Source organism: Sphingomonas sp., from assembly GCF_025353885.1.
Taxonomy (GTDB): Bacteria; Pseudomonadota; Alphaproteobacteria; order Sphingomonadales; family Sphingomonadaceae; genus Sphingomonas_O.
This window is the reverse complement of the sequence record NZ_JANXNX010000070.1, coordinates 1-57,671: the sequence shown is the minus strand read 5'-3', so window position 1 is coordinate 57,671 and position 57,671 is coordinate 1. Positions and strand designations below refer to the sequence as shown.

Below are 57,671 nucleotides of genomic sequence, written 5' to 3'. Positions count from 1 at the left end.
CCCGACTTTGCGGAAGGGGTCCGCGCGGTCATCGTCGACAAGGACAATGCACCCGTCTGGAATCCATCGACACCCGAAGGGGTGACGCCCGCAATGCTCGACGCGATCTTTGCACCGTTGCCCGACAATCAGGAGTGGACGCCGTCATGACAAGCACGACCATCGGTTTCATCGGGCTGGGTAATATGGGCGGCGGGATGGCTGCCAACCTCGTCAAGGCGGGCCATGACGTCCGTGCGTTCGACCTGGCGACAGCGGCGCTGGACGCCGCCGTTGCCGCCGGATGCCGTGCGGTGGCGAGCGCGACCGAGGCGGCGGATGCCGACGTGGTCGTAACCATGCTGCCCGCCGGTAAACACGTGAGGCAGGTCTATACCGATGCGCTGGTCGCCAATGCGCGGCCCGGCACGCTGTTGATCGATTGTTCGACCATCGACGTGGCCAGTGCACGCGCGGTCGCCGTGCTGGCGCAAACAGCTGGGCTGGTGGCTGTCGACGCCCCGGTGTCGGGGGGCATTGCCGCAGCCAATGGCGGCACGCTGACCTTCATGGTCGGGGGACCGGCAGACGGGTTCGCGCGCGCCGAACCGTTCCTGTCGGCAATGGGCAAGACGGTGATCCACGCGGGCGCAGCGGGCGCAGGGCAGGCGGCAAAAATCTGCAATAACATGCTGTTGGGGGCGACGATGATCGCCACTTGCGAAGCGTTCGCGCTGGCGGAAAAGCTTGGGCTGGACCTTCAGACATTCTACGACATCAGTTCAAAGGCTTCGGGGCAGAACTGGTCGATGACGAGCTATTGCCCGGTGCCGGGACCTGTCCCGACATCACCGGCAAACCGCGATTTCGAAGGGGGGTTTCAGGCAGCGCTGATGCTGAAGGACCTGAAACTGGCGGTCGAGGCGGCGCAAGGGGTGGATGCGGCGGTGCCGATGGGGGCCAATGCCGCGGCACTGTATCAGGCGTTTGTTGGCCTTGGATCCGGAGCCAAGGATTTTTCGGCGATCATCAAGCTGCTTGACGGGCGGCTGGCAAACTAGGGCTGGCAGCGGCGAACCGGTCAATCGCGTCGCCCAGCGTGGGCATTCGCACGCCGAGCGACGTGCCCAGCCCCGCATTTCGCGGACGCAGCGCTGTCCAGCCGAGCGTGTCACCGGGAACGGCGGATAGCAAATCGACCGGAAGCGCACAGGCTTTGGCGATGCGACCCGCGAATTCGGCCCAGGACACCGCTTCTCCGTTCGACAAATGCCAAATTCCGACTTCCCGATCGATGACGAGGTCCAGCAGGTTCGCGACCAGATCGGGCACATAGGTCGGCGTGATGAAATAGTCTGCAGCAGCCTCGAAAACCTGCCCGGCCCGAAGCGTATCGCGCACCGCGACCGCGAAATTATGCGCGTCATTGGGGGAAAAGAAGGCGGCAGTGCGGATCGTTAGGCCATGCGGTGCCCCGGCTTCGGCTTCGGCCTTGGTTTGGCCGTAGATGCCGAGGGGGGCAGGGGCATCGTCTTCGACATACAGGTCCTGCTTGGTGCCATCGAATACCAAATCACTCGATAGGGCGGTATAGTGGATCGCGGCCTTTTCACAGGCGCGCGCCAGCAAAGCGGCTCCCGTCACGTTGATGTCCCGGCAATTCTCCACCTGGGTCTCGGCATCATCGACCCGAACCCAGCCGGTCGCGTTGATGACGGCCCACGGACGAAACCGGGCCAGCGCGTCATCGATCGACGCGGCGTCCGTCACGTCCAGATCCGCGCGTGTGGTAAGGACGAACCTCAGGCCGCGGTGATGGCACGCCTGCGCAATAGCCTGGCCAAGGGTGCCGGTGCCGCCTGCAATCAGGATTGGCGGCCCGCCCCCTGCGCTGTCTCGATCGAGTGAAGCAAGGGCGACGGGCGTGGCCATGCCAAGGGCAGGATAGGCAAAGCGGATCGTGCGCCGCCACCATCCGGGGGCTGCCACGACCGGATGGTTCGCTGTTGAATCGCTGGCCAGCTCGCGGAGCAGCGGGACCATCGCGGTCGACCGAAGAGCGCCGCTGCGGCTGTCGAACGCGCCGCATTCGTACAGGCCATCGTCGCGGGTCAGCAGGCTCGACCAGTTCCGGCTCCCCGCTGCGGCCCACGCCGTGACCGCGACAATGTCGACGCCGCGCGCGCGCAATGATCGGGCAATTGCCCACGCCTCTGCCGTCCAGCGCATCTGCTCCTCGCGCGTGCAGGCGTTGTGGCATTCGGTGACGGCGATCGGTTTCCCATAGCGTGTCCATGCCTCGTCAAGCGCACCGCGCAACCCGGCGGGCGTGGCCCCCAATACCCTGATCGCCTCGACATCGGCATAGCGCCTACTGGCATTGCTGCCGCATCGCTCTGCGGGATAGAGATGTGTGCGGTGATCCAGGAATCGATCGCTCGTCAGATAATGATTGACCCCGATGATGTCGGCCGGACAGGGATCGTCGGCAATCACGCGCAGCCGGTCACCCAGCCCCATGGCCACCAGCCGATCCCAGAATGGGTGCGCGGGGTTCACCCGGCCAGCGAGCAAATCCCACGTCATCCACCGGCGGGTGTTGTCAAAGCCGCTCTGGTCGCCGAGCGCCGCTGTCGCATAGGTCCGCCCCAGATCCTCGGTCTGGACAAGCAATGCCTGGGGATTCACCGCCCTGATTTCCCGCATGGCGAGGCGCGTGGCATCGACCTGGTTCAACAGCGCAATCCAGAACGACCGCTCGTCGCGGTGGTGGGGAAACCAGAGCCCATAGAGCGCTGCGAACCGCGCCGTGGTCAGCGGCTCGTTGACCGGCGTCCATTCCATTACCCAGGGAAACCGTTCGACGGTCGTGCGCGCGTGTGCCGCCAGGCCCGTGGCAAAGCAGTGCGACAGCAGATCGGTGGTCGGGGGACCGCTGCCATGATGGACAAGACCGATGATCGGGCGCACGCCCTTTTGACGTAACCCGTTTAGATCAGACGAAACATTGTCCCAAGTCTCTGGTGTTTCGGTGAGGCGTTCCCACGACACGAGATAGCGCAACGCCTTGACGCCGAGGTCGGCGCAGTAATCGGAGAATTTCGCATAACAAGGTGTACCCGGATGGGCGAACTGATCATGATATGCATGGCCAACACGGTTAACAGTACACTCGAGCCCGGCCCAGAATTCCAACAAGCTATTTGAGTTACTGGCGATGATCTGGTTCCGATACAATCAGATAGTTGAGATTTGACTGAAACAACTGTACCATTACTGACAAACAACGAAAATTAACATTTGTTAATTGATTGGTTATTCGTTTATTCTCGTGCCGTTGGAACACTCTCAATGCAAAAAGGTTCAAGCGGCTTGTGATTTAATTCAGGAGAAGTTCATGACCACGGCGCGCGCTTCGCTCAATTTTCGGTCCGATGCTGCCAAGACCGTGCGACAAACGCTGATCTGTTTCAGCCATTTGCGCTGGAATTTCGTCCATCAGCGTCCCCAGCACCTCATGTCGTTGTTCGCGCAGGATCGGCGCGTCGTATTCTGGGAGGAGACGGTGCGCGCTACCGAGGGTAATGCGCCACTGCTGGACGTTTCAACCTGCCCGAAATCGGGTGTCATGGTGGTCACACCGCACTTGCCCGATGGCCTTAGCGATGCGCAGCAACTGGTCGCGCTTGGTGCCTTGCTCGATACTTTACTTGCGAGCGAGGAGAAACCGCCGGTCGCCTGGTATTATACGCCGATGATGTTGCCGTTTTCGCGGCATATCGACGCGGATGTGGTCGTCTATGACTGTATGGACGAATTGTCCGCCTTCCGGTTCGCGCCTGCCAATCTGCTCGCGCTGGAAAATGAGTTGCTGGATCTTGCCGACCTGGTTTTTACCGGCGGGCAAAGCCTGTACGAGGCCAAGCGCGACCGTCATGCGGCGGTGCATTGTTTTCCGTCGAGTGTCGACCAGCCGCATTTCGCGGCGGCGCGCGGACCTTTGCCGGTCCCTGCCGATCAAGTCGTGTCCGACGGGCCGGTGCTGGGTTATTACGGCGTCATCGACGAACGCATCGACCTTGACCTGATTGCCGGAGTGGCGCGCCTGCGGCCCGATTGGCAGGTCGTGATGGTTGGCCCGGTCGTAAAGATCGACGTTGCCGACCTGCCGCGTGCACCGAACATCCATTATCCCGGTGGCAAGTCCTATGACGCATTGCCCGGCTATCTGAGGGGCTGGAACGTTGCCTTGATGCCGTTTGCCATCAACGCGGCGACTCGGTTCATCAGTCCGACAAAGACGCCCGAATATCTTGCTGGCGGGCTGCCGGTCGTTTCTACCCCCGTGCGCGACGTCGTGGCCGGATACGGCGATCTGGCCCGCGTCCATATCGCCGACAGCGCAGAGGCTTTTGTTGCCGCCTGCGACGCCGCCATCGCACAGGCGGCCACAGGGGCCGGGCGTGATGAGGCCGATGCCGCCATTTCCGACCTCAGCTGGACCGTCACCTATGCCGGGATGAACGCGCTGATTGTCGATGTCGCGGCCACGTCCAAGGCCATTCATCCTATCTCGTCGGCGTCGGTATGGGGTGAAAACAAGCGCGAACGATATGACTATCTGGTCGTCGGCGCGGGCTTTGCCGGGGCTGTCATGGCCGAACGGCTGGCCGCGGACGGCGGCAAGCGGGTGCTGGTGGTCGATCGCCGCCCGCATATTGGCGGCAACGCCTATGACCGGCGCGACGATGCCGGGTTGCTGATGCACCAGTACGGGCCGCACATCTTTCACACGAACTCGGCCGAAGTTAAAAACTATCTGTCGCAGTTTACCTCTTGGCGCCCCTATGAACACCGCGTGCTGGGTGCGGTTGATGGGCATCTGGTGCCGATCCCGATCAACCGCACGACGATCAACACGCTCTATGGGCTGGACCTGGCGACCGACGACGAGGCGGCGGCATGGCTGACGTCGCGGGCCGAACCGGTCGATGTGGTCGAGACTTCGGAAGACGTTGTCGTTTCGGCGGTTGGTCGTGAACTCTACCAGAAGTTCTTCCAGGGCTATACGCGAAAGCAATGGGGCCTCGATCCCGCAGAGCTGGACAAATCAGTGACCGCGCGGGTGCCGACGCGGGCCAGTGTCGATGACCGGTATTTCACCGACACGTTCCAGGCGATGCCCGCAAAGGGCTACACCGCGATGTTCGCGCAGATGCTCGACCATCCCAATATCGACGTTCTGCTGGGCACCGATTATCGCGAGATCCGTAATGCTTACGACTATGGATCGCTGGTCTTTACCGGGCCGATCGATGAGTATTTCGGCTTTTGTTATGGCGCATTGCCGTATCGTTCGCTGGTTTTCGTCCATGAAACGATCAACCGCGAAGTGTTCCAGCCGGTCGCCACGGTCAACTATCCCTCTGAAGACGTGCCCTATACGCGGATTACCGAATACAAATATCTGACGGGCGAGACGGGTGCGCAAACCAGCATCACCTATGAATATCCCAGCGCGACAGGCGACCCCTATTATCCGATTCCGCGTCCCGAAAACCAGCGCCTGTTCAAGCGTTATCAGGCATTGGCCGATGCCGAGCCGAATGTCGTGTTCGTCGGGCGGCTGGCGACCTATCGCTACTATAACATGGACCAGGTTGTGGCCCAGGCGCTGGCGACGTATCGTAAGCTGGACGCCGCCGTGCGCGTTGAGGAATGGGGAGCAGCACCGGCCAGTGGCGCGGCCTGACCTCTCAGAATCGGTCGAGCACCCGGGGCAACAGCCGCTCGAAGGCTGTGCGATAGTCGGGCCATAGCCGGAGCCGCGCGCCAATCGCGATGGTTGCGATATAGGCGGCGGCCCCGACCAGCGACAGGATGGCGAGCATTGCCGCGTGCCCCGGCGCGTTGCTCAGGCCCATGCGCGTCAGAAGGACGGCGACGGTCATCACCACGCTCGCCAGATAAGGCGGCGCGAGCGTCCGGGCGATGTCGCGCAAGGGCAGGTCGAGGTGAATGCGCAGGTCCACGGTATTGCAAACGCCCGTAATAGCGCTGCGTACGACGCTGGCGATGGCGACCGCGACCAGCGAGATGTTGGCCCCGATGGTGGCCAGCACCACCCCGACGACGACATCGACCAGCCCCTGCCGGATCACGACCCGCCGCTTTCCGCGCGCGATCATTGCCTGTGCAAAATAGAAGTTGATCGGCATGACAAAGCCGAGCAGCGCCGAAACCTGGACGATGGGGATGCTGGGGCTCCAGGTGTCGCCGAACAGGATGGGCACGGCTTCGGGTGCAACCAGACCGATCCCGACGATGACCGGGCAGGTCAGGCCCGCGCTGACCTGCGTCAACTGGAGATAGGACCAGCGCATTGCGGGGGGATCGTCAGCGACCTCGCCAAGCTGGGCACTGGCAACCCCGTTCAAGGGAACCCAAACCATCTGGCCGATAAAATCATTGAAGCGATAGGCGACGCGCAGGATGCCAAGCTGGATCGGCCCCATCAACAGCCCGACGAGCAGGTCGAACGACCGCGGGACAAGTTGGGGCAGCATGGACCCGACCATGATGCTGGCACCCTGACTGGCCAGCTCGTCCGAGCGTTTCGAGGTGCGGGCAAGGCTTGGCCGCCAAGAAACCGCCGACCACACCCAGAGGCTGGCGATAATCGCCTGCACCAGTTGCTGGGCGGCAAGGGCGATTGCACCATAGCCGTGCCTCGCTAGGAAAACGGCAACACCGCCGCCGATCAGCGTGCTGGCCATGTTGCGATAGGCGAGCTGGTGAAACCGGTATTCGTTGCGCAGGATCGCCTCGGGCGTGGCATTGGCAGCGGACAGCAGGACGACGGGTGCGCACAGCAATGACATCGTCACGAGCTGGGGCGACTGGAACAACTGGCTGACCGGCCAGGCCGCGACCACGAACAGGGCGGCCACCCCGACTGCATTCATCATCGACAGGCGAAACGCGTGGTTACGGGCGGCATCGTTGCGATTTCCCGGCTGTTGCAACAATTCGATCTGTCCCCAGCGCGCCAGCCGGATGCCGAGGTCGAGGCCGATGGCAATCGTCGCCATCAATCCGAAATCACGCGGGCTGAGGATACGCGTCAGATAGGCCAGCAGCCCGAACAGCGTGATATATTGCAGGCCACTGCCGACCATTGCCCAAAGCGACGCGTGGATGACGTGCGGTTTCACCAACCAGCCCGGGCGGCGGGACAAGTTGCCGGTCGCCAGCGGGCCATCGCGCCGGTTGGTTCCAATAACGTCATGCCATGACTCGCAATTGTTCGTCCTGGCTTGAGTTCAAAGACGATGTGACGGCTATCCGACAAGAACTCTAACACATTGCTGTGTAGAAAAGCCAAGGATACCGCATGAATCACGATGACTATTCGGGGTATCGATAGCCGAGCGCTGCAATATCAGGACCATAGAGTTTGGTGACCACGTCAATCATCGGCCCGTTATAAAGACGACGGAAGTCCGCCTTGGCTCCCTGTCGCAAATGCGGCGTGGTGGCGGGCGTCGGCAATGCGAAACGCGCGCACAGGGCGCTGGTGGCGGCGTCGATTTCTTCGAAACGAAAAATCTGATCGACGCCGCCCGCGTTGCCCAGACCACCAAGCCAGATCGTCTGCGCCCAGAAAAAGCGTTCGGACAGAACGGTGGCGCGAAAAAGCGGGTTGCGCAGGCGCAGCGTGAATTCGGCGAAGTCCATAGTGCCGATATGGCGGCGCGCCCATTCCTGCTGCATCGGCCACTCTGTGCCATGTTTCATGAAGTGGAACGACGAGGCAAATCGATCCCAGGGGTTGCGGACAAACGCGAATTTATAGGCGCGCCGGTAAAACTCAGGGTAAGCGCGGGCATAGGCGCGGGCGGGGGCGTGGGTGTCGAAGACGGGCTCCGCCCCCAGTGCCGCCAGGATCGACGTTCCGGCAGTCTTTGGAATGTGGACAAAGATTGCGACGTGCTTTTCATTCCAGTCTGTCAGCACCGATCGCCGCGCAATCGTCCGCTGCCACCACCAACGATGGTAGACATCGCTGAGGCCCAGCAGGCGCAAAGGAAGTTTCGGTATGGGCACGGCGCGCCAGTGCCGCATAGCAGTCCCCTCCGCAACGATTCGTGAAAAATCCTCCAGGCAAGCCTGCGCCCATCGATCGTCACCCCGGCGAAGGCCGGGGTGACGGGTTTGAGGTGACGGGTCTTTGTCGGGTCGGCCACGAAAGCATTGGCGAGCGCGCGCGTTGTCCCCTATCGGCCCGGCCATGCCGAACCCGTCGAACCCGTATCTGCTGATAGCGCGCGTCGGGCGGAACAGCCTGCACTCCGAATGGCTGACGTCCGCGTCGGGGCGGCGGTTCGACGTGCTGCTGTCGGCCTATGATGCCCGGGTTGCCGACCCCGGCCTGGACAACATGTGGTTTGAACACCGTCCAGGCAGCAAGGTCGCAGGCTATGCGGCGCTGTTTGATGCTCATGCTGACCATATCAAACAATATGACCATGTTGCGGTGTTCGATGATGACCTGTCGATCGACGGTGATGCGCTTAACCGGCTATTTGCGATCATCCACGAGCACGACTTCAAGATCGCCCAGCCTGCGCTGACGACGGCGAGCCACTTTACCTATGCCTGCCTGTTGCGCGATCCGGCATTTCGCCTGCGCCATGTGAATTATGTCGAGATGATGTGCCCGGTATTCAGCCAGTCCACATTCCAGGCGATTCGCCCGCTGTACGCCATGGGCTATGAAAGCGGGATCGATCTGGTCTGGTGCAACCTTGTTGCGGCCGCGCCGACAGATTTCGCGGTGATCGACGATGTTCCAGTCTGGCACACCCGTCCGGTCGGCGCCGCCAAGGCTGCCAACGGGTTCACGGGCGGCAAATGCTATGAGGACGACATCTACGCCGTACTCGACCGGTTTCGCCTGCCCTGGCTAAGCTGCGTTCCCTATTCGGGCGTCCGCCGCGACGGTGTCCTTGAACAGCGACGCTGGAAATTTCTGCTGTCGGCGTTGCGGCTGGTGTTCGTAATCGGCAGTGGCGCGGGTCCACGCCAGCGCGCCCGCAGCGTCGCGGTTTACTGGAAACATCTTCTTCAGCGGCGCGCTCGTAACATTAACGTCATATTACAGGCCGAACGGGGGCTCGGAGACTAGCGCGTCTGGTCTGCGGGGTTCCGGGATCAGCCATCGATGCGAGCGTTTTCAAGGCCAGCACCCAAAGCATTGCTCATGCTTATTGGCTTTGCGACCGCTGGATCGGCGCGTGCTCAGATCATGTCGGGCGGTGACGGTATACTGTTCAGGAGCGACGTCGCCGGCGCTCGGCTCGAGCCCCAATATGAACCAAGGCCCGTCGTCCTGGGACCGTTGATCGCTGACCTGCGAGTCACCACGCAGGCCGGTTTCGAATCGAATGTTTTCAATACCGCGGACAAGAGGAAGAGTGATGCAGTCTTTGCCATCGCACCATCGTTCCGGATCCTGGGAAGTTTCGGGCCCCATAGCGCCACGTTTTCAGCGCGGGCCAACATCCGCCGCTTTACCAAGCTCATGTCCGAAAACAGCGAGACCATCGACCTTATTTATGGCGGGCGGCTGGAATTCGGTGACGGTGCCGAGGGAATCTGGGCAACACAATATGCGCGCGATATCGAGACACGCGGTTCGTCCGGGACCAATGTGATCGGGGCGGGTCCAGCCGAGCTGCGGCTGTTGCGCGCCTCGTGGACCGCACGCAGCGATTTCGGCCGGATCGGTGTGTCAACGACGGGAAGCGTTGTCCAGAGGACCTATCAGCCGCTAAAGCTGACACGGGGCGGGTTGCTGGACCAGTCGTTCCGCGACACCCGCGCAATTTCGATCGCGCCGCGCGCCAATCTGGCGATTGCTCCTACGCTTTCGGTATTCGTGGCGGGGTCGGCTACGAAAACCAACTCGCTCGGTTCAAATCCCGCGATCAGCCGCGACGCTAGCCGATATGCGTTGCTGGCCGGTGCGCGAGCAGAGATTAACGGGCTTATCATCGGTGAAATCGGGCTCGGATATCGCGGCCAGCGTTACGGCAATCCTCAGTTCAAGAACTTGAGCGGTTTCACCTATGACGCGACGGTCGACTGGTATCCGACGGCGCTGCTGAGCATCCGGGTTCAGGCAGGACGCGATATCGTCAATTCCGGGTTGACGACGGTCGCCGGCATCGATCGCCGAAATGCCGGTCTGAACATTTATTACGACCCGCTGCGCGCCTTGCGATTCAGCCTGGCGGTGGACCGTGAGCGGGACAATTTTCGCGAATTGAGCCTGCGGACGACGACCGACACGACAGTATTGACGGGTCGCTACAGCTTTGGCCCGCACCTCTCAGCCTCGGCCTATGGTCGGCTCCAGGGCAAAAGCAGTTCGGACAGCAAACGATTGAGTGGTTTTCACAGTGTTTCGCTCGGCGTGGCACTGACGGGCAATCTATGACGCGCCGCTTGGCCGATGCGTCGTGTAAAGACTGAAGGGTGAAGCAGTGAATCTTCCATCGAAATATCAGGGTAACGAACTGGCAGGGCGCCCGCCGACGCCGCTTGCCCTGCAGTTTGCGGCCGACGGAGACAGCGATCGCCTGAATCTGCGTGCCTTGCTTTCGCTGATTCGCCGCCAGATCTTGATGATTGCCACGATCATCGGCATCTGCCTCTTGCTGGCGGTGCTGATCACCCAGAACGCGCAGCGCCTTTACACCGCAAACGCCGACATCCTCCTGAAACCCACCGCGGAAACCATCACGCCCAGCACCGATCCTGCGGCCGACAACCGTCCACGCGGATCGGAGCAGGTCGAAACCGAAATCCAGTTCATCCAGTCACGCGATCTGACCGGCAAGGTCTTTGACCAGCTTGCGCTCGCCAGGGATCAGGACTTCGTTGCCCAGCTTACCGGGACCGGGCGGATCAACGGGCTCTTGCGATCGGTTGGGCTGGCGTCGGCGTCGTCGGGTTCGGCCGCGATGACGGCACCCAAATTGCGCGAGGCCGCGATCGACCAGCTTCAGGGCGGGCTTACTGTCAAGCGCGTGGGCAATTCGTTTGCGCTGCGGCTGAGCGCGACCAACGGCGACCCCGTGCTCGCGGCCCGAATCGCCAACGGCTATGCCCGGATTTACGCGAACGACCAGGTCGCGACAAAGGTCGCGGGCACGCAGAACGCCGTCGGCATCCTCCGCAATCGGATGGAAGCACTGCGGGTCACGGCGCAGAACGACTTCCGCGCGGTCCAGCAATATCGGATTTCGAACAGCCTGCAGAGCAAGTCGGGAACGTCGCTAACCGAGCAAGAGATTTCCGCCTATAATCAACAGGTTGCGATCGCCCGTGCAGAGGCGACGCAGGACGCGGCGCGCCTTGCGGCGGCGCGGAATGGCGGCGGGGCGGGTGATTCCGCGACGTCGGCGGTGGTCATCGCCCTGCGTGGCCAGCGCGCCGCGCTCAGCGTGCGCGTTGCCGAATTGTCCGAAAAATATTTGCCGTCGCATCCCGATCTCGTGTCGGCCAAGCAGCAGCTCGACGACATCGATGGGCAGATCAGAAATGAAGTCGGGCGCGCCATCCGTACTCTGCAAGCGCAGGCCCAGGCTTCTTCGGCACGGCTCGGTTCGCTGGCGGGGAGTCTTGGGGGTGCTTCCAGCAAACTGGATCGCAACAATCGCGCGCTCGTCGACCTTGACGATCTTGAGCGGCGGGCCACGGCTTCGCAGGCGCTCTACGACAGTTATCTGAACCGTTACAAAGAGTTCGTCGCGCGGTCGGGGGCAGAGCAGGCCAATTCGAGTTTGTTGTCGGGAGCCGCCGTTCCAGACAGCCCCAGCAGTCCAAACCTGGTGCTCAATCTACTTCTCGGATTCCTGATCGGCGCGCTCGTCGGTACCGCAACAGCAATCGCGGTCGAGGGTGCCTATGCGGGCTTCACGACGGCGGAGGAGGTGGAGCATCGCCTGCTCGTCCGCTGTCTCGGCTCCATCCCCTTGCTGCGATCGCTGCCGACCCATGGCGATTTGCCGCTGGCGGCGATCGAGGCGCATCCGGGCGGCGCATTCACCGAATCGATCCGCAGTATCCTTGCCGCCAGCCGTCAGTCGACCAACAGTCGCAACCAGGTGATCGCCGTCACCTCGGCGTCCCCGGACGAGGGCAAGACCACGATTGCCGCCTGCCTGGCGCGGGTCGCGGCCATGGCGCATGAAAAAGTGGCGATCATCGATTGCGACGTTATCCGGCGCAACCTCAGCATCACCTGTGGTGCCGAAGCTGGCCAGCCGGGCCTGCTCGAACTCTTTGCCGGGGTCGCACCGCTGGAACTGTTCCCGCCGTTGCCGCAACTCGGCGGGGCCACCCTGTTCGGCATCACGACGCCGTTCGAAGGGGGCACCCGGTTGCTGGAAAAAGGCAAGCTGCACCGCCTTGTCGCGCTGCTTCGTGAGCGGTTCGACGTGGTGATCCTCGATTGCGCGCCCATCCTGCCGATCGCCGAAACGCGGGAAATCGTGACTCTCGCCGACAATGTCATCGTCGTGACGCGGTGGCGGGCGACGAGCGACCGGATGGTCCGCGCCGCGCTGAAAATGTTGCCGCTTCAGGCGATCGGTGATCTTGGTATTGTGCTCAACGGTATCGACCTGCGCCAGCGGTTGCGCTTCGGCGACGGCGATCCGCAGATCTTCGCCAAGAGCAACAAGAATTATTACACCAGCAAGCCCGCATGACCGCGCGGACCGCGCCGTTCAAGCGCGTTGCCATTGTGCACTATTGGCTGGTCGGAATGCGCGGCGGCGAGCGTGTGCTCGAGCGCCTGCTCCACCTTTATCCGCAGGCGGACATCTTCACCCACGTCTATGATCCGGCGGCCGTGTCGCAAGTCATCCGCGAGCGCGTCGTCAAGACCAGTTTCATCGACCAGCTGCCCGGAGCACGGCGGCACTATCAAAAATACCTGCCGCTGATGCCGCTGGCGCTCGAACAGCTCGACCTGCGCGGTTATGACCTAGTCATCAGCAGTGAATCCGGACCCGCCAAGGGCGTCATCGCCGCGCCCGATGCTTTGCACCTCTGCTACTGTCATTCGCCGATGAGGTATTTGTGGGACCATTACCACGAATATCTTGAAACGGCGGGCTGGGCGTCCCGGACGGTGATGCCCGTTCTGTTCAGCCGGTTGCGACAATGGGACGTGACATCGGCGGCCCGTGTCGATGCCTTTGTCGCCAATTCATCCTTTATCCAGCAACGCATCCAGCGCGCGTGGCGACGCGATTCGACAGTTGTCCACCCGTCGGTCGCGGTCAGCGAGTTTTCGGTCTCCCGTGATGTCGGCCCCGGTTATCTGTGGGTCAGCCAATTGCGACCCTATAAACGCGCGGCGTTGGCAATCGAGGCTTTTAATCGGCTGGGTTTGCCGCTGACCGTCGTGGGGGACGGTCCGCAGGCGAGTGAACTGGCACGCCTGGCCAAGCCGAACATCACGTTCAGGGCACGGTTGAGCTACGCTGAACTTAAAAACGCTTATGCCAATTGCCGCGCGCTGGTGTTCACGCCCGAGGAGGATTTCGGGATTGTCCCGGTGGAGGCCAACGCCAGCGGGCGACCCGTCATCGCGTTCGGGCGAGGGGGCGTAACCGATTCCATCATCCCGCGCGAAACGGGCATTTTCTTCGACGAACAAACCCCCGATGCCTTGTGCGCGGCGGTCGAGGATTTCGAACGTTGGCTACCCGACTTTGACCCGCAACGCGCGGTTGCCAATGCAGCGCGGTTCGCTCCGGAACGCTTCGACGAGGGCTTTCGAGCCGCCGTCGCAAGCGCAGCCGGTTTCTGAGTCGATGAGCGCGCAGCAATGACAATCACGATCTTCGGCGTGCTGGTTGCGCTCATAGGTGGCATTCTGATGCTGCGCGCTTCGATGCTGACGATGCTGGTTTTTGTCATGATGACGACGTTACTCGGCGGATCGGCGGCATTCTATCTGTCAACCGGGTCATCGGTGCTGCCATCGATCGAAGCGGTGCTGTTGCTGACCATCCGTTGTATAATGCCGACCCATCGTCCGAATGGAGCATTGCGTACGGCGCTGGATGCCAATTTGCCGCTGCTGCTTTTCGTGATTTATGGGGTGGCTGGCGCGCTGGTGCTGCCGATCATCTTTGCAGGCGCAATGGACGTCGCGCCCTTGCGGCCGGTATTCACGCCTGACCCCTTTGCGACGATCCCACTGTCCTTCACACCGCAAAATCTGACGTCAGCAGGCTATCTGTTCACAACAATGCTGGGTGCCGTCTGCGCCTTCGTCGCGGTGCAGTCCCGTGGTGCCGAAGCCCGCGTTGCGCGGGCAGGGGCGGTTGTCGGGATCACGCATGCAACGCTCGGGTTTGTCGGCATTGCGGCGACGGGGACACCCTTGACGGCGGTTTTCGATTTCTTTCGCAACGCCCTGTATAACCAGGTCGATCAGGAGATCGGTGGCCTGGCCAGGATGAACGGCATTTTCGCCGAGGCATCGAATTTCGCGGCTTATGGGTTCGTCTACTTCGTCTTCGCCACCGAAATGTGGCTGCGGGGTATTGACCGGCGCTGGACGGGGAGTGCGTCGCTGGTGCTGGTGCTGGCGCTCGTCGTGTCGACGTCAACCACGGCCTATGTCGGCCTCGCCGGTTACGCTGCGATCCTGTTGCTTCGAAAAATATTGTTTCCCGGAACGATCCCGTTGACGAACCTGGTCGCAATTATGCTCGGCGTCCTTTGTGCGGCGGTTGCCATTCTGTCGCTGTTCGTTGTTCGCCCCGAGTCCCTCAAGATTGTCGACCTGGTTTACCGCATGATGGTGGTCAACAAATCGGAGTCCGAATCGGCGCTGGTCCGGATCATGTGGGCCAAACAAGGGATCGAGGCATTCTGGATCTCGGGCGGGCTTGGCGTCGGCGTCGGCAGCTTTCGATCATCCAGTCTCGGGACGGCGATCTTGGGTTCGATGGGCGTCATCGGCGTGGCAACATTTGCTGCTCAGACCTTGCGCGTGCTGAAGCCCCTGAAGCAGTCGACCTATCTGCGCACGGGCGACGCACGCATCGACGTCGGTGCCGCCGCGACCTGGACTGTGGTAGCGATGTCGATCCCGTCGTTCGTTTCGGCACCGTCGCCCGATCCCGGCCTGAACTGGGGCCTGATGGTCGGCATCGCACTAGGGTTGCGCCGGGTTTCAGGGACCCAGCATTTTTCGGGAAATTTTGAAAAAAAGGAACTGCTGGCGACTGGCTAAAACTATTCGGGCCCGCCACATAACAAGTATAGATTTTGAAGTGCGTGTTAGTCACTTCAACATTACTTTCTAAATGACATAACTGCGAACAATTCATTACATTATGATGACACAATCGCGAACATTCTGACTTGCTGCTGAGGGCAACTTGCCGTAGATACTATGGACGGGTTTGGTCTGATGATCTCCTGTTCTCGTTGGCAACACCAAGGGCTTTTCGTGAAACAATCTGTTCCGACAGTGCTGTTGGCAGCGATGCTGGCGCTCAGTGTTTATTCGCCACAGGCGAGCGCGGCTGTAAAAGGAGCCAGTGTCGCGGGTGCAATGCTGCCCGACCGGTACCTGACGTGCATTCTGGGGCGCTCGACCAACATCGACCCCGGCAAACCGCAAACGACCGCCGACATCATTTCGGAAGGTCGTCACAAGTTTGTGCTTCGCCTGCCGCCGATCCCGGTCCATCGGGGGGAATTGCCGGATCCGACCGATGCCCCGGATCCCGTGGATGCCCGCACAAGGGTTTTGTTGGACGCCGATGGCCTGACGACCGGGGTCGTTCTGACTTTCAACCGGGTCGTGGACCTTTGGCCCACGCGTGTCGAGATGCTGTCGGCTGTTGTCGGTTCGTCATGGTCGCGCATGATCATCATCGATCCGATCGACCCCGCTGCCGGGCGCGCCCACCTGTTCATGACGCGGGTAAGGGATGCCGCATCGATGGACCTGCAGCACATCTATCAGGGTGAATGCACCATCGCCGACCGCCTTTCCACTACTGCTGCGCGCTGACGATGCCACGGGTGTCCGAATAGTGCGACTTTTCGGAGTTTCCGTACCGCCGGCACTCGATGCGGCAGTTGCTTCGTGTCGCGACCATTTCCGGCTGGCCGCGGCGCTGAGCGCACTGGTGAACATCCTGTATCTCGCGCCGACGATTTACATGATGCAGGTCTATGACCGCGTCGTACCGACCCAGGGCACGACGACACTGATCTGGTTGACTGTCTTGATCGCGTTTGCGCTGGCAACGCTGGTGGCACTCGACGCTTTGCGAAGTCGCGTCATGCTGCGGGCGAGCGTGCGGCTGGACAATCAGCTGGCCCAGACCATCCTCGATCACACCATGAACCGCCGCGATGCGGGGTTGGCGGGTCGGGCACCGCGACAGGCAATGCGCGAATTCGACAATCTGCGCCAGGCCGTTGCCGGAACATCGGCGATTGCGCTGTTCGATATTCCGTGGACTCCGGTGTATATTCTCGTTGCTTTTCTGGTGCATCCAGCGATCGGCCTGCTGGCCGCGGTCGCCTCGTTCATCCTGCTCGGCATTACCCTTGCGAACGAGCGCGCCAATCGCGCGACGGGCCTGGTGGCATTGCAAGCCATGGGCAACGCCTACGCCGCGCAGGAGCGGATCGCCCAACGCGCCGAAGTGATCCGGGCGCTGGGGATGCGCAAAGCGACCGTCGGTCGCCTGCGGGCGGAACGCGAGCGGGGCCTGCATTTGACCATGTATCAGCAGGTCGAGAACGGTCGTTACGCCTCGGCAGTCAAGTTTTGTCGACTGTTGTTGCAATCGCTTGCTCTTGGCCTTGGCGCCTGGCTGGCGGTGCTGGACCAAATTTCCGCCGGTAGTATCATTGCTTCGTCGGTGCTGCTGGGACGCGCGTTGCAGCCGATCGAGGCGCTGGTCGGCAGCTGGGCAAGCATCACACAAGCCCGACAAGCGATCCAGTCGCTTGGCACGCTTTTGACCGATGCACCTGCAATCTGTCCTGCCGGGCAGCGGTTCGAACTTCCCGTCCCGAATGGTGCTTTGTCGGTGCGCGACATGGGTGTGGATGCTCCCGACCCTGGCGGCAGTCCGCTGCTCGCCGACATAAGTTTCGATGTCGAACCGGGCGAGTTGATCGGAATCATCGGCCCTTCGGGTGCGGGAAAATCCATGTTGGCGCGCGTGATCGCCGGTGCGTTGACGCCCGATCACGGAATGGTCCGCATCGACGGGGCCGACATGCTGGACTGGGAAGCCGAACGGCTGGCGCTCCATATCGGCTATTTGCCGCAGGACGCTGCTTTGCTGCCCGGAACTATTGCCGAAAATATCTCACGTTTCGCCTTGGCACGGGGCGATGCACCCGAAGCCGTGACGGCTGCGATATTGAAAGCCGCCGAAATTGCCGGTGTCCATCAGCTGATCGTGGCTCTGCCCGGTGGGTATGACCGACGGATTGGCTGGGGCGGGGAGGAATTATCGACCGGCCAGCGACAGCGCGTCGCGCTGGCGCGCGCGATCTATGGCGATCCGGTCTTGTTCGTTCTGGACGAGCCCAATTCGGCGCTCGATGCCGATGGCGAAAATGCTTTGACGCAGGCGATCGGTACGGTGCGGGCGCGCGGGGCAACCGTGCTCATGGTGACGCACCGCGCACAACTGCTTTCCAATGCGACGCGGTTGCTCCTGCTCGTGAACGGGACAATGAGTATGTTCGGCGAATATCAGCAAGTGCTTGCGGCGCTCCAACGACCGGCCTCGACGCGTGGAAAAAGTGCGACGCCGCGCGAGATTACCGGGACTCCAGAACTTGCCGGCCCGGGGGTTCACTGAAATGACCGTTTCGCTGGCCGTCGCTCAACCTACTGCGGTCGCGCCGCGGTTCGACGACGGCATCCGTCAGGAACTTCGCTGGACGATGATCCTGGGTGGCCTGTTTTTCGGGGGCTTTTTGGCCTGGGCCGGGCTCACGCCGCTTGATGCCGGGGCGTTCGCGCGAGGCATCGTCGAAGTCGCGGGCAATCGCCAGGCGGTGCAACACCGTGAGGGCGGCACCGTGGCTGCGCTATTCGTCGGCGACAATCAGCTGGTCAAAAAGGGGCAGCCGCTGCTCCGAATTGCCAGCGGCGACATCGCCGCCGAGGAGCGCGGGCTGGCGAGCGAATATTATATGCTCGCCGCACAGAATGCGCGCCTGATCGCCGAACAGCGCGGGGCTCCTGAAATATCGAGGCCGTCGGAGTTTACCTTGTTGGCACCCGCCGACGCGACGCTGGCCAAAGAAGCGATGGCGACACAGGCCGCCGTGCTGCGCGTCAAACGCAACGCCCTTTCGGCTCAGAAAGCGGTGTTGAGCCAGCGTGCCGCCCAGTCGCGCGCGCAGATCGGTGGCATCGCCGATCAGCGCACCGCCAACCGTGAACAGCGCAAGACGATCGTGGACGAACTCGACGGACTGCGTTCTCTGGCGGAACGGGGGTATGTCACCAAGACGAGGCTGCGCGCACTCGAGCGTGCGGCAGCAGGGCTCGACGGCGATTTCGGTGCGCAGGCCGCCGATATTGCAAAGTCGCGGGAGGCCATCGGCGAGCAGGCCATGCAGAGCACCCTGCTCGATCGCGACTCGCTGAAAGACGTCAACAACGAGATCCGCGATGTCGCGTTGAGGCTGAATGAGCTGCGCCCGCGCCTTGGTGCCGCACGCGAACGACTGGCGCGCAGCATACTGCGTGCTCCTGCCTCGGGGCGAGTGGTTGGGCTGACTGCGTTCACGGTGGGTGGCGTGGTCGCGCCCGGCCAGACCATCATGCAGATCGTCCCACAGGATCGTGAGCTCATCATCAAGGCCAAGATTGCGCCCGACGATGCCGATGACGTGCGGGCCGGGATGCCGACCAAAATCCGCTTTCCCTCCATCCACGGTCGCACCACGGCACCGATCAGCGGAACCCTGGTCGCAATATCTGCCGATCACCTGATCGACGACCGGTCGGGTACCAGCTTTTTCGAGGGCGAGGTGCGCGTTCCCGTCAGCGAACTGCGGAAGTTGACCCACGCCACCGATGGCGTGTCGCCGATCCGTCCCGGCTTGCCTGCCGAGGTGCTGATCCCGCTGGCCAAGCGGACAGTGCTCCAATATCTTTTGGAACCGGTGACCCAGTCATTCTGGCGGTCGGGACTCGAGCATTGATCTGCGGATCGTCCCGACTCTGTAACACGCGGCCCATAAGGCGCTAATCAGCCGGACCGGGGGGTAATTGTGTCGCTGTATCCAAAATTGCGGATCGTCCGATGATCATCTCGGACCAACACCGCTTTGCCTTCGTGCATATCCCCAAATGCGCTGGCACTTCGGTGCGCAAGGCGTTGCGCCCGATCGACGAAACCATCGGCACGTTCGACCATATTGCCGAGCATCCACAAATGGGGTTGATCCACTACAGTCACATCACGCTGCCCGACCTTGCGCTGTTTTTTCCCGATCATTTCAATAAAGTGCAGTCGTTTCGTTCACTCGCCATCGTCCGCGATCCGGTCGATCGCTTTTTCTCAGCAATCTTCCAGCGTCTGCGTGAATTCAAGAAATTCGACCAGTCGCAGATCACCGCACCGATCATCTCTCAGGAAGCCGCGCAGGTGATTCAGCATCTTCAGGCGAGCAGGGAGCGTCTCGACCTGGAATATGTGCATTTCAATCGTCAGTCGGACTATGTCTTCAACGCGGGCGAACGGATCGTCGATCAGGTGATCGCGCTCGACCGACTCGACGATGCGGCGCGGTATATCGAGACTTGCACCGGTATCCGGCTGGCTCCGCAGGGCCGCGAAAATCGTACGGCGGATTTGCGCTTTCAGTCGCTCAAACCCATCGTTCGCGCGTTGCGGGCACCCTATGTCGCCCTTGTTCCTCACGCGAAGCGCGAACGTTTGCGCCGAGGCTTGATTCGCGTCGGCATTTACGGAGATGTGGAAAAGCAGCAGTTCGTAAAACCTGGAAGCACCTTAGACACGTTCCTTCACGATTATTACCGGCAGGACTTCGAACTCGTCGCTGGCGCCGCCCAAGTGATCGCCCGATGAAAATCGACCCTGCCGCAAGTCTGTCCGACAAATCTGCTCCGACCGTTGCAATTATTATCGCCAGCCTTGGCCGCCCCGACATTCTGGGTGAGTTGCTGGACGACCTTGCCAACCAAAGCCGTCCCGCCGACCGTATTATCTTGTCCGTCACTTGCAAGGCAGACTTGCCCCCCGATGCCGCTGCGCGCCCAACGGTCGAAACGATCATCGGGCCGATCGGATCGTGCGTGCAGCGCAATCGAGGCATCGACCACATCGGGGACAGGTGCGACATCCTGTTCTTTTGTGACGACGATTATGTGCCGTCGCGCTTCGCGATCGAGCGGATAGCGGCGCTGTTCGGAGCCAATCCCAACCTTGCGGGAACGACGGGACACCTGCTGGCCGATGGCGTGAACAGCCCCGGGATTGGCGCGCAGGAAGCCCGGGTCATGCTGGACGACTATGATCGTCGGCCCGCCGCGCCGTCGACCGTGTACCGTGACCTCGCCGGGCTTTACGGATGCAACATGGCATTCCGGAGTCTGGCGATCAAGGACGTCAGGTTCGACGAGCGCTTGCGGCTGTATGGCTGGCAAGAAGACATTGACTTTTCGGTGAGAATTCGTCCGCGTGGTCGCATCGCCAAGAGCTTTGCATTTGCCGGCGTGCATCGCGGGGTCAAGGCCGGGCGATCTCGTGGCGTGCGGATCGGTTATTCCCAGGTGGTCAATCCGGCGTATCTGGTGCGCAAGGGAACAATGGACTGGCGGTATGCCTGCAACATCGTCTTGCGAAACTTTTTTGCCAATCACCTGCGGTCGCTGGGGGCGGAACCGTGGGTGGACCGGATCGGTCGCGTGCGGGGTAACTGGATCGGGGTTGGTGATGTGCTTCGCGGACGTCTTACGCCCGAACGTGTCGAATCACTTTAATGTGCATGCGATGATGGTCGGGTTTCTAACATGACGGGGTCGCGAGTTGCGCGTGCTTCGCTGTGGGCGATAGCGGGGGGTGGCGGTCAATATCTGATCACGTTCCTGCTGCTGGTCTACCTCGCTCATAGCCTCAATCCACGCGACTTCGGGTTGATGGCTACGGTGACGATCGGCCTTGACCTCGGCATGCAGATCGCACGCTGGGGCCAGGTCGAATTGCTTCAGCAAAGCCGCTATCGGTCCGACGACGCGCGTAACCAGGCTATGCGCGTTTCCGTTGCAATCGCGTCCATTTTTGCAGCGATCTTTGCAACGATCGCAAAACCGCTGGCGGAATATTATGCATCGCCCGAACTGGCATGGATGTTCTGGCTGTGTGCCCCGGTGTTTGTCCTGTCGTCCTTGAGCGCGACCGCCGAGGGCATCTTGCGCAGTGAATTCCGATTTCGCCTGCTGGCGTATCGCGGAACTATGACGGCGGCAGTCGGGGGCGTCGTCGCAGTCGGCCTGGTCGCGCTGGGCTACAACGGGATTGCCCTTGCAGCACAGCGGCTGGTGCAGGCGTTGATCGCCGTGGTCTGGGTTTGGTCCTCAGTGTCCTGGCGGCCAAGCTTTGGCAGAACAATTCGTTATTCACGAGAGTTGCTCCGTGACGGGGCAAGCCTGATGACCGGTATGATCCTGCCGTTGATCGTGCCGCGCGCGATCGATCTTTTCGTCAGTGTGACACTCGGTCCGGCTCCTCTAGGATTATTGCGCATCGCATTCCGCATTTTCGAATTTGTCGGCCAGATGGTCATCATGCCACTGGTGGGTGTCGCAACGGCCCAATTGTCGCAGTTCCCTGGCGATGTTGCCGGAATGCGGCGATCCTATCTGCGTTTCACTCAAGTCAGCGCCGCGCTGATTTGCCCGTTGATGATCGGATTTGCTCTTGTCGCGCCCGAAGCCGTGCCAATCCTGTTCGGGCCGCAATGGCTTTCAAGCGTGCCGCTGGTGCAGATGGTCAGCATTCTCGCGCTGACCGCGCCGCCAAATTACTTCTACCCATCGGCCATGGTCGCACTCGGCAAAAGTCAGCTCGTCTTGAAACAAGGGGCGTTCCAAGTCGTGGTCGGTTTGCTGCTCGCGGGATTTGCGGCGCAATATTCGCTAACGGCGGTGCTCATCGCGCAAATCGTCCGCGGCATTGTGCTGAGCGCTTACAATGCGGTCGACTTGCGGCGACATATGATGCTGTCGTTTCGCGAGATGCTACGCTGCATGACGCCGCCCTATGTCGCGACGGCAGTCATGGCCGTGGCTATGGGAGGTGCCCGATATGGACTGGTCGGTCATACGTCGCCGCTGGCGATGATGCTGGCGATGATTACCGTCGGATCTGTCGCTTATACACTGGCGATCCTTCTCGGGGTCCGCTTGCGGATCTGGCCCGATTTCCTGCTGATCTTTTCCCGGTGGATGCCCAAGCGGCTACAGCGTGTTTTATTGATCTGAACGAGCGAGAATTTCGCCTAAGGCGCTGCGCCACGCCGCCTGAATCCGGCCAATGTCGAAACGTGCCGTCGATTGTTTTAATGCCAGCAGATGCCGCGCGCGCGTGGTCGGCGACATTGCGGCCAATGCCGTCATCCCTGCCGCGATCGATGGGATGTCCAGCGGGTCGGCAAGCAGCGCCCCGTCACCGGCGACCTCGTGGAGGACGCTGTCACGACTGACGAGTGGAACAAGGTCGCGCGCGACTGCTTCGGCCACGGGCATCCCGAATCCTTCGAGCAAGCTGACAAGGACGAAGCCCGCCGCATTGCCGTAAAGCCAACTAAGCTCGGCGTCGCTGACATAGGACAAACAGATTACGCCAGCGACGCCCCGGGTAGCCGCTTCGACGTGCTCGAAACCCGGTTCGCGTCCCCCGCAGATAACATAGCGATAACCTTGGGCAGCCAGTCCGCTTTCCGCGAAGGCGGCGATGCATCTGGCCTGGTTCTTGCGGTCGCCGACGCTCCCGACGGTGAGCAGATAGGGACCGTCAACACCCCGGACGGGTGCAGGCAGCGTAGCGACGATTCCGGCGCGCGTGGCTGGATAAATGACGCGCATCTTGTCGGCGTTCGCGCCGGGAAAAGCGCCAATGAAAGCGGCGCGACTTGTTTCGCTGACGAAGATCAAATGTGGCCCGACTCGTTCGCAGGTCCGGTAGATATGGGCGTAAATGCGGCCGACGTCGGGATCGAACAATTGCGGGTGCGTTACCGGCCCGATGTCGTGGCACAGGACGGCATCCTGCGACCGCAGTTGCGTCGTCGGGACAGTGAAGGGATCAAGATGAAGCAGCGGGCGGCTTGAGCGGCGACCGGGCAAGGCGGCAAGCGGGCCACCGATCGTCCGGCCGGTGATGTGCCAATGTTGCAGGCGCCCGACGATGCGACCAAACAGGCGGGCAGGGGGCTGTTGGCCCCGGATCCACCAGTAATAGACATCGCCGATCGGAAGGTCGGGGCTGTCGAGCAGGTCGCGTCCGATGAAATACTTGCCCGTGCGATTATGTATCGCCAGCGAGAAATCGACGTCGATCAGATTGTTCATCGTGACCTGACGCGCGTTCTTAGCCGACCGATAATAGGGTCGATGATCCGCACCGGGATCGACCCGAGAACCAGTGTCACCGCAATCGCAAGCAGAAACAGCGCGATCGTCGGCTGGCTGCTTGCCAACAATGTACCGGCAATCAAACCGGCCTGAAGATGCAGAAGGTAAATCGGGTAGCTATAATTGCCGATCGCCTGGTCAACTCTGCCCCATGAAGCCGTTGCCTTGGCATGGAACAATGCGCAGATGATTAGCGCGGAAATCCCGATGTTAAGCCAGTTGCCAAACAACGCCAGCCATTTCCAGCCACTTATGCCCTGCAGACCGATAATCGTCAGATACAAAATCCAACGCCCGGCGATTAGCAATCGCGGGTCCCCCAGCCTGGCTCGATCGAGAAATTGCCAAACCCCTTCCCGATAGTGCCAGGTCACCGCACCGATAGAAAATGGCAGGGATCCAGCAGGGATAGCTTCATAGAGATACCCTCCGCCTTCGGGATGAAGACGCCGGATCACAAGCACATAGGCAAGGCTCAGCGCGACCCATGTCCAGGCCGTCATGCGTGTTTTGGAAATGCCCAGACCGATCAGGACATAATAGCATATCTCCACCGTCAACGCCCAACTGAGCGGCACGAGACGGGGCACAATCCTTTTCGGGATCAGGTCCGCAAATATCATCGTCAGATTCTGGAGCCAGCTGCTAACCGTATTGGGCACCGTCATCGCGACGTTGTAATGGGCGACGGTCGCTGCCCCGAGCCAGAAGATAAGACAGAGGCTGGTCAATACCGCGAACCAATAGCTTGGATAAAGACGCAGGGCCCGGTTGGTAAGATAACGGATGAAGCCACGGAAATTATAGCCGTATGTCCGATGCACGATTTCCGTCATCAGGAATCCTGACAGGACGAAAAACGAAAAGACGGCGTAAAATCCGATTAATGGCACCGCCAGCAGGTGTTGCGCGACGACTTCGATCGCGAGCAGTGTGCGCCAGATACCGAACATCAGCCCTTCCCCTCAGCGATTGCTCGATGGCGGATGCGCGTGCGGCGGCGCTCGATGGCCGGGTCGATTACCGTCACGCAAACAAGCGCGACCAAGCCGGTCATAATGAGCGTCAAGATGAGGATGGCGACGCCTTCTAAAGATCGGAGCCGCGGCATCCGTTCGCCGAACAGCAGGACGGACGCGAGGATCCCGACCTGCATGTGAAGGAGATACACGGGATAGCTGAAATCGCCGATAAATTTGTCCAGAGCGCGGCGCGGCTTTGACCAGTTGGCGTCGGCGAGGCCCGCAACGATGAGGCTGCTGAGCGCCACATTCACCCACAGAGCCAACAACGGGATCCAATGCCAGTCCGTTTGCCAGTACAAGGCCAACGCCATCAGGAAAATAAGCCAACGGGTGGCAAACCAACCTGAGGAATTTAATTTCAACCGGGCCTGGATACGCCGCATATCCTCGCGAAAATGCCAGGTGAGTGCTCCAGCCGCAAAAGGCAGCGATCCGGCGGGGATCGCCGCGTAGAGAAATCGGTTTTCCGCATTGAACTGGTGAATAATGACAAGATAGGCGATGCTGGCGACAAACCAGACAAGCGTGACGCGCTTTGACCTTGAGATGCCGAGGCCGATCAAAAGATAGTAACAAATTTCCACCGTCAGCGCCCATGTCGGCGGCGAGAGGATCGAGTGGGCGTCGCTCGGAACGAAATATGGAAAAATCATTGTCAGATTCTGGAGCCATTCGGCAAGTGAGTGCGGCATGGTGAAGGCGGCAAAATGCTTGGTCGCGTTCGGTGCCCCGACCCAGAGAATGACCGCCGCGCTGATCGCGATGGCAAACCAGTAGTTGGGATAAAGCCGTAGAGCGCGGTTTTCAGCGTAGCGCAGGAGGCCGCCGGGAGTATACCCATAGGTGCCGTGCATGATCGCCGTCATCAGGAAACCAGACAACACGAAGAACGAAAATACCGCATAGGCACCGAGGATCGGGACGAGCAGGATATGCGAAACGACGACCTCAAGGGCCAGCAAGGTTCGCCAGATGCCGAACATCAGGCCGCCGATCTACGAATGCGATTGCGCAATCGCTCTACGGAAGGATCAATCATGCGCGTGCAGATGGAGCTGACCAACAGGGTTAGAAGGAGGCCAAGCACAAACACAGCAACGCTGCGTAGAGATCGCCCTGCAACTGGCCCTCCAAAAAGAAGCGCCGCCGCCACGATCCCCATCTGGAGATGGAGCAGATATATCGGATAGCTATAATCGCCGACGGCTTTATCAACCCTACGACTGCGTGGGCCGGGGCGCCGATGAAACAGTGCACACACGATGAGCCCGGAAAGACCGACATTTATCCAGTTGCCAGCCATCACCAGGATTTTCCACCCGAACAAGGCTTGGACGAATGCAATGGTGAGGTAAAAGCCCCAACGGCTTACGACGAGCAGGCGGGCGTCGCCGATCCAAAACCGGTCAAGCTGGTGTTGTATTTCTGTCCTGTAATGCCAGACCAGGGAACCGGTTGAAAATGACAATGATCCCGCAGGTATCGCGCTGTACTGATAAATCGGGATCAACTCGTTGGCTGATTCCCTCAGATGGTGAAATGACGTCGCAAGAATGACGTAGCCGATGCTCGCCAGAAACCAGAGCCATGATGTACACTTCGTTCGCGAAAGGCCAACGCCGATAAGAACGTAGAACACGATTTCGACGGTCAGGGCCCAGGCCAATGGCACCAGTCGGGGCCAGACGTCGCGCGGCACGATATCCACAAAGATCATGGCGAGGTTTTGAGCCCAGTCGGCGGCCCTTTCCGGAAGGGCAATCGTCGGATGATAGTGAAGTATCGTGTCACCGCCGAGCCAGGCGACGAGAAGGATGCTGGTCAATAAAGCAAACCAATAACTCGGATAAAGCCGCAAGGCCCGGTTGCCGATATACCGTGCGAAGCCACCGACGCTATATCCGTAGGTATCGTGAACAATTGCAGTCATCAGGAAACCGGAAAGGACAAAGAACGAAAACACGGCGTAAGCACCAATGAAAGGCAAAAAAAGAAGGTGAAAAGCCACGACTTCAAGCGCCAGCAAGGTTCGCCAGATGCCGAACATTCTCTATATTACAGCGACGGCTGAGTAAGAGCGCCGTGGCCGTCGGATACGGGCCAACCCGAATATGTCTTGCTGCTCATCGTATGGTTCCACCCTTTAATTGGCCATGGCACCACGATGTTACAAAAATAGAACATTCGTGTCCTAACGGGAGGATGAAATTGGAACGCAGGATTCGCAGAGGTTGTCTGCGGAGGCCAGCTCAAGGGGGAACAATGGTAATCAGCGCAATAGCGACCTTGCGCAGCGACGCGCCGGAACTCGGCAATTCGATCAGCGCAAAGCCATCTATGCCTGTTCAGGTCAGCGCCTTGCTGCCGATACAAAAGGGCAAGGTTACGGCCGTGCCCCAGATCGCCGAAGCGGTTGCTGCGTGAGCGATTTCAGGGATCAGTTTTATGAGGATTATTTGGACTTCAAGCCAGATTGGCATGGCAAGCCGTCGCCGGGTTATGCTGCTTATTTTGTCAAGGTACAGCCGCTCGCCGCACTACCGCGTCATGCCCGAGTCCTGGAAATCGGGTTCGGTGATGGCCAGTTGCTGCGATGGTGCACGGACCGGGGGCATGATGTTACCGGCGTCGAGATTGTCGAAGCGCTGGTCACGCGCGCCCGCGATTTGAGGATCGATTGCCTGCCGGGACCGCTGACGGCACAGACGCTGGCGGATCGCCAGTTTGACTCGATCGTCGCATTCGACGTGCTGGAGCATATGACGTTCGAAGAGATTGCCGACTTCTTCGCCTTTACCAAGCCTAGCCTCGCGCCGGGGGGGTTCTACCTGCTCCGTTTCCCCAACGGTGCCAGCCCGTTTGGCTGTAATTACCAGGCAAGCGACATTACGCACAAAAGCATATTGTCCCTTGGCATCATGAAGCAGCTTGCGCAGCGGGCGGGACTACGCGTCGATGCAACGCTCCAGCCGCGACCCTATCCTTCCTCAATCACCGGAAAACTGCAGCGTCTTCTGGGATATGCGTTACAGGATTTCATCAGTTGGATGCTGACGCGCGCCTATTTCGGCGGACAGGCCCATCTGGAAGCCAATCTGCTAGTCGTATTGAAGGTCAACCCCGACGCAACGACGCACCATGAATGACCCGGAACCCCGCGCCGACGCGCAGCGGCGCATGGCCGTCATCGATTCGCTGCGACTGATCGCTGCTACCCTTGTGTTGTCCCAGCATCTTTTTGAGGGGCGCAAAGGTTTAATCCACGCCTTGCTCATTCCGCTTGCGCCCGGCGTTGCTGGCGTAGCGATATTCTTTTTCATAAGCGGCTATGTCATTCCCATGGCTGCGCGGCGGGGACTTCGCATCCGCGAATTCATGATCCGTCGCCTGTTTCGCATCTACCCGCTCTACCTCGTGACATTGGCACTGATGACGCTGGCGGGCGTGACCCAATTCCTTCCACAGACGAGCTTCATGGCGGACGCGCCGCTGCGGCTCTGGCTTCCCAACATCCTGCTGATCGCCGAATATGTTCATGTTAGACCATTCCTTGGCGTCAGCTGGACCCTGGCAATCGAGCTGGTCTGGTACGTCCTGTTCGCCATGAGCATCGTGATGTTCGGCAAGCGCGCAGCCGATTGGCTGGATCTGCTGGTGCCGGGAGCGATCATGGTAATGGCGCTGCTGTCGCTGGCAATTGGAACGCGGATACCCCTTGGCCGACCCACGATGATCTATGCCGCAGTGATCGGTTTCCAATGCTATCGATACCATGTCGGGACATTGAGCGCGCGTGGACTAATCCGGACTATTGTCATTTTTGCAGTCGTCGCCCTGTCCGGCAATTACATTGCATTCGGCGTGTTCAAGCATCCAAATTTGACCATGATGCAGGCGATTGGCCCATGGATCGTTGCGACCACGGTGTTCCTGCTATTAGTGTTATGGAGGCCGTTGCGGGACGCGCGCGTCCTGAACAGCGGCTGGTTGCCGACGTTGGGCGTCATGAGTTATTCGATTTACCTGCTGCACCCGATGGCGGCGGCTATCGCCAACCGGTATCTGCCAGCCAGCCTGCAAGTATGTTCGGCGGTTCTCCTGACACTCCTGTTATCATGGGTCGGCTATCGCTTTATTGAAAAGCCCGGGATTGCAATGGGGCGGATCGCTTCGCGGTCGCCTGCCAAAGCACCGTTAAAGGCGCGTCCAGCATGACCGGTGCTGATACGCCAGCCCGGCTGGATTGGCTTGATATTGCGCGCGGTATCGGGATCGTGCTCGTCGCCACCGGCCATGCGCTGGGCGGCATTATCGACTCGCCGATGGGCGCAGGGCGGGGGGATGTTCGTACGGCGTTCTTTGTTATCTACACCTTCCACATGCCGCTCTTTTTCATATTGTCTGGTGCAATGGTGGCTCGGCGCGTCAACCGCAACCGTGGCGATTTTGCAGGTACGCTGGTGAGCGATCTGGTCTGGCCCTATTTTTTATGGTCGACCATCCAATTCACTTTGATCCTCACGCTGGGCGGGCTGGTTAATCATCCGATAACCGCATTGTGGCCCACGCTGAGCGCACTCTGGTCCACGCCCATTTCGCAATTTTGGTTTCTCTATGCCCTGTTCATCCTTCACGGCATTGCGATCCTGACGCTGAAGCTGCTCGGACGTGACGGATTCCTGCTACTGTGCTTGGCGTTGAAGCCGCTCGGGATGATCGTTGCGATGCCGCTTGTCCTTCGTTTGGCGGCGAACCAGGCGCCCTGGTATGGTATCGGGGTTTTTCTCGCCGCGCAGGGCCTTGCCGACCTTCTCACCACGCGGCGGGACTGGGTTCGCGCCATTATGGTCCCTGTGAGTGCCGCCGTATTGATCGCCTGTGCATTCGTCGCAGCCCCTGGCTTTTATGCTGGCGTAGACATGCAAAATGCGGCGGCACCGGTTGTTGCCGGGTTGGCTTGGAACATGGCCGTTTTTCCTGCCGGTCTATTGGGCGCCTTCGCGGTGATCGGAATTGCCGCATTCGACATGGGCAAGATCGGGCAGGCTCTCGCATTTCTGGGCAGGCGGTCCATGCCGATTTTCATCCTGCACATCATGTGCATTGCTTGCGTGCGGATCGTTGCCACGAAGTTTTTTGGCGTGACCGATCTTCGCGTCCTGCTTCCGCTAATGATAGTTTTCGGGCTGGCGGGGCCGCTGGTCGCGTTTCAAATCGCTGCGCGACTGGGGTGTAACCGTTGGCTCGGTCTTGGGCGTTTCTGATTACTATGGCTAAACGGTTCATCATAAACGGAAAATTTCTTCGCGCGGAGTCAACCGGGGTTCACCGGGTCGCCATGGAGTTGTCTAATGCGCTAGCCGATCTGATGGCTGAGGGACATCCGGCAGTTGCAGAAATGGAATTCGAGGTCTGGCACACATTCGACGGCAAAGCGCGCGCTGCCGAGGTACGATTGCCCTGCAGGACGGTCGGTTTCCTGACGGGCATTCCTTGGGAGCAGTTCACATTGCCGCTGATGCAAGGCAAGCGGACGCTGATCAGTCTCTGCAATATCGGACCGGTTTGCAGCCGAGACGCGATCACGATGATCCACGACGCGCAGGTCCATTTGTCGCCAGCCTCGTACGGTCGCGGTTTTCGCCTCTGGTACCGTTTCGTCCAGCCCATCCTGGGGTGTCGCAACCGGCGTCTCCTGACTGTGTCCGCCTATTCAAGGGCCCAGATTGCCGCCGCCGGCATTTGCCCCACCGACCGGATCGACGTGGTCCACAATGGCGTCGATCATATCCTGCGCGTCGCTAACGATCCGTCAGCGGTCTTGGTCCTGGGATTAACAAGCGGTCGTTATGTAGTCGCCTTGTCGACGACGCAGGCGCACAAGAATATCGCAATCCTGCTCAAGGCATATTCCGATCCAATGCTAGCGGACCTACCGCTGGTGCTGGTCGGGGGAACCGGACGTGAAGCATTCGAAGCAGCTGGCATCGAAGTCCCTGCTAATGTCCGATTTGCGGGGCGGGTCAGCGACGAGGCCCTGCGCGGATTGATGGAAAACGCGCTGTGCCTGGCCTTCCCCTCGAAGACCGAAGGCTTCGGGTTGCCGCCGTTGGAAGCGATGGCGCTGGGCTGTCCGGCGCTGCTTGCGCCTTGCGGGGCATTGCCGGAAATCGGTGGTGGGGCAGTCGTTTACGTGCCGCCCGACGATGCGGAGGCCTGGGCTTCGGTGATCCACGATCTTGCTCATTCACCGGCGAAACGGGCAGTGTTGGCAACGTTGGGGAAAGAACATGCGCGTAAATTTACGTGGCGCAACGCGGCGTTGACGCTTGTCGACACTCTAAATCGGACGTGTTGAAGGCGCAGGTTAAAAAAGTGTGAATTGAGTCGCTAAACCTACACAAAGTTACGCCAAAGCCACGACCATCCCGTTCGGGGCTGGGGTCAAGAGTAACATTTCGATGGTTAGCGAGTTTTCGAATAACCGCGTCGCAAACGCGCGCAGGGCATTGGCGATATCGTTGATGCTGACCCCTTTTTGTGCGTTTGCTCAAGCGGCACGGACGGCGCCGGTGCCGTCCAATGTTCCGGAACGTGCGCCCGATAAATTCCCGATTTATGCCATAGATGTTTCGGGCGTTACAAAGCTTGCGCCCGGCGAGATCGAGAACATCATTTATCGATTTACCGGTCCCGACCGGTCGAACATCGATGTCGAAGCGGCCCGCAAGGCAATCCAGGATGCCTACACGGTCAAGGGTTATGAGTCGGTGCTGGTCGAAAGCCCACTGCAAACGCGCGAGATGTTCAACGCCGGTGTGATCGCGATTGCCGTGAACGAGTCGCCGGTCGCAAACGTGAACGTGACCGGGTCAAAATATCATTCGGAACGGGTGCTGAGATCGCAACTGCCCTCGATCGCGCAAGGGCAACCGCTCGACTTCAAGGCGTTGCAAAAGCAGTTTTCGAATGCCGATCGATTTCCTGATCGCAAGGTGGAATTCAATCCAAAGCCTGGCACGGTACCAGGAACGATTGATGTCGACTTGGTCGTGAAGGACGAGTTTCCACTGCATTCAACCATGGAGCTGAATAACGACAACAGTTCGGCGACGTCGCGTCTGCGTTTGAGCGGATCGACGCGATATACCGATGTTTTTAAACTCGGCCACACGCTGTCGGCGAATTTCATATTCGCGCCACAGCGCAAGAGTGACAGCAGCGTTGTCGCGGCATCGTATGTTGCGCCACTGCTCGATAGCCCGTGGACGCTGTCGATCAGCGGCTATCGTTCCAATTCGGACATCGCCGCGCTGGGCGGGACCAATGTGCTGGGTAATGGTTATCAGGTGGGTGTTCGCGCGGCCTATCGCCTGCCGGTGAAAACTGGCTCCCAGTCGATTGGATTTGCCCTTGATTTCAAGAATTTCAATCAGGACGTGCTGGTCGGTGGCGTCAGCGTGGGACGCACCCCGATCCGCTATATTCCACTAACCGTCGACTACAGCGCGTTTGGCGGGGACAGTGAAAGCAGCTTTGCCAAAAAATTCGGCACGAGCACTTTCGGCGTGACGGCAGGTGCAACCCTGGGATTGCGCGCAATTAAACGACAACTCTGTATCGATACGTCGGTCGGCCAATCAAAGGTCGTCGATCGTTCGCAATGCAATTCGTCGTTGCCCAATCGAATACTGAGCGATCAGTTTACGAATAGCGCGGTTTCCAGTTCGGAAAACTTCGTACATTTCAATCTGGGTTTCAATTATTCCCTGGCGACCCCAAGCGACTGGGTTTTTGCGAGTTCGTGGAACGTCCAGATTGCCGATGTCCACCTCGTGACGAACGAACAGTTTAGCGCAGGCGGACGTTCGACGGTCCGCGGATATTTCGAATCCGAAGCGGTTGGTGACCAGGGGTTTGTCTCTACCTTCGAGCTGGCCGGGCCTTCGCTCGCGACGTTGTTGGGCAAGTCGGTTGACGAACTGCGGGCTTATGCATTCGTCGACTCGGCCTATATTCGTTCGCTGTCTGTGCTGCCTGGCGTCAATAGCACGACGCGCCTGCTGGGCGTCGGTGGCGGCGCGCGGTTGCGGCTGTTTGATCATATTTCGGGCGAGGTCATCGTCGGAGTCCCCCTTAACGCAGGGCCAGCGAGCAAGAAGGGTGAACCCCGGATGGTATTCGTTGTGCGAGGAGAATTATGAACATGGTTCGATCAATGAGGGCGTTACGATGATCCGATATCTGCTCGCGATCTTGATATCGCTGTCGGCTTTTACGACGCCGGCGCAGGCCTGGTGGAACAAGGACTGGCAGTATCGCAAGGCGGTCACCGTCGATACCTCGCCATCCGGGATTAACGTCAGCGGGGCGATTGGGCGGACGGTCGTGCTTGTCAAGCTCACTTCGGGGAACTTCACATTCACCGAGGCGCTGCAAAATGGAGCGGACATCAAGTTTGTCGACAGCGACGACAAGACGCCGTTGGCTGCCCATATTGAGAAATTCGATGCGGCTACCGGTATCGCCTATGTCTGGGTTTCCCTCGCAACCTTGAATGGCGGCGAGAAGAAGCAGATTTGGCTGTATTTCGGCAACGCCACGGCAGGCGCGAGCGACGATGCCAAGGGCACGTTCGACGCCGACTATCTCGCAGTCTATCATTTTGCCGACAACCCGGGTCAACCGACGGCCGACAAGACCGCTAACGGCAATAATGCGCTGAATGGTCCGCCGGGTGTCGATGACGCCGGCATAATTGGGCGGGCGGCACGTTTTCCCGGGCAGGGTGCGATACAGATTGCGCCTTCACCTTCTCTCGCAATGCCCGCCGGGGCTCCGTTTACTTTTTCGGCCTGGGTCAAGCCAGCGGCCCTGACTGGCGAGGCAGCGGTTTTTGCGCGCGGACCGCTGGTCATCGGGCTGTCGAATGGCGTGCCGTTCGTTGCGCTCGGCGCGGCGAAGACGCAGGTTGCTGCACCAGTCAAGCAGGCTGAGTGGACCCACTTGGCGGTTGTGGCCGACGGCAAAACGCTGAAGATTTATGTCAATGGCATCGAAGCGGGGGCGGCAACCGTCGCATTGCCAGCGCTCGACGGACCGATTTCGATCGGTGGGGCCGAGGGGCGGCCCTTCTCGGGCGACCTCGACGAAGTTCGCCTTTCGAAATCGGCACGTCCCGCAGCCATGCTGCTGGCGATGGTAAGCTCCGAAGGACCATCGGGTAAACTCGTCACGGTTTCGGACAGCGCCGAGAAGCAGGCCGGGGGCGGCAGCGGCGTGATCGGCTTCATCGTGTCGAAGCTCGAGCCGCTCGACCAAGGAGTCGTGACGATTTGCCTGTTGCTGCTGGCGGCGGCGATCGGTGTGATGATCTGGAAAACGCGGTATCTCAACGCCTGCGAGCGCGGCAACAAGGTGTTCCTGAAGCGCTTTACTGCCATGCACGACGACCTCGTGCCTGCGTCCGAAATCGCCGGTATTTCACCGCAAGAAGTCAGCTTCATCACCAAATCACCGCTCGGACGGCTTTACGAAACCGGCATCGAGGAATTGAACGTCCGCCGCCGGAAGTTTGGCGACAGAGCGTTGTCGAGCGAAGCAGTCGATGCCTTGCGCGCCGCAGTCGATGGCGTGGCGGTTGAGGAAAACCAGAAATTCGATAAATTCATGGTGCTTCTGACAATCGCGATCTCGGGTGGGCCGTTCATCGGGCTGCTCGGCACCGTCATCGGCGTGATGAGCACATTCGGCGGCGTCGCGATGGCTGGGGACGTCAACGTCAATGCCATCGCGCCGGGGATCGCAGCAGCGTTGCTGGCGACGATCGCAGGTCTCGCCGCGGCTATCCCGTCGCTGTTCGGCTACAACTATCTGAACAGCCGGATCACCAAGATATCGGATGATATCCGCGTCTTTACCGACCGGCTCATCACACGTCTGGCCGAAATGCAGGCGGAGGCGGCACACACGCCGCCGCCGCTGGGCATTGCAGCCGAATAAGGAGCCAAGAGCATGAAAGCCGGGGGCAGTCGCAAGGCCTATGACGACATCAACATCACGCCAATGCTCGATCTTGCATATGTGCTGCTCGTGATCTTCATCCTGATGGCCACGGCCAGCGTGCAGGGCATCAAGGTCGAGCTTCCTAAAGCAAGCGCATCGCAAAGCCTGGTCCAGCCGAAGACGATCGCGTTGACAGTCAACAATGCCGGGCAGGTCTTCATGGATGCCTATCCCGTGACGCTCCCCGACCTGGAAACAAGGTTGCGTAACGCCAAGGCATCGAACCCCGAACAGCCAATCGTGCTGAAGGGCGATGGCGGTGCGCAATATGCCAAAGTGATGGAAGTGCTCGACCTTTGTCGTAAACTCGAGCTGTCCAAAGTTGGTCTAGTGACCGGCAAGCCGACCGCCGGCTGATCAGAATACCGACGGTGGCAACCAGTTCAGAAAGCCTCGGCGAAATCGCCTTCAAGGAGCCGGGCGAAAACCCGGTCGTTCACTGGGCGTTGGTCGGGCTTGGCCTTTTGTTCGTCCTGGGGATTGCGTGGTTCCTATACGTCCAATTGACCGGAACACTGACGACCAAGGTCAAGGACGACCAACCGGTCCAGATGACCGAGATGCTGCCCCCTCCACTGCCGCCGCCTCCCCCTCCCCCGCCACCGCCGCCGGAGGTGAAGCCGCCCGAGCCGAGCGATGCGCCGAAGCCGACGCCCGAGCCAGCAGCGGCGCCAAAACCGGATGCCCCTGCGCCGATGACGGTTGCCGCCGACGCGCAGGCGGGGAACGATGCGTTCGGTTTGCAGGCCGGGTCGGGCGGCGGAATGGGGGGCGGCGGCGCTGGCGGCACCTGTGTAAAACCTCCGTGTGGCACCGGCGGCGGGATCGGCGACGGGCTTTACAAAAATATGCTGAAGCGCGCGATCCAGACAGCCATTTCCGGCGACAAGCGTGTCAACAAATTTGTCTTCACAAACAACTTCGCGATCGTGGTGACACCTGCCGGCCGGATTACGGCAGTCGAACTGCGAAGCGGCAGCGGCAAGGCCAATATCGACAAGATGCTGACCGAGATACTCCAGGGGCTGAGCGTCCCGCCACCGCCGGTCAAATCGCAATATCCCGTAGTGATCCAGGTCCGCGGCCGCAGCCAGTTCGGCGGCTGATCAACATGAAACATCAAAATCTTCACAAGGAACTTATTATGCCAGCCTCCGCCCGTTGGATGAAATCGGCAAAGCTCGCGCAATTCCTGTTGCTGGCGAGCAGCGTCATGGTGCCCGCCAGCGCATGGGCGCAGGGTACCGCTTCCGCATTACCTGCCGCTGCCGCGCCTTCTGAAAGTGCGATGGTCAATCTGGTGCGCCTGCTGGTCGCTCAGAAACTGATCAAGAAGGAAGAGGGCGAGGCCTTGATGGGACAGGCGCTTGCCGAGGCCGAACAAGCGCGGGCAGCGGTGCCGGTGCGCCAGGCGCAGGCCGAATTGCCCGGTGCCGCACCGGGTTCGATCCGCGTTCCCTACATTCCCGAGACCGTGCGCGCACAAATTCGAGAAGAACTTAAAACCGAAGTCCTTGCCCAGGCGCGGACCGAAGGCTGGGCCGCTCCAGACAACGCTTCGCCGGAATGGGTCAAGCGGATCAAGCTGAGCGGCGATATTCGGGTTCGGAGCCAGTCGAACCTGTATTCAAAGAACAATAGCAATCAGATCCCTGATTTTGCCAGAATCAATCAAGTCGGTCCGCTGGCATTTCTCGACGGTGCTCCGCTTCCGACTCTCAATTCGACGCAGGATCGGGCCAGTCGGCTTGAGGTGCGCGCGAGATTGGGTGTCGATGTCCACATCAATGACATCATGGCCGCGGGGCTGATGTTGGCGACGGGCAATGACAACAGTCCCATTTCCACAAATCAAAATCTGGGCGGCGGGTTGGCGAAACGTGATATCTGGCTTGATCAAGCTTGGTTGCGCCTGCGACCGACTGCAGAAACAGAATTTCTGCTGGGCCGTTTTGCAAACCCATTCGTTTCCACCGATCTGTTATTTGACGACGACCTGCGCTTTGATGGTGTCTCGACTAAAATCGAGCTCGGAAAATTCGTACGAGACGACATGACGATTTCTGTGCGTGGCGGAGTGTTTCCCCTTGATTTTGGAGATCCAAACTACCCAGCCAATGACTTTAACAAACGCAATGCGCGCGAACGCTGGCTCTTTTCTGGTCAGGTCGCACTTGGGGCACCTCTTGGAAATTCAGCATCGATCAGAGTCGCCGCCGCCTATCATGCGTTCAAAAATTTAAGAGCAAATGTTTCTGAACCATGTGCGCTCTACCAAACGCCTTCAGAATTCCGTTCCGGTGTCGTTTGTTCGACGGACAATCAGCGCGCAACATTCCTTCGCAAGGGCAACACAGTGTTTGGAATACGCGATATCGTGCTAGATCCGGATAGTAGAACGCCCAATTCACCGCAATATGTCGGACTGTTGTTTGATTACCGCATCGTGAACTTAAATGCCGAATTATCTTACAATTTAAATGACAACTTCAAACTAATCGCAAACGGAGACTATGTTAAAAATATAGCGTTCAAACGGAGTGACCTGTGTCGTAATAGCAAAAACCGGGTATCTGGGTCCAACCCTCCATATAACAACGTCTTTGATCCAATAGCGGGTGCTGACCCGATACGAGGAAACTTGTGCGCTGCCGGTTCAACAACTTCATTTACCGGCGGAAATCAGGGCTACATGGGTACACTGACCGTCGAACACGACAGCCTATTCAAAAGGGGCGGATGGCAGGCCAAGTTTGGCTATCGCTATCTCGAATCAGATGCGGTGGTTGACGCCTACACCGATAGTGATTTCCACCTCGGCGGGACCAACGCCAAAGGCTACACCATTTCTGCCAAGGCCAGCATGTTTGACAACATGACGATCGGCGCGCGCTGGCTGAGCGCGAACGAGATCAGCGGCGAACCCTTCCGCATCGACGTTCTGCAAGCCGATCTCGAAGTGAAGTTCTGAGATGCGACGCCGAACGGCTGCGGACGAGTCCCGAAGCTGGACGGCGTTGAGCGTCATCCGCTGTGGGTTCTGCCATTCCACTGCAACATATGGTCAATATTGTATGAATATCTCGCGGGTCTGAAGGGGGTTCCCACCGCCGCAATACGGTTTTCCTGAAGGATTTGGCTGATGCTCGTCGTTCCCGTCATCGATAATTTCCGTGACACGGTCGTGCGGGCCCGCCTGCTGCGAACTGCTAGCATGGCCGCAGTGGTTGCCACCTTGCTGGCCGTCCCGGCGCACGCTCAGCTTGCCCGGATGGTTGGCGGGCCGGCCGCATCTCCGGCGGCGGGCGGGACCGGTGCAGGCGGAGTGGTTGCCGGGCGTTCGCTAACGATGCGGCAGGCGCTCGAGACGCAAAAGACAACGCAGCAGCAAGCGGTCGATATGCGGAACTATGTGCTTGCTACGCGGCAGGCAGCTGCCGCATCGGGGCCGCGAAGCTCGACCGTAACCGATGGTATTTCGGTCAACGGGCTGTATCCGATTGCGGCAATTCGTGAGGCGATGCGCCTGGCGCAAACGGGCAATGCGGGCGATGCGGCGAAATCTGCCGAACTGCTGATCGCGGCAAAGGCGGCGAACGACACGACGGGGAAAGCCACTTGGGAAGGTGCCGGCCTGCCGAGTGCCGATGCGACCAATACCAAGATCGAGATCGTTCAGACCCAATCGCGCGCTTTATTGACTTGGGACCGTTTCGACATTGGGGCCACCACTACGTTGAACTTCAAGCAACAAGTGGGTGGCGTCGGTCAAAGCAGCTGGATCGCGGTGAACCGCGTCGCCGACTCGGTCAATCCGACAACGCTCCTGGGTAATACGACCATCTTGGGCAAGCTGACCGCCGACGGACAAGTTTATATCCTCAACAGTCGCGGCGTCATATTCGGCAAGGGCTCGCAAGTTAATCTGCGCTCGCTGGTGGCCAGCTCGTTGGAACTCGGCAATTATTCGACGCGCGCAACATTCACGATCGCGGGGGATGGCACCGTCGGCGGTGGCGCCGCGCAATATGTGGAGGTCCTTGGACTGACTGCTCGAAATATAGCATTCATGCAAAACGGTCCGCTGCCAACTGCGGCGAGCCAGGGTGGAACAGCGCCGCCGCTGTTCCTGTCACCGGCAATCCCGGGCGGCATTTACAACATATCGACAGGCATTGTCCCGACGAGCGGTCCCTCTGCGGGCAAGGCGGGCGCGCCGCTTCCTTTCCCGACGTTGGAAGGCGACGTCATTGCCGACCCCGGCGCATCGATCACTGCAGCGCCCGGCGGCTCAATCATCCTGGCAGCACCGAAAGTCCAGAACTACGGCGTGCTCAAAGCGTCTGACGGCCAGGTCAGCCTAGTTGGCGGTCGTTTCGTCACCTCCAAGACGCTGACCGGCGAAGCGATTAGCGACGATCCCAACGTGCGCGGGCTGTACTTGCGCGCCATTGCCCGGGATCCAAAACTTGCCGGTACGGCTGGCGATGCAGGACGGGTCGATAATTATGGCCTGATCGAATCCAAACGCGGTTATCTCTCACTCGTCACCTCCGAATACGGGAGCGTGGTGAACGAGGGCTTGCTTGCGGCGACGACCAGCGTGTCACGCAATGGCAAGATCGCGCTTTACGCCGGCAATGTCACGATTGCCGGGGCGGCCAGCAAGGCTCAGGCGGGCGGGATCACGATACTTGCCGACGAAACCGGAGAAACGATTCCGCAAGGGTCCGAGGCCGAACCGACCAAATTCAAAAGATCGCAGATCGAAATCGGCGCGGTCCTGCCGCTAGTCGATCCCAGTAATAATAACCAGACGCTATTTGCCGACCCCTTCGGAGCCGTCGTCGCGACCAGGCTTACGATCGGCGACAATGCGCTGATCTATGCGCCAAACGCCAATGTCACCATGGGCAACGCCGGGAAGTCAGGGGAGCGCGGCTATGCTGGCGACCATTTTGCGCCGTTCGGCACCAGTGTCACAATCGGGCAGAATGCAACGATCGACGTCAGCGGTCTCAAGGATGTCGCGGTCGATCTGGCGCGCAATCTCATCACCATCAAACCGGTCAAGCGCAACGAGTTGCGTGATACCCCAGGCTATCGCGAAGTCGCGATCGGCGACGATTTCTCGCTGAACGGCACAACACTGACCGTCGATATCCGGCGCAGCGGCGTGCGCGCCGATGGCGTTCGGTGGGTGGGCTCGCCGTTGCTCGAGGCAGGCAGCCTTGCCAGCCAGATCGCCGTGACGGTTTCCGAACTGATGACGACGGGCGGGACGATCGCGCTCAGTCCCACGACCGTCGCCACGAATGGGTTTACGACGCTGGGCAACGTTTCGATCGGCAAGGGATCGACGCTGGACTTTTCGGGTGGATGGATCCGCTACAATAGCGGAAACGTCTCGACCAGCAGACTTGTGACCGGCGATGGACGTATTGTGGATATCGCGTCCGCGGACCCTAACGACAATTTTGTTTCGGTTTACCAGGGGTTTAACGAAACTCAGCCACGGTTTGGCATCTCGAATCTCTATGGTAATCCGATCGTGACCGGGGCGCGGTCCGAAGCCGGTTACGACGAGGGCCGCAACGCCGGATCGCTGGTCATCACTGCGGCTACCAGCGCAATCGAGGGACGCCTTGTCGGAAATGCCTTTACCGGCGAGCGTCAGGCGACAAACGCGCAGCGCGCAACCGGCGTGGGCAAATTCGCAGGCGATCCCCGCAACCTGGCGGTCAGCGGCAATGAAACCCCGGCGGGCGGTTTTTTCAAACTGGACGCGGGCACGATCGATAGCGGCAGTGACATCGTCATCTACCACGGCGCGTTGGGCACCGAAAAGGCGGGCATGGCAACCTCGTTGTTGAGCGACGACATGCTTTCGGCAGCGGGACTTTCTGCGCTCACCATCAACACGTCGGGGGCGGTGGTCTTCGCTGGTTCAAGCGTCGCAGCAATCAATTTGTGGCTGACTCCCGAACAGCGCGCGAATGGTAAAACCGCGCTCGACATTGTTTCGTTGACTGGTTCAAGTAGCCTTACTCTGGCTCCAGGCGGCCAGCTCACTGTGACGGCCGGACGCTCGGTGCGCATCGACGGCAGTATCTACGCGCCATCCGGCGCGATCAACATCGCAACAACGAATACCGGCGTAAGAGATGGCGGCGTCGTCAACCTTGGGGGCAACCCGTTCCGCACGGATGACAATATTGCCAGCGTTTACGGCGTTGGCGCTGTGCTGCCGTCGATTGCGGATATCACGGTGAATGGAAGTGTTTCGGCGGCGGGCCTTTGGGTCAATGAATATCTCGAAGGAAATACGAGCCTGGGCAAGGCCTGGATCAATGGCGGCTCGGTCAAATTTACGGTTGCTCCCAATATATTCAGCGCTTTGGGCGCAACCCGTGCGACCGCGCAGTCTGCAGCCGATCTAAGCGGCAGCATCGATGTAAACGCGTCGGCGCAAATCGATGTCTCTGCGGGCGGCTATGTCCGGGGCGATCGATCGATCGACCTGACCGGTAAGGGTGGTGATGTCGCGTTCGTGAACGCCACCAATTATGCGTCGGGTGTCAGGTCGGAACGCAATTCGGTTTCCCCTCCGATCGACAGTCGCAAGGGCGATCAGGGGCTGTATGGGACCAACCAGACGGTTGGCTTCACCACGCTCGCACCAGAAGCGTTCCCGGGATACAGCCAGGCGCTCGTGGCAGGATTGGTTCCTGACGTCGCGCGGTCACATGTGTCGATTGCCGACGGGACAATTTCGGCATTCGGTTTTGCTGGAAGTGGCGTTTTCACACTCGTCAGTCCGGACATTGTGTTCGGGTCGGATGCGCCACGTGTCGGCGCCACGCAGATCGGTCTCGACTTCCTTGGCAAGACCGGGTTTGGCGGGCTTGATCTTACCAGCAATCGCTCGGTGATAGTCCCCAAGCTGTTTGCCAACGGGACCAACCTAAACAGTGCGTTTGCCAAGGTGACTTCGTTTGTGGTGCGCTCGGGCGAGACGCTCGACCTGACCCAGACGCTCTTTCCGGTCATTACTGCGCGCCAGGATGTTGAAGCCCTGCTGGGCTTTGCCACCGGCGGGTCGCTGCGGTCACTGGCCGCCCTCAAGCCCGCCGCGCCGTCGAGCCAGGCGGCGTTCGATCGCAAATCGGTTTCGCTGAAGATTAGCGGACTTTCCGAACTCGTCGTCGAAAAAGGGGGCACGATCACCGGGGCTGCGAATGCTTCGATCGTAGCGACCAAGCTGGTCAATGCCGGTGTTATCTCGCTTCCGGGCGGTTCAATCCGACAGCTCGAGTTGGCGCGCATCAATGCCCCCAAGACCTTGTTCGCAACCTCACTTTCGGACGCGCTCGGTGGGCCTGTGGTCAACGGCCAGTATGTCGAGAGCGCGCTCAATGCGGCAAATGTGACCGATCCCGTTACGGGAAAGCTACTGACCAACGCGCAACTTTTCACGATTTCAAAGGCTGCCAATAACGAGCGGCTGGTGGTGCTTCGTGGTGTCGGTGACGAAGCAACCGGCATCGAATTGCGCGCAGGGAGCGTGACAGATCTTTCCGGAACGGCATTGTACGATCCACGTGCGCGATACGTTCGTGACACAGTATCGGGGGCGGTCACACAGCTTCGAACAGGCCGGATCATTGCCGGTGGATCGATTTCCACGGCATCGCCGATCGGGGACGAAACTGGCTCTCCGATTTCCCTTGTCGGACGTTCGTTCAATGCCATGCCAGGCGCAATAGTGGACCTCAGCGGTACGCGTGCAACGTTCGATGTGTTCGTGCCGTCACAGGGTTATCTCGCGCATGACGAATGGAGCAACGGCGGACAGCTGGCAGCGCTGGCGGGAGGCACGCTTTCAGGCGCGTTGGTAAATGCATTCGGTGGCTATGCCGACGATGGCGGCACCTTTGCTCAATCGGGGATCATCAACCTGAGCTTGGCGACGCCGCAGGCTCTTGGTGGCACGCTGGAATGGCTGCGACCGACAATCCGCGCCATCGATTCCGGCACGTCCGTTGACAACGCGCTCTATGCCGATGCTATTTCCGCTTCGGGTTTCGACACGTTGATCGTGCGAAATGGGGCGGTTTTTGACGGCACCTTCGGCCTGAAACTCGACAAGGCGTTCATCGCGACGGGCAATGTGACCTATTCCGGTGCGCAAAAAACTGGCGATTTCGCGACACTGTCCGCGACCGCCGCAGCGAACGCCAGGATTTCCGCTCCTTATATCCGCTTCGAAGGCCTCGCAACCGGAGCCGTTGCGTTAAGGTTCCTGCCCGCTGGTTCGGCGAGCGTCTCATTCAATGCCGGCGGCCTTGGAATCGATTTTCTCGGGTCGACGCAGTTCGACAGCACGATTGGCAAGGTCGCGTTCTCGACGCCCGGGGACATCCGCTTTATCGGTGTCGACGCGCGGACCCCTGTCCAAATCGCGACCATGAACGGCACTGCCGCGTTGAATGGCGAGCTTCGCAGCTACGGCGATATTCTTTTCGATGCGGCGCGCACTTATGCAACAACTGGAACCGGCAACCTCCAGGCATTTCTCGAGGCCGAAAAGGCGGGCAAGGCGGCCGCCGCCGTCTATGCGCCCTATTTGATCAAGGCCGACGGATTTCACAGCATCACCTTTGGCGGGACCTATATCGATCGTACGGTTCCATTGTCGGCCGGATCGTACCTCAGGGTGGAAGCGCAGGACATTGTCCAGAACGGCCATCTTGCAGCGCCAATCGGGCGGCTGGAGATTGGCACCAGCAAAAGCGAACTTGCTTATGATACCAATTTTACGCCAGTCACGCTGCCGCCGACGCGCTCATTGACGTTTGGCGCAGGGAGCCTGACCACCGTTGCCGGCGGTGGCGTTTCGGTGCCCTATGGGACGACACTCGACCTCAAAGAGTATTTCTTCGCACCTTATTCGAATACGCCGATCACGACGGTGCCCAACAGCCAGTTGACGATGGCAGGTGGCACGATAAATGTGGCTGCAGGAGCCACCGTCGACCTCAAGGGAGGTGGTGACATCTTTGCCTATGAATTCGTTTCGGGAGTCGGCGGATCGCGCGACGTCCTCGACCGATTCAACGCAGATGCTTTCAGCAGCAACCGATATGACAGCGCGCTGGGCTTTGGCTATCAATATGCCGACGGTCGCCAGGTCTATGCGATTATGCCTAAAGGCAAGTTCGACGCGATGGCGCCATTTGATCCGATATATTCTGCTGATTATGGCGCAAACGGCCCGACAAATCTCTACGGCGCCAATGCCGGGTTGAGTGTGCACCTCGATGGTAGCGCGGGCGTTCCCGCGGGCGACTATGTGCTGCTTCCGGCGCATTATGCACTCTTGCCCGGGGCATTTCGACTGGTCGAAAACGTCGGCCAGACGGCAACTGCCGAAGGGCAAGCGGCGACCTTGCGCGACGGCAGCATGATCCTTGCGGGAAACTACATATATGCTGGAACCGATTTCAGTGACTCGACCCGGCGTTCGTTCACGATCCAGTCACAGGCCACCTTCGGTAAATCATCGCGTATTGAAATCACTTCAGGATCCGCCACGATCAAGGCAGCGGCTGAGCACGCCGGAAAGCCGGTCTCTCGCTTGCCAACCGATGCCGCGCGACTGATCCTGAGCTCGCTGACCGAACTGAAGATTGCCGGATTTTTCGACACCACGGTCGTCGGCGGCAAGGGCACCGAAGTAGACATTACGGGCGATAGCATTGTTATTGCGCCGGAACTTCCAGGAGGCCAAGCGACCGCAGCGACTGCAGGTTCTCTGACACTGCTCGACAGCACTTTGAATAAATTGAACGCAGTCAGCCTTTTCGTTGGCGGCACGCGCGCGTTGAATACCGACGGAACTACCGACCTCCGTATAGATGCAAATCAGCTGACCATAAAATCGGGTGTCAACCTCTCAAAGCCCGAATTGATCTTTGCAGTTGGTAATCAGCTTCCCAACGGCACGATCGGCACGTCGTCGATCGTCATCGAAGACAATGCGGTGCTGCGCGCTACCGGCATCCTGGGCGGCGCTGTATCATCGGATTATATCATTCGGTCGGGTGATAAGGCAGTCGGTGATCAAAGTGGTGCTGGCGCAGTCGTGCGGATCGCCAATGGCCCCGAGCGTCTGATCCGACGGGCCGGCGATGCTGCCGACGCCAACACGAAACTGGGAGCAGCGCTGACCCTTGGTAACGCGACCCTGGCGGGGGACTCAGTGGCGCTAGAAGTCTCGCAGAACTTCAAGATTGCCTCGGCAGCGCAGCTTGACGCTCGAGTAATCGCATTGAGCGGCGACTCCATCAAATTCAACGGAACATTCATCACGCCCGAACTGCTTGCGACGCTTGGCAAGGCGGAGCGTGTCACGTTGGTTTCCCCGGCTGCGATCGAATTTGCGCGCGGGACTTATGCGTTCAACGACCTTGTAGTTGACGCACCTTCGATCACGGCAATTACCGGGCTACCCCTGACCCAGCCAGCCAACATCGTAATTACTGCAAACAACGTCCGCCTCTCTAACAGCGAAAGCGCACTTGTTTCCTGCATCTTCGCCAACTGCGGGCGCGCCACGAACAATCTCGCCATTGCGGCGCGGGGCGAGATCGCTTTTGGCAGCGGCACCGTGCGAACCCTGAATGTTGGCGGCACGGTCGCGCTTTCCGCTGCAACGGGCATCTATTACGAGGGCGTGGGACGGCTCGACGTCGGGAATGCTTCGCTCAGTCTGGCCACGCCATTCATCGCCGATCGTTCCGCTTTTGCCGACCCTCGGAAACAAGCCTTCCATCCTGACTTTGTGCTGGCTTCGAATGCGGGGATCAGCATTTCAGCTCCCGATGCAGCTTTGGTACCGACGCTTGCCGCACTTACGGGCAACCGTGCTCCAGGCGCCCGGCTTTCCACAAGCAGATCCGACGCGCGGACTCTTGTTGCAGATCATGTGCTGGACGTGTCGGTGAAAGACGCACTCCTTGTTGCTTCGGCAGGTACGATCGACCTGGTTGCAGAGCGTAACATAAATATTCTGGGGTCGGCGACGATTGCAACGCCAGGGTTCACCAAGGCCTTTGGCGACGATCTCGACCGCGTTGTCGTGGCGGCTCCTGGTGGCGCGATCAATCTTATCGCACAGACCGGCAATATCGCCTTCGTGGAGGGTGTCAGGGATGGGGTCGCAACTTATAGCACCCTGATTTCGGACAGCGGGAAAGATGCGGCAGGAAAGGGTGACGTACTGAAAGGGGCGGCGGGTGCCATTAACTTGGTTGCAAGCCGCGGAACGATCGACAGCCGAGCCGCGGATGGCGGGATCATCGCTTTCGATGCTGTGTTCAACCCCGGCGTCACCGGCGATCGGTTAGGTGATTTCAAGTTTGATTCAGGAAAATCAGCCTTCGACCTGAGTAGGTTTATAACCAACTATGGAGGGTTATTCGGTGGTGATTTCGTCGTGCGGTCAAGCACGGGCGACTTGGCCATAGGGGAAAAGCTGATCTTGAAGGCCGAGAGTGTCAACCTGACGGCCGACGGTGGGGCCGTTACGGTGGCAGGACAAATTGTCACCGCAGGCCTAGACGTCAGCAGCATGGCGCTGGCCGATGCCACCAAGGCACGCGTTGCCGGTGGCAAGATCGAACTCTATGGCCATTCCGGGGTTTCGCTCGCGGCCACTGCGCGACTGGATGCCCATACCTCAGGCTATGCAGCGCTCGACCCGCGCTCTGCGCGCGCCGGTGACGTGACGATCGGTATCGGCGACAGCCTAGGCGCGGCTATATCCATTGCCTCCGGCGCGGTTATCGACGTCAGCGCGACGCGGACGCAGGCGAATGTGGCCGCCGGATATGCCAAGGATACCGGACGTTATGTCGCCGAAGTGGCAAAGGAGCCCGGAACGCTCGCCGACCGGACTGTGTATCGCTTCGTCGAGGCGGACCGGGGCGGGGTCATCACTTTACGGGCCCCCCTCATTGGCGCAGGCTCCGACAAGGTAAACATCACGTTGCCGGGTAAGACCGCCTTTGTGGGCGCCGACGAAGTTCAGGTTGCTGCGGTCCGCCGTTACGATCTCAATGCCCTTGCGGGGACTGTGGGCGGAATTTCGAAAGGCGTCGGGAGCGATGTTATTCTCGATCCTAGTGCAGGCTACAATTCAGCGGTTCCCTATCAAAGCAATCTCCTGTCGTCGGACTTCGTGACGGCAACAGGGCTGCCTTCCATATCGCACTTCATTCGCAACTTCAGTGTGAGCGCGAACGACGGCACGACCGATTTCACCGGGATAAGGTTACGGCCGGACGTCGAACTCGTTTCAACGGGTGCCATCTCGTTGAACAGCAACTGGAATCTGGCGGCCGCCATCGTCGATGAAACAGCGGCATACAATGCCGGGTTGATGGACCTGATCGTTCCCCTGGGCACCCATACCGACGCTTATGGTTTGCTGACAAAAAACTCTCCTTATTATTCCGTGAAAACCGGAAAAGAGGCAGCCTTGCTGGAAGGCGTTGCGAACACGTCATACAAAGGAGCCAATTTCTTCTATCGTGTGGGTGGCAAAGCCAATGGCGAAGCCCCACTGATCGACCTCCGCGCGGGTGGCGACGTCGTGATCTCCCGATCGATCAACGATGGGTTTTTCGTGTTCGGCGACAAGTCCGACGCAGCCTATACTAATTATCAGATGGGTGGCGGCGACCGGGCGCTCAATCCTGCAGTCACCGCCGTTTGCTCATCGCTTGCCTCTGGGAACAGCTGCAGCAGCGTCGCAAATTACTACACCGACCCGGTCTCCTTGCTAGAACGCAACGAACGGAGCGTGCGCATCTCGATTGCCACCGCGACAACCGGGAGCCAGCTTTCCCCCGACACCGTAGCGACCCCCTATTCGGCGGAAGCCAACAGCCCGGCTGCGCTCGGCACCGCGATCGATATTGCGACAGGCAAGCCCGTCGGCGCGTCGCTTACTTATGCTGAATTATTCCCGGTTCTTTCCACCGGAGCCATGCGATCGAGCGATATTACGCTCGTAGCTGGTGCCGACGCCAGCTTGTCCGCCAATCCAAACCACGTCGATGCCACCAGCGGAGCAGACATCCGCGTTACCGATGGCGTGATTGGAACCAATGGCCAGCCCGTTCGGCCCCAGTATCGGCTTGAAGGCAAAGTCGGTAAATCGAGCATTTCCGGGAGTGATTTGGAGGTTGAGTTCGGTGCCGGTACCAATGCCCTCGATTTCTCGCTTGGTTCGCTGACATCGACGACCGACCAGAACGACTTCAACATCGATGCTCTTGATCCGAACTCCTACACCGTCCTGAATTGGGGCGTGCCCAGTCAGGGCAGTAATGCTTTTGCCAACGGCCTGGTTCAGCCAGATACACCCGGGCAGAAGTTTTTCGTGGGTCGAGCATTCGTTGGACCCAAAGGTGCGCGGACAGGCGTTATCGCTCCGCTGAGTGAAGTGCTTGCTTTTCTCGAAGCGACCAAGGGCGACTATCTGAAGCTCGTGGACTCGGGTAAGATAACATCGACCAAGCAAGCGCTGCCGGCACCGGTGGTGTTCAAGAATCGCGGCCTGACCTATGTCCAAACCGAGGTGCGTACCGGGGACGGCGCGTTGACACTGGCGGCAGCCGGAAACATCGACCTTCGTGGCAGCACGAACATAACATACCGGGCCAACAGCGGACTTGTCGTGGCGGCATCTTCACTCGAAGGCGCACAAGTAGGCGGGACCTCGGTTTATACAGCTGGTCAACGACTGGCCGCAAATGCCTCTGTCGGAGGTTTGTTCGCCGACGGACGATACACGAACGTTGCGCTGACGAGTGAGCTCCTGAAGCCCAAAGCCGATGACCCGAACAGCGGAACATCTCCGTTTGGGTCGAGCAATCGCGCGGCGACGCTGGCACATGATGGCGGCGACGTCATCCTTGCCGCCGGTCACGACGTGCTGTCGCGCGCCGACGATTGGAACGGCAAGGTTGGCCAAAGCGTCGACTCTGACCTCGACATCGTCCTTGTAAATGCAAGCGCCCGTAGCTTTGGGCGAACCGGGGTCGGCACCAGCGCGCAGGCGTGGCGTACGGGGAGTATTGGGCAATTTACCGAATTAGGCATTTCCCCGCAATATTTCTCGTCAGGGGTCGGCGCACTCGCTGGCGGCAATGTCTCGATTTCCGCCGGAAACGACGTGAGCAACCTTACGGTTGCGCTCGACACCAGCCTCACCACCGTCACGACGGAGGCATTTGCCAAGTCCAACGCCCTGATAACCTATGGATCTGGCAACCTGACGATGAACGTCGGTCACGATCTTGTCGCTGGCACCTTCGATATAACGTCGGGCCAGGCGCGGGTTAATATCGGCAACGCCCTTACCGAGGTGCCGTCGGTTTTTTACCCCATCAGCGGCAAGACCAGCCCTTTGCGCGACGCGAATTTCAGGCTCGAAAACGCCACTGTCGTTGTGCGGGCGCGCTCTGATGTAACTAATATCGGCGCGGCTGGATTGGCGCGTGGTTCGTCGGTGGAGCAGTCAGCACTGGGGTCGACCGCGGGGCTCTTCAGCGCGATCACGGCATTTGATGTCGCGTCTTTCGGCAAAATTACCTACAGCGCTCAGCTGCTGGCACCGCCGTCGCTCGCGCTGACGTCGTTATTGTCCGGCGTTTCGTTCAATTCACGTTTTGCAAACGCTACCACCCTGTTCCCTTCGCGATACGGGGAACTTTCGATCTTGTCGGCCGACAGTGTCGGCAATTTTGCGCTGGGCATGCTGGATTTCGATCCTTCGCTTCTGATCGGGACGGTGTTTTCCGCCGGAAGCACGGTTCGAGGTATCGATAGTTTCCCCGGCGTGAACGATACGATCTCCGAACTGACCCGACGACAGCAGCACAACAACAACATCACGCATCTGGACGATTTCGGCACGGCCCGCATCTTCTCTGACGGGTCGATCACCAACACCTCGATCAACATCGCCAAACAGTCGTCGATCATTGCCGGCGTCGATATCGTCGATAGCTATATCGTGGTGCAGAATGTTCATCCGACCGACCTGACGCGCGTGGTTGCGGGTCGCGATATTATGGCGACCACGAACAGCCTGACGGGGTCCGGCATCGTGCCGCTTCCATTCTTCGGCGCAAACGGCATTTATGTCGGTGGTTCGGGCACCCTCAGCGTGGAAGCGGGTCGTGATCTGGGGCCGTTCGTAACGTCGGCGATCATCGAAGGGACCGACGCCAACCTGAACAAGGTCGATGTTACCTACCCCGGTGGCATCCTGACTGTTGGCAATGACTATAACCCATGGCTGCCAGCGCAGGGGGCTGACCTGAATGTCCTCGTAGGTGTCAAGCCGGGGATCGACTATGTCGGACTGCGCGAAACCTATTTGAACCCAGCCAACAGCGCGAAACTTGATGGCGATCTGTTCGAGCAGATGGCGGATGCGCAAAAGAACCTGCGGCCCGACCGGACAAGGCCGATCTACGCGCCAATCCTTGCCGACTGGCTGCGGGACAATGCGCCCGAATTGTTCAAATCGGTCTTCGGCGGCGCAACGTTTGTCGACAATGCTGCGTTGGCGACGGCAGCCTATGGCAAAGTCCAGGCGCTGTACGATGCCTTCAGCACATTATCGGCCAAGAACCAGCAGCCGTTCCTGGTCAAGAAATTGTATTTCAACGAACTCGAGCAGGTGTCACAGCCCAAAAGCCCCTCGTATCAGCAGTATATCCGTGGCTATCGTGCGATCGAGGCGCTGTTCCCAACGCGCCTCGGCTACACCGATAATCTGGCCGCCTATGATACCGATCCGTCGACGATCAACGCCGATCATCCGCTTGGCGTGCCACGCCGGAGGATCGAGAATGGCGAGCCGGTGGTTGCCGCGCGCAAGATTACCGGGAACGCCGATTTGCGTTTTGCAGCGATTGAAACCTTGCGGGGAGGGGATGTGACCATCCTGGCACCTGGAGGTGATTTCCTGGCAGGGTCCGTGGTGCGTACATCTGAACAGCCCAACCGCCGCAGTTCTCGTTTCCGCCTGAACCTCGTCCCAAGCAATCTTATCGAACTCGGCGGATTGGTAACGGTCCCCAGTTTTATCAAGTCCATTCCCTCGGGCTATGAAGGCCTGTTGACGTTGCGCAGTGGAGATATTCGCTATTTCAGCGACGGCGATCTCCGCCTGAATCAAAGTCGGATGTTCACCGTGTCGACCGGTGATATCACCGCCTGGTCATCAAACGGCGACCTGAATGCAGGGCAGGGGCCAAAAACCGCGGCTAACTTCCCGCCAGTGACCGTCAAGTTTGACCTGAACGGCGCTGCTGTCGTCGATACCGCGGGCGGGATCGTCGGTGCAGGGATCGGGGCGTTCAAGCAAAAGCCGACCGATCCGAATTCGCGGATTATCTTGATCGCGCCCGTTGGTGAAGTCGATGCCGGTGACGCCGGCGTTCGCGCATCGGGTGACGTTTTCGTGGCGGCTGCGCGCGTGGCCAATGCCGATAACTTTACCGCAGGTGGCACCGTCTCGGGCGTGCCGTCATCAGCGATCACGGCTGCTCCTGCGGTTCCGGCATCAGCGGGGTCGGCTTTGGCGGCAATCATCAAGAACAGCCAGCCGAAGGGTGTCATGGAAGACCTCCGATCGATGATATCTGTCGACATCCTCGGCTATGCCGGCGGCGACCGCTGCCAGGATCCGGAGAACAAGGATCCCAACTGCCCGCAATAATCGTCGTAAATGAGCCATTAACTGCGCCCATGCACGACGATTTGAGGGACGCCCCTCTATCCCGGACCTCCGCTATACGGAGAGTTTCGGGGAATGTTCCTGTGGTTGCCCCTTGTAATGATCGTGTCCATTGCGCCGCCAATGGCGCTGCCGGTCGCAGTTGTGCAAGCGACGTGCGGGCTACCGGGTAAACCCTCGGAGGCCGAAACGGCGCCCCCGTTGTGGCTGGCTTCGACCCAGGCTTTGTCGCCGAAAGTCGCATTATCGTCCCCGGTCGCTGATCATCGCCTCGAGATATGGCGCGCTCCCGATGGTCTCTTCTACGTTGACGGTGCCATAAATGGTGAGCCGGTGCGGTTTGTCGTCGATACCGGAGCATCGATGGTGGTCTTGACTGCAAGTGATGCGCGGCGAGCGAACGTGACACCGGCAGGTGATGGCGGCGCAGTTGATGCAGAGACAGTAGGGGGGCGTCGAACTCTCGATCGCGTGATACTAGCATCGATGCAAGTCGGCGGAACCGGCGTTACGGCCGCACCGGCCGTCGTCGCGCGCGAAGGTTTGAGTGTTTCACTTCTTGGCCAAAGCTGGCTCTCGCATCTTGCCTCGGTCATGATCGAAGGCGACCGGATGATCCTGCAATAAAAACGGCCCCGGATTTCTCCGGGGCCGCCTTTGTACGAACGTTTTGCTTCAGACTAGTCAGTCGCTTATGCGCCTGTCTTGCCCGCGCAATTTGGGTTGTTTACCGCATCGATCGTCGTGATCGACGTGGCACCTGTACCACTGGCCAATGCTGGCTGAGCGCTCTGGATCCAGAGGTTCAGAGCACCGAGAGCGCCGGTCTTCTTCTGCAGGAAGGTTTCCGTGACAGCTGTGCGCCAGCCGGCAGGGATCGTGGTGATGTTAGCCTTCGTCAGGACACCGAGCGTTGCAGCGGCTGTGCCGGAGAACGTGTTGGCACTGAGCGAGATCGACGAAGGTGTTCCGCCAGCTGCATTCTTCTTGACGACTTTACCGGTCAGATAACCGACGAAGTTGGCAATACCGTGGACCTTCGCCTTCGAGCTGAAGCAAGTGTAAGTCAGCAGGCTGGAAACGCCCGTCACCGGATAACCGGCAGCTGGGTTGGCGAGGGTCTTGACGGCGACGGAGTTACCGGCGGCATCAAAAGGCGCAGGATAAAGAATGTTGACCCAATGCGCTGGCTTCGTACGGTCGACGGTCTCGATCTTCGAGGCGTCATAAGTCGCCGACGTATCCGTAAGGTCCTTCCAGACTTGGCGAGCGTCGGTCGTGTTGTAAGCGCCCGATCCTGCGATCGACTGTGGTGCAAACACGGTGCCGAAAGCAGCGTTCGCGTTCAAAGCAGTCGGGAAGGCATAGGCTGCGCCCGTGCCAACCTGAAGCTGTGCAGCAAACAGGGTCTTGCCAGGGGTTGGTGCAATGAAGTCGGCACCGATGTAGCCCAGTTTACCGTCCAACTGCGCGCCGTTCACTGGCACCAATGCGGTGCCGGTGCTGGCTTTGATCGCCTTTTCAACGTTGCCCGAACCGTCGGCAATCATGATCAGACCAGGTGTGTTTGCGACAGCACCGGCGGCGCAAACGCCGCTTGTGACAGCCGAAATCAGGCATGAGACGCCATTCTTGTCCCAGCCGAAGGTGCTAACAGCGTTCACCGAACCGGCAAACTTAGCTGCACTGTAGGCGATGTTCTTGTAGTTCGAGCTGCCATTCAGTTGCGTCGCATCGACATTGCCGCTTGCAGCATAGTCGAACGGCAGTGATTCAGCCGAATTAAGGAACTTGTTACCAACAACACCCGAGCACTGAGCTGCCAAGGCACGCGTGAACACGTCGGTAGCACCCGACTTGTCAGCGCGACCGACGAGGCGGATTGGAGCACCGTCAGCGGCCCAACGTGTGGAGTTGTCGGTGATCGGATCGAACAGCGGCTGGTTGCCGTTGAGAGCCTGGATGCCGAAAATCGCCGTCGTGTCGTTCCAGTTGGTGATCGTACCATTCCAGATCGCGCAATAAGTCGCTTTCTTCAACTTGATACCACCAGCAGAAACACCGTTCACGGTGACTGGATATTTGTTGTTGAAGTTCATGACCTGACCGCCGGCGTTCTTGCCGTAGGACTGGTTATAAGCCATCGTTACAGGAACGACATACAGCGGAAACTGGATGGCTGGACCGGCGTTGTCGAAAGCTTGGCCGGGTGCGGCATAGTCAGTCAGATCAGTGGTGATGACGGGCGATTCCGACAGAGCATACTGCAGGTTAGTCCAAGGCGTCACACCAGCGAAAGTGCCCGTCGTCGGGAAAATCTTGCCGGCTGTTCCGTCGAAACGGTTGGCGAATTTGCGCCACATGTCCTTGCCGAAGCCCGAACCTGTGCTGACGTAAAGACTGGTGTAGGTGGTGGAGCCTGCATTGTAGACGTCATCGCCAGCGCTGCAGATCAGCGATGGATTGGTAGCGGCTGGAGTTGTGGGCGAATAATCAGAAAATGCAGGTGTCGAAGTTGTGTTGTCGCTCTTGCCCAGATCCTTGTTGACACCGATGCAGTTCTGCACCTTGACGTTGATGTCAGCAACGGTCGAAGCGCCGACGCCGTCGAGTTCGACTGTGGGGAATGCGAATTGCGCATAAGCAGGCGATGCGACGCCCGCAATCATTGTGGCTGCAAGCAGCACTGTCTTGAAGTTCTTCATGGCGTTCTTCCTTAATTGTTATAAAAGCATGGCTCAAATCGTTGCAACTGGCGCAAACCAGTCTTTAACTATTGGACTTGATTGAATCACCCGCCTGTTGAGAGCGTACCCGTAACAAACAGCAGCTACCATTCAATTTTTCACAAAACTGAAACATAACAGCAATAATTATTGGAGACTTTACTGTTACCCGACGACGAATCGACTTCATCGACAACCGTTTGCTAAAACATGTTGGTGACACATTTATGATTAATCCTTAAACCACGGAATGATCCGATGGACCATAGTTTGCTTCATTGTCGCAGACCTTTAATAGGTTTGACATCGAACCGAAATATATCTGTAGTATTTAAAGCCTAGCGAGCGGGGTGAGGCTCAGGCATCCAGCAAGATCTTGTTGACGCGCCGATCGTTCGCTCATGCAACGAGGGCGCGATTGTTTTTTGGAGGATTTTGCTGTGGACAATCTTGCCGTCGTCCGCAGGCAAGATACCCGGAATGGCATTGCGTCAGGTGACGGCACCGACCGTCCGATATCGCTTGAGGATGTCCTTCGCACACGAAGCGTGCTGACAGACGAGGCATTGGACCGCGCGTTGCTCGTGCAACGCGGCAGCGGCGAGCGGCTAGATAGTGTCCTTACCCGGCTCGGCTTGCTGACCGAGGCCAGCTTGGCAGACCTGATCGCCGAAGCAAGTGGTTTGCCGACAATCGGCCTCAGCGAATATCCGGCAGTCGCGGTGGGTAACGTCGATCTATCGATCGGTTTTTTGCATGATATGAGATGTGTACCGGTTGCAAGAACGAGCGAAGTGGCGGTCGTCGCGGTCGTCAATCCGTTCGACAATTTCGTTAAACGATCGATGGTATTCATGTTCGGTGTGCCGGTCCGGCTCGTCGTCGGCCGCGCGAGCGATATCGACGTCGTTATCGAGAGATTGTATCGCACCGGCACGCAAGAAGCGGAGAGCGACCCGCAGGTCGAGGGTGAGGATCTCGAGCGGCTGAAAGACCTCGTCAGCGATGCCCCGGTCATCCGCGCGGTCAATCGGATGATAGCGATGGCGACCGACGCGCGCGCTTCGGACATTCACGTCGAGCCGACAGACGACAGCCTTGCGATCCGTTTTCGCATCGATGGCATGCTTCGCGACATGCCGCCGCTGCCTGCTGCGATGCGCGCGTCGATCGTCTCGCGTATCAAGATCATGGCGGGCCTGAACATTGCCGAACGTCGCCTGCCGCAGGACGGTCGCCTGCGACTGGCTGTGCGGGGACACGAGATCGACCTGCGGGTTGCAACGGCGCCCTCGATCCACGGCGAAAGCGTTGTGATGCGTATTCTGGACCGATCGAAACTCGCGCTGGATTTCGATGCTCTGGGGTTCTCGGAGGATTTGACGACGCATTTGCGCGCGGCGATTAACACACCGCATGGCATTGTGCTTGTTACCGGCCCGACCGGCAGCGGCAAGACGACGACGTTATATGCAGCGCTTGCCGAGTTGAACAAGCGCGAGCGCAAATTACTGACCGTCGAGGATCCCATCGAATATCGCTTGCCAGGCGTCATTCAGACACAGGTTAATCCGGCGATCGGCTTTACCTTCGGCGCCGCGTTACGTTCGTTCCTGCGCCAGGATCCCGATGTGATGATGGTGGGCGAAATCCGCGACAGCGAAACCGCCGAAATCGCGGTGCAAGCGGCGCTGACCGGCCATATGATCCTGTCCACTCTGCATACCAACACAGCTCCCGGCGCGGTGACGCGGTTGCTTGACATGGGCGTCGAGCCGCTGCTGCTCAGTTCGGTGCTGACCGCGGTCGTGGCGCAACGGCTCGTCCGCCGCCTGTGTCCCTCATGTCGCGAGGAACAAGCCGCCGATGCCGCCTTGGGACCGCTGTTTGCGCGCGCAGGCCTGGCCCTGCCGGACACGTTGTTCCGGGCCGTGGGCTGCGAGCATTGCAGCAATAACGGATATACCGGGCGCGTCGCGATATTCGAATTGTTGATCGTCGATGCAGAGATTGCCGGTTTGATACTGACCGGGTCGAACATGCGCGAAATCGCGGAGGCGGCCGCTCGCAAGTCGATGCGATCGCTACTGAATGACGGATTGATGCGCGCGACCCAGGGCCTGACCTCGGTCGAGGAAGTGCTTCGTGTCGTGAGCGAGGACTGAGCGTGCCCGCTTTTCAATATCGCGCGATCATGCCCGACGGCTCGTCACGGCGGGGGTCAGTTAACGCCGCCGACATGACGCAGGCGGTCGGGACCTTGCGCGGGATGGGCGGCATACTGGTCGATGTTCAGCCGAGCGCGGTAAGCACCAAAGCGCGTGGCTCGGCGCCCAAGGCCGCGGCCAACGCCGCATCGGCGCTGATGATCGGTGAGTTGGCGGTGCTGTTGCGCGCAGGACTTCCGCTGGACCGCGCGCTGGCACTGGCGATCGGCAACATCGAGCCCAAGTCGCTGGGAGAAAAGTTCGAACCCCTGCTTGTTGCCGTGCGCGAGGGGCAGCCGCTCTCGGGCGCGTTTGCCAAGGCACCCGACCTTTTGACGCCGACGGCGGTCGCGATGACCGAGGCGGGGGAGGCGAGCGGAAAACTGTCCGAAAGCCTGACGCGGCTGGCCGAAATGCTGGAACAGGCGGCCGAACTGCGACGTCTGGTCATCACGTCGATGATCTATCCCATTGCGCTCCTGATCATTGCGGTCGGGGTCGTCATGCTGATGCTGCTGGTGGTGGTGCCGCAGTTCGAAGCACTCATGAGCAAAAACATGACGCAACTGCCCGCTGCGTCACAGTGGGTCATGTGGGCCAGCAGCGCGTTGCGTGCCAACGGCCTGATCCTGCTGCTGGGTCTTGCGGCGATCGGGATCGGCTTGCGGTTTGCATTTGCTCGGCCGACTGTGCGACTTGCGTTCGACCGGCTTATCCTGAACGTTCCGCAACTCGGTGCCCTCTTGCGGCGGCTGGATACCGCACGCTTTGCGCGCACACTTGGCGCGCTCGTCGAAGGACAGGTTTCGCTGCCGACCGCGGTTACGCTGGCACAGCGCACGATCCGAAACCGATACATGAACGCCGCAATGTCCAGGATCGCCGATGGTATCCGCGAGGGCGATGGCCTGGCCGGGCCGCTGGCCGCCGCGCGGATCGTTCCCGACATCGCCATCGGCTTCGTGCGGACGGGCGAGGAAAGTTCAGAGCTGGGGATGATGCTGAGCCGCCTTGGCGATGTTCTCGACCGCGACGTGAAGGTTCGACTGAGTCGGGTTGTTGCGATCCTGACGCCGTTGATCACGGTCGTTCTCGGGGCGACGG

The 57,671-nt window shown here is 59.7% G+C and carries 36 protein-coding genes (1 of these 36 running past the window's edge); 28 read left to right on the top strand and 8 right to left on the bottom strand.

Going from position 1 to position 57,671, the window contains the following annotated elements; all coding sequences use genetic code 11:
- On the top strand, positions 1–150 hold the 3' end of the coding sequence (locus Q0R02_RS07855) for an enoyl-CoA hydratase/isomerase family protein (RefSeq protein ID WP_293882189.1). Its footprint begins 906 nt before the window's first position; 150 of the gene's 1,056 nt are visible here — the last part of the coding sequence; the start codon falls outside the window, past its left edge; the stop codon is at positions 148–150.
- Entirely contained in the window at positions 147–1,040 is an 894-nt protein-coding gene (mmsB, locus tag Q0R02_RS07850; RefSeq protein WP_293882188.1) for a 3-hydroxyisobutyrate dehydrogenase, read from the top strand. The genes Q0R02_RS07855 and mmsB overlap by 4 nt, the downstream gene beginning before the upstream one ends.
- Here the strand turns inward: mmsB and Q0R02_RS07845 are convergent.
- The gene (locus Q0R02_RS07845) at positions 1,009–3,042 is read right to left on the bottom strand and encodes an SDR family oxidoreductase (protein WP_293882187.1); all 2,034 of its coding nucleotides are present in this window, start codon (positions 3,040–3,042) and stop codon (positions 1,009–1,011) included. The two genes, mmsB and Q0R02_RS07845, sit on opposite strands and share 32 nt — an antisense overlap.
- A 334-nt stretch (positions 3,043–3,376) precedes the next feature.
- On the opposite strand from Q0R02_RS07845, the gene glf reads away from it, so the two are divergent.
- Positions 3,377–5,731 (top strand): UDP-galactopyranose mutase, encoded by a 2,355-nt coding sequence (gene glf / locus Q0R02_RS07840; RefSeq protein ID WP_293882186.1) that lies wholly within the window; start codon positions 3,377–3,379, stop codon positions 5,729–5,731.
- A gap of 4 nt (positions 5,732–5,735) precedes the next feature.
- Here the strand turns inward: glf and Q0R02_RS07835 are convergent, their stop codons facing one another.
- Both Q0R02_RS07835 and Q0R02_RS07830 read right to left on the bottom strand, forming a co-directional pair.
- The gene (locus tag Q0R02_RS07835; RefSeq protein ID WP_293882185.1) at positions 5,736–7,217 is read right to left on the bottom strand and encodes an oligosaccharide flippase family protein; all 1,482 of its coding nucleotides are present in this window, start codon (positions 7,215–7,217) and stop codon (positions 5,736–5,738) included.
- A gap of 169 nt (positions 7,218–7,386) precedes the next feature.
- The gene (locus Q0R02_RS07830; RefSeq protein ID WP_293882184.1) at positions 7,387–8,103 is read right to left on the bottom strand and encodes a sulfotransferase family 2 domain-containing protein; all 717 of its coding nucleotides are present in this window, start codon (positions 8,101–8,103) and stop codon (positions 7,387–7,389) included.
- A gap of 145 nt (positions 8,104–8,248) precedes the next feature.
- On the opposite strand from Q0R02_RS07830, the gene Q0R02_RS07825 reads away from it, so the two are divergent.
- The 11 genes from Q0R02_RS07825 to Q0R02_RS07775 all read left to right on the top strand — a co-directional run bounded on the left by Q0R02_RS07825 (position 8,249) and on the right by Q0R02_RS07775 (position 22,573).
- A complete protein-coding gene (locus tag Q0R02_RS07825) occupies positions 8,249–9,166 on the top strand; it encodes a DUF707 domain-containing protein (protein WP_293882183.1) in 918 nt (305 codons plus the stop codon).
- Between the two features lie 75 nt (positions 9,167–9,241).
- The gene (locus tag Q0R02_RS07820) at positions 9,242–10,480 is read left to right on the top strand and encodes an outer membrane beta-barrel protein (protein ID WP_293882182.1); all 1,239 of its coding nucleotides are present in this window, start codon (positions 9,242–9,244) and stop codon (positions 10,478–10,480) included.
- A gap of 46 nt (positions 10,481–10,526) precedes the next feature.
- Positions 10,527–12,758: a Wzz/FepE/Etk N-terminal domain-containing protein gene (locus Q0R02_RS07815; protein ID WP_293882181.1), complete on the top strand. Its 2,232-nt coding sequence runs from the start codon at positions 10,527–10,529 to the stop codon at positions 12,756–12,758.
- Positions 12,755–13,867: a glycosyltransferase gene (locus tag Q0R02_RS07810; protein ID WP_293882180.1), complete on the top strand. Its 1,113-nt coding sequence runs from the start codon at positions 12,755–12,757 to the stop codon at positions 13,865–13,867. The genes Q0R02_RS07815 and Q0R02_RS07810 overlap by 4 nt, the downstream gene beginning before the upstream one ends.
- Positions 13,868–13,885: 18 nt before the next feature.
- The gene (locus Q0R02_RS07805) at positions 13,886–15,304 is read left to right on the top strand and encodes a glycoside hydrolase (protein WP_293882179.1); all 1,419 of its coding nucleotides are present in this window, start codon (positions 13,886–13,888) and stop codon (positions 15,302–15,304) included.
- 219 nt (positions 15,305–15,523) lie between these two features.
- Positions 15,524–16,093 (top strand): hypothetical protein, encoded by a 570-nt coding sequence (locus tag Q0R02_RS07800; protein WP_293882178.1) that lies wholly within the window; start codon positions 15,524–15,526, stop codon positions 16,091–16,093.
- 22 nt (positions 16,094–16,115) lie between these two features.
- Positions 16,116–17,912 (top strand): type I secretion system permease/ATPase, encoded by a 1,797-nt coding sequence (locus Q0R02_RS07795; RefSeq protein ID WP_293882177.1) that lies wholly within the window; start codon positions 16,116–16,118, stop codon positions 17,910–17,912.
- 1 nt (position 17,913) lies between these two features.
- Positions 17,914–19,269, top strand: coding sequence for an HlyD family type I secretion periplasmic adaptor subunit (locus Q0R02_RS07790; protein WP_293882176.1), 1,356 nt, complete (start codon positions 17,914–17,916; stop codon positions 19,267–19,269).
- 101 nt (positions 19,270–19,370) lie between these two features.
- Positions 19,371–20,159: a sulfotransferase family 2 domain-containing protein gene (locus tag Q0R02_RS07785; protein ID WP_293882175.1), complete on the top strand. Its 789-nt coding sequence runs from the start codon at positions 19,371–19,373 to the stop codon at positions 20,157–20,159.
- Positions 20,156–21,073: a glycosyltransferase gene (locus Q0R02_RS07780; RefSeq protein ID WP_293882174.1), complete on the top strand. Its 918-nt coding sequence runs from the start codon at positions 20,156–20,158 to the stop codon at positions 21,071–21,073. The genes Q0R02_RS07785 and Q0R02_RS07780 overlap by 4 nt, the downstream gene beginning before the upstream one ends.
- A gap of 30 nt (positions 21,074–21,103) precedes the next feature.
- The gene (locus Q0R02_RS07775) at positions 21,104–22,573 is read left to right on the top strand and encodes an oligosaccharide flippase family protein (RefSeq protein ID WP_293882173.1); all 1,470 of its coding nucleotides are present in this window, start codon (positions 21,104–21,106) and stop codon (positions 22,571–22,573) included.
- On the opposite strand, the gene Q0R02_RS07770 is transcribed toward Q0R02_RS07775, so the two are convergent.
- From Q0R02_RS07770 to Q0R02_RS07755, 4 genes are read right to left on the bottom strand one after another with little or no spacing between them, the layout of a single operon-like run.
- Positions 22,562–23,662: a glycosyltransferase gene (locus tag Q0R02_RS07770; RefSeq protein ID WP_293882172.1), complete on the bottom strand. Its 1,101-nt coding sequence runs from the start codon at positions 23,660–23,662 to the stop codon at positions 22,562–22,564. The genes Q0R02_RS07775 and Q0R02_RS07770 overlap by 12 nt on opposite strands.
- The gene (locus tag Q0R02_RS07765) at positions 23,659–24,678 is read right to left on the bottom strand and encodes an acyltransferase (protein WP_293882171.1); all 1,020 of its coding nucleotides are present in this window, start codon (positions 24,676–24,678) and stop codon (positions 23,659–23,661) included. The genes Q0R02_RS07770 and Q0R02_RS07765 overlap by 4 nt, the downstream gene beginning before the upstream one ends.
- The gene (locus Q0R02_RS07760) at positions 24,678–25,733 is read right to left on the bottom strand and encodes an acyltransferase (protein ID WP_293882170.1); all 1,056 of its coding nucleotides are present in this window, start codon (positions 25,731–25,733) and stop codon (positions 24,678–24,680) included. Before Q0R02_RS07760 ends, Q0R02_RS07765 begins: the two co-directional genes overlap by 1 nt.
- Positions 25,733–26,797 (bottom strand): acyltransferase, encoded by a 1,065-nt coding sequence (locus Q0R02_RS07755; protein WP_293882169.1) that lies wholly within the window; start codon positions 26,795–26,797, stop codon positions 25,733–25,735. Before Q0R02_RS07755 ends, Q0R02_RS07760 begins: the two co-directional genes overlap by 1 nt.
- 215 nt (positions 26,798–27,012) lie before the next feature.
- Between Q0R02_RS07755 and Q0R02_RS07750 the strand changes: the two genes are divergently transcribed.
- From Q0R02_RS07750 to Q0R02_RS07695, 12 genes are all read left to right on the top strand, one after another.
- The gene (locus Q0R02_RS07750; protein WP_293882168.1) at positions 27,013–27,174 is read left to right on the top strand and encodes a hypothetical protein; all 162 of its coding nucleotides are present in this window, start codon (positions 27,013–27,015) and stop codon (positions 27,172–27,174) included.
- Positions 27,171–27,896, top strand: coding sequence for a bifunctional 2-polyprenyl-6-hydroxyphenol methylase/3-demethylubiquinol 3-O-methyltransferase UbiG (locus tag Q0R02_RS07745; protein ID WP_293882166.1), 726 nt, complete (start codon positions 27,171–27,173; stop codon positions 27,894–27,896). Before Q0R02_RS07750 ends, Q0R02_RS07745 begins: the two co-directional genes overlap by 4 nt.
- Complete coding sequence (locus tag Q0R02_RS07740; RefSeq protein ID WP_293882164.1) at positions 27,889–28,965, top strand: acyltransferase; 1,077 nt, start codon at positions 27,889–27,891, stop codon at positions 28,963–28,965. Before Q0R02_RS07745 ends, Q0R02_RS07740 begins: the two co-directional genes overlap by 8 nt.
- Positions 28,962–30,014: an acyltransferase family protein gene (locus tag Q0R02_RS07735; protein ID WP_293882162.1), complete on the top strand. Its 1,053-nt coding sequence runs from the start codon at positions 28,962–28,964 to the stop codon at positions 30,012–30,014. Before Q0R02_RS07740 ends, Q0R02_RS07735 begins: the two co-directional genes overlap by 4 nt.
- A 104-nt stretch (positions 30,015–30,118) precedes the next feature.
- Entirely contained in the window at positions 30,119–31,108 is a 990-nt protein-coding gene (locus tag Q0R02_RS07730; protein WP_293882160.1) for a glycosyltransferase family 1 protein, read from the top strand.
- Positions 31,109–31,274: 166 nt separating this feature from the next.
- Positions 31,275–32,954: a ShlB/FhaC/HecB family hemolysin secretion/activation protein gene (locus Q0R02_RS07725; RefSeq protein ID WP_293882158.1), complete on the top strand. Its 1,680-nt coding sequence runs from the start codon at positions 31,275–31,277 to the stop codon at positions 32,952–32,954.
- Positions 32,955–32,982: 28 nt separating this feature from the next.
- On the top strand, positions 32,983–34,752 hold the full coding sequence (locus tag Q0R02_RS07720) for a DUF2341 domain-containing protein (RefSeq protein ID WP_293882156.1): 1,770 nt from the start codon (positions 32,983–32,985) through the stop codon (positions 34,750–34,752).
- Between the two features lie 12 nt (positions 34,753–34,764).
- Positions 34,765–35,172, top strand: coding sequence for a biopolymer transporter ExbD (locus tag Q0R02_RS07715; RefSeq protein ID WP_293882155.1), 408 nt, complete (start codon positions 34,765–34,767; stop codon positions 35,170–35,172).
- Positions 35,173–35,186: 14 nt separating this feature from the next.
- Positions 35,187–35,921 (top strand): hypothetical protein, encoded by a 735-nt coding sequence (locus Q0R02_RS07710; protein WP_293882153.1) that lies wholly within the window; start codon positions 35,187–35,189, stop codon positions 35,919–35,921.
- Positions 35,922–35,926: 5 nt separating this feature from the next.
- Positions 35,927–37,786, top strand: a complete 1,860-nt coding sequence (locus Q0R02_RS07705) for a putative porin (protein WP_293882151.1) — start codon at positions 35,927–35,929, stop codon at positions 37,784–37,786.
- Positions 37,787–37,957: 171 nt separating this feature from the next.
- Entirely contained in the window at positions 37,958–51,616 is a 13,659-nt protein-coding gene (locus Q0R02_RS07700; protein ID WP_293882149.1) for a filamentous haemagglutinin family protein, read from the top strand.
- A 117-nt stretch (positions 51,617–51,733) separates the two neighbouring features.
- On the top strand, positions 51,734–52,261 hold the full coding sequence (locus tag Q0R02_RS07695; RefSeq protein ID WP_293882148.1) for a TIGR02281 family clan AA aspartic protease: 528 nt from the start codon (positions 51,734–51,736) through the stop codon (positions 52,259–52,261).
- A gap of 65 nt (positions 52,262–52,326) precedes the next feature.
- Here Q0R02_RS07695 and Q0R02_RS07690 read toward each other — a convergent pair whose 3' ends face one another.
- Positions 52,327–54,339 (bottom strand): substrate-binding domain-containing protein, encoded by a 2,013-nt coding sequence (locus tag Q0R02_RS07690; RefSeq protein ID WP_293882147.1) that lies wholly within the window; start codon positions 54,337–54,339, stop codon positions 52,327–52,329.
- Positions 54,340–54,800: 461 nt separating this feature from the next.
- On the opposite strand from Q0R02_RS07690, the gene Q0R02_RS07685 reads away from it, so the two are divergent.
- Complete coding sequence (locus tag Q0R02_RS07685) at positions 54,801–56,525, top strand: GspE/PulE family protein (protein WP_293882145.1); 1,725 nt, start codon at positions 54,801–54,803, stop codon at positions 56,523–56,525.
- Between the two features lie 2 nt (positions 56,526–56,527).
- Positions 56,528–57,671: type II secretion system F family protein (locus Q0R02_RS07680; RefSeq protein WP_293882143.1), on the top strand; the 1,144-nt coding region annotated here is incomplete at its 3' end.

Bases quoted from the DNA above. Each gene is read 5' to 3' on its own strand.
- Q0R02_RS07705 (WP_293882151.1), top strand. From the start codon at position 35,927: ATGAAACATCAAAATCTTCACAAGGAACTTATTATGCCAGCCTCCGCC.
- Q0R02_RS07805 (WP_293882179.1), top strand. From the start codon at position 13,886: ATGACAATCACGATCTTCGGCGTGCTGGTTGCGCTCATAGGTGGCATT.
- Q0R02_RS07715 (WP_293882155.1), top strand. From the start codon at position 34,765: ATGAAAGCCGGGGGCAGTCGCAAGGCCTATGACGACATCAACATCACG.
- Q0R02_RS07770 (WP_293882172.1), bottom strand. From the start codon at position 23,662: ATGAACAATCTGATCGACGTCGATTTCTCGCTGGCGATACATAATCGC.
- Q0R02_RS07790 (WP_293882176.1), top strand. From the start codon at position 17,914: ATGACCGTTTCGCTGGCCGTCGCTCAACCTACTGCGGTCGCGCCGCGG.
- Q0R02_RS07690 (WP_293882147.1), bottom strand. From the start codon at position 54,339: ATGAAGAACTTCAAGACAGTGCTGCTTGCAGCCACAATGATTGCGGGC.
- glf (WP_293882186.1), top strand. From the start codon at position 3,377: ATGACCACGGCGCGCGCTTCGCTCAATTTTCGGTCCGATGCTGCCAAG.
- Q0R02_RS07760 (WP_293882170.1), bottom strand. From the start codon at position 25,733: ATGTTCGGCATCTGGCGAACCTTGCTGGCCCTTGAGGTCGTCGTTTCG.
- Q0R02_RS07735 (WP_293882162.1), top strand. From the start codon at position 28,962: ATGACCGGTGCTGATACGCCAGCCCGGCTGGATTGGCTTGATATTGCG.
- Q0R02_RS07740 (WP_293882164.1), top strand. From the start codon at position 27,889: ATGAATGACCCGGAACCCCGCGCCGACGCGCAGCGGCGCATGGCCGTC.
- Q0R02_RS07725 (WP_293882158.1), top strand. From the start codon at position 31,275: ATGCTGACCCCTTTTTGTGCGTTTGCTCAAGCGGCACGGACGGCGCCG.
- Q0R02_RS07700 (WP_293882149.1), top strand. From the start codon at position 37,958: ATGCTCGTCGTTCCCGTCATCGATAATTTCCGTGACACGGTCGTGCGG.
- Q0R02_RS07730 (WP_293882160.1), top strand. From the start codon at position 30,119: ATGGCTGAGGGACATCCGGCAGTTGCAGAAATGGAATTCGAGGTCTGG.
- Q0R02_RS07780 (WP_293882174.1), top strand. From the start codon at position 20,156: ATGAAAATCGACCCTGCCGCAAGTCTGTCCGACAAATCTGCTCCGACC.
- Q0R02_RS07695 (WP_293882148.1), top strand. From the start codon at position 51,734: ATGATCGTGTCCATTGCGCCGCCAATGGCGCTGCCGGTCGCAGTTGTG.
- mmsB (WP_293882188.1), top strand. From the start codon at position 147: ATGACAAGCACGACCATCGGTTTCATCGGGCTGGGTAATATGGGCGGC.
- Q0R02_RS07720 (WP_293882156.1), top strand. From the start codon at position 32,983: ATGATCCGATATCTGCTCGCGATCTTGATATCGCTGTCGGCTTTTACG.
- Q0R02_RS07785 (WP_293882175.1), top strand. From the start codon at position 19,371: ATGATCATCTCGGACCAACACCGCTTTGCCTTCGTGCATATCCCCAAA.
- Q0R02_RS07830 (WP_293882184.1), bottom strand. From the start codon at position 8,103: ATGCGGCACTGGCGCGCCGTGCCCATACCGAAACTTCCTTTGCGCCTG.
- Q0R02_RS07765 (WP_293882171.1), bottom strand. From the start codon at position 24,678: ATGTTCGGTATCTGGCGCACACTGCTCGCGATCGAAGTCGTCGCGCAA.
- Q0R02_RS07755 (WP_293882169.1), bottom strand. From the start codon at position 26,797: ATGTTCGGCATCTGGCGAACCTTGCTGGCGCTTGAAGTCGTGGCTTTT.
- Q0R02_RS07810 (WP_293882180.1), top strand. From the start codon at position 12,755: ATGACCGCGCGGACCGCGCCGTTCAAGCGCGTTGCCATTGTGCACTAT.
- Q0R02_RS07750 (WP_293882168.1), top strand. From the start codon at position 27,013: ATGGTAATCAGCGCAATAGCGACCTTGCGCAGCGACGCGCCGGAACTC.
- Q0R02_RS07775 (WP_293882173.1), top strand. From the start codon at position 21,104: ATGACGGGGTCGCGAGTTGCGCGTGCTTCGCTGTGGGCGATAGCGGGG.
- Q0R02_RS07820 (WP_293882182.1), top strand. From the start codon at position 9,242: ATGCTTATTGGCTTTGCGACCGCTGGATCGGCGCGTGCTCAGATCATG.